The sequence below is a fragment of the Rhizobium sp. 01L410 genome, assembly GCF_056400165.1.
This window is the reverse complement of record NZ_JBFTST010000017.1, coordinates 1-54,854: the sequence shown is the minus strand read 5'-3', so window position 1 is coordinate 54,854 and position 54,854 is coordinate 1. Positions and strand designations below refer to the sequence as shown.

Annotated in this window: 60 protein-coding genes and 2 pseudogenes (1 of these 62 running past the window's edge); 28 read left to right on the top strand and 34 right to left on the bottom strand. The window is 56.6% G+C overall.

From position 1 onward, the window contains the following. The 4 genes from AC1DV9_RS27160 to AC1DV9_RS27145 form a co-directional block, all read left to right on the top strand. On the top strand, nt 1-618 hold the 3' end of the coding sequence (locus AC1DV9_RS27160; protein ID WP_477950845.1) for a CYTH and CHAD domain-containing protein. Its footprint begins 834 nt before the window's first position; only the last 618 of its 1,452 coding nucleotides appear in the window; its start codon lies off the left edge, out of view; its stop codon occupies nt 616-618. Nucleotides 619-1,179: 561 nt separating this feature from the next. Further along, nucleotides 1,180-1,479 (top strand): hypothetical protein, encoded by a 300-nt coding sequence (locus AC1DV9_RS27155; RefSeq protein ID WP_162698742.1) that lies wholly within the window; start codon nt 1,180-1,182, stop codon nt 1,477-1,479. 103 nt (nt 1,480-1,582) lie between these two features. Next, nucleotides 1,583-1,882 carry a hypothetical protein gene (locus AC1DV9_RS27150; protein WP_112517554.1) on the top strand — a complete coding sequence of 100 codons (300 nt, stop codon included), beginning with the start codon at nt 1,583-1,585 and terminating at the stop codon, nt 1,880-1,882. 438 nt (nt 1,883-2,320) lie between these two features. After that, nucleotides 2,321-2,548: a hypothetical protein gene (locus AC1DV9_RS27145; protein WP_112538807.1), complete on the top strand. Its 228-nt coding sequence runs from the start codon at nt 2,321-2,323 to the stop codon at nt 2,546-2,548. 157 nt (nt 2,549-2,705) lie between these two features. On the opposite strand, the gene AC1DV9_RS27140 is transcribed toward AC1DV9_RS27145, so the two are convergent. Together AC1DV9_RS27140 and AC1DV9_RS27135 are read right to left on the bottom strand one after the other, a co-directional pair. Continuing rightward, nucleotides 2,706-2,942: a DUF2934 domain-containing protein gene (locus AC1DV9_RS27140; protein ID WP_112386584.1), complete on the bottom strand. Its 237-nt coding sequence runs from the start codon at nt 2,940-2,942 to the stop codon at nt 2,706-2,708. A 443-nt stretch (nt 2,943-3,385) separates the two neighbouring features. After that, nucleotides 3,386-5,074 (bottom strand): FAD/NAD(P)-binding protein, encoded by a 1,689-nt coding sequence (locus AC1DV9_RS27135; protein WP_477950843.1) that lies wholly within the window; start codon nt 5,072-5,074, stop codon nt 3,386-3,388. A gap of 272 nt (nt 5,075-5,346) precedes the next feature. On the opposite strand from AC1DV9_RS27135, the gene AC1DV9_RS27130 reads away from it, so the two are divergent. After that, nucleotides 5,347-5,895, top strand: a complete 549-nt coding sequence (locus AC1DV9_RS27130; protein WP_477950841.1) for a response regulator — start codon at nt 5,347-5,349, stop codon at nt 5,893-5,895. A gap of 442 nt (nt 5,896-6,337) precedes the next feature. Here AC1DV9_RS27130 and AC1DV9_RS27125 read toward each other — a convergent pair whose 3' ends face one another. Continuing rightward, nucleotides 6,338-6,949: a general stress protein gene (locus AC1DV9_RS27125; protein WP_477950839.1), complete on the bottom strand. Its 612-nt coding sequence runs from the start codon at nt 6,947-6,949 to the stop codon at nt 6,338-6,340. Nucleotides 6,950-6,969: 20 nt separating this feature from the next. After that, the gene (locus AC1DV9_RS27120; RefSeq protein ID WP_477950837.1) at nt 6,970-7,281 is read right to left on the bottom strand and encodes a PepSY domain-containing protein; all 312 of its coding nucleotides are present in this window, start codon (nt 7,279-7,281) and stop codon (nt 6,970-6,972) included. Nucleotides 7,282-8,081: 800 nt separating this feature from the next. On the opposite strand from AC1DV9_RS27120, the gene AC1DV9_RS27115 reads away from it, so the two are divergent. Beyond that, complete coding sequence (locus AC1DV9_RS27115) at nt 8,082-8,273, top strand: CsbD family protein (protein WP_112386590.1); 192 nt, start codon at nt 8,082-8,084, stop codon at nt 8,271-8,273. Nucleotides 8,274-8,431: 158 nt separating this feature from the next. On the opposite strand, the gene ligD is transcribed toward AC1DV9_RS27115, so the two are convergent. The 3 genes from ligD to AC1DV9_RS27100 form a co-directional block, all read right to left on the bottom strand. After that, nucleotides 8,432-11,086, bottom strand: a complete 2,655-nt coding sequence (gene ligD, locus AC1DV9_RS27110) for a DNA ligase D (RefSeq protein ID WP_477950835.1) — start codon at nt 11,084-11,086, stop codon at nt 8,432-8,434. A 755-nt stretch (nt 11,087-11,841) separates the two neighbouring features. Next, a complete protein-coding gene (locus tag AC1DV9_RS27105) occupies nt 11,842-12,153 on the bottom strand; it encodes a hypothetical protein (protein ID WP_477950833.1) in 312 nt (103 codons plus the stop codon). Nucleotides 12,154-12,241: 88 nt separating this feature from the next. Continuing rightward, nucleotides 12,242-12,475 carry a hypothetical protein gene (locus AC1DV9_RS27100; RefSeq protein WP_112386593.1) on the bottom strand — a complete coding sequence of 78 codons (234 nt, stop codon included), beginning with the start codon at nt 12,473-12,475 and terminating at the stop codon, nt 12,242-12,244. A gap of 321 nt (nt 12,476-12,796) precedes the next feature. Here AC1DV9_RS27100 and AC1DV9_RS27095 point away from each other — a divergent pair, with 321 nt between their 5' ends. Further along, nucleotides 12,797-13,321 (top strand): sigma-70 family RNA polymerase sigma factor, encoded by a 525-nt coding sequence (locus tag AC1DV9_RS27095; RefSeq protein WP_112538817.1) that lies wholly within the window; start codon nt 12,797-12,799, stop codon nt 13,319-13,321. Nucleotides 13,322-13,342: 21 nt separating this feature from the next. Here the strand turns inward: AC1DV9_RS27095 and AC1DV9_RS27090 are convergent, their stop codons facing one another. The 4 genes from AC1DV9_RS27090 to AC1DV9_RS27075 form a co-directional block, all read right to left on the bottom strand. Further along, nucleotides 13,343-14,071 carry a Crp/Fnr family transcriptional regulator gene (locus tag AC1DV9_RS27090; RefSeq protein ID WP_477950831.1) on the bottom strand — a complete coding sequence of 243 codons (729 nt, stop codon included), beginning with the start codon at nt 14,069-14,071 and terminating at the stop codon, nt 13,343-13,345. 110 nt (nt 14,072-14,181) lie between these two features. Next, nucleotides 14,182-14,673: a YciE/YciF ferroxidase family protein gene (locus tag AC1DV9_RS27085; protein ID WP_477950829.1), complete on the bottom strand. Its 492-nt coding sequence runs from the start codon at nt 14,671-14,673 to the stop codon at nt 14,182-14,184. 325 nt (nt 14,674-14,998) lie between these two features. Then, a complete protein-coding gene (locus tag AC1DV9_RS27080; protein WP_162702755.1) occupies nt 14,999-15,142 on the bottom strand; it encodes a hypothetical protein in 144 nt (47 codons plus the stop codon). Between the two features lie 180 nt (nt 15,143-15,322). Then, complete coding sequence (locus AC1DV9_RS27075) at nt 15,323-16,459, bottom strand: flavin-containing monooxygenase (protein WP_477950828.1); 1,137 nt, start codon at nt 16,457-16,459, stop codon at nt 15,323-15,325. Nucleotides 16,460-16,603: 144 nt separating this feature from the next. Between AC1DV9_RS27075 and AC1DV9_RS27070 the strand changes: the two genes are divergently transcribed. After that, nucleotides 16,604-17,644 carry a phosphatidylglycerol lysyltransferase domain-containing protein gene (locus AC1DV9_RS27070; protein WP_477950827.1) on the top strand — a complete coding sequence of 347 codons (1,041 nt, stop codon included), beginning with the start codon at nt 16,604-16,606 and terminating at the stop codon, nt 17,642-17,644. A gap of 80 nt (nt 17,645-17,724) precedes the next feature. Here the strand turns inward: AC1DV9_RS27070 and AC1DV9_RS27065 are convergent, their stop codons facing one another. The 3 genes from AC1DV9_RS27065 to AC1DV9_RS27055 form a co-directional block, all read right to left on the bottom strand. Beyond that, a complete protein-coding gene (locus tag AC1DV9_RS27065; protein WP_477950825.1) occupies nt 17,725-18,414 on the bottom strand; it encodes an AprI/Inh family metalloprotease inhibitor in 690 nt (229 codons plus the stop codon). 800 nt (nt 18,415-19,214) lie between these two features. Then, nucleotides 19,215-19,592 (bottom strand): response regulator, encoded by a 378-nt coding sequence (locus AC1DV9_RS27060; protein WP_477950823.1) that lies wholly within the window; start codon nt 19,590-19,592, stop codon nt 19,215-19,217. Nucleotides 19,593-19,850: 258 nt separating this feature from the next. Then, nucleotides 19,851-19,994 (bottom strand): DUF1127 domain-containing protein, encoded by a 144-nt coding sequence (locus AC1DV9_RS27055; RefSeq protein WP_112390516.1) that lies wholly within the window; start codon nt 19,992-19,994, stop codon nt 19,851-19,853. 122 nt (nt 19,995-20,116) lie between these two features. Between AC1DV9_RS27055 and AC1DV9_RS27050 the strand changes: the two genes are divergently transcribed. From AC1DV9_RS27050 to AC1DV9_RS27035, 4 genes are all read left to right on the top strand, one after another. Then, nucleotides 20,117-20,479: a hypothetical protein gene (locus AC1DV9_RS27050; protein WP_477950821.1), complete on the top strand. Its 363-nt coding sequence runs from the start codon at nt 20,117-20,119 to the stop codon at nt 20,477-20,479. A gap of 214 nt (nt 20,480-20,693) precedes the next feature. Further along, nucleotides 20,694-20,939, top strand: a complete 246-nt coding sequence (locus AC1DV9_RS27045; RefSeq protein WP_112538823.1) for a DUF982 domain-containing protein — start codon at nt 20,694-20,696, stop codon at nt 20,937-20,939. Between the two features lie 62 nt (nt 20,940-21,001). Then, on the top strand, nt 21,002-21,256 hold the full coding sequence (locus AC1DV9_RS27040; RefSeq protein ID WP_477950819.1) for a hypothetical protein: 255 nt from the start codon (nt 21,002-21,004) through the stop codon (nt 21,254-21,256). A gap of 195 nt (nt 21,257-21,451) precedes the next feature. Beyond that, nucleotides 21,452-21,997 carry a response regulator gene (locus AC1DV9_RS27035; RefSeq protein ID WP_477950817.1) on the top strand — a complete coding sequence of 182 codons (546 nt, stop codon included), beginning with the start codon at nt 21,452-21,454 and terminating at the stop codon, nt 21,995-21,997. Here AC1DV9_RS27035 and AC1DV9_RS27030 read toward each other — a convergent pair. Both AC1DV9_RS27030 and AC1DV9_RS27025 read right to left on the bottom strand, forming a co-directional pair. Next, nucleotides 21,957-22,172, bottom strand: a pseudogene (locus AC1DV9_RS27030) (hypothetical protein); the annotation flags it as partial. The gene AC1DV9_RS27035 and the pseudogene AC1DV9_RS27030 sit on opposite strands and share 41 nt — an antisense overlap. An 84-nt stretch (nt 22,173-22,256) precedes the next feature. Then, a pseudogene (locus AC1DV9_RS27025) lies at nt 22,257-23,000 on the bottom strand (NAD(P)-dependent oxidoreductase); the annotation flags it as partial. Between the two features lie 205 nt (nt 23,001-23,205). Here AC1DV9_RS27025 and AC1DV9_RS27020 point away from each other — a divergent pair. Both AC1DV9_RS27020 and AC1DV9_RS27015 read left to right on the top strand, forming a co-directional pair. Next, nucleotides 23,206-24,093, top strand: coding sequence for an adenylate/guanylate cyclase domain-containing protein (locus AC1DV9_RS27020; RefSeq protein WP_477950815.1), 888 nt, complete (start codon nt 23,206-23,208; stop codon nt 24,091-24,093). Nucleotides 24,094-24,279: 186 nt separating this feature from the next. Next, entirely contained in the window at nt 24,280-25,263 is a 984-nt protein-coding gene (locus AC1DV9_RS27015) for a L,D-transpeptidase family protein (protein WP_477950933.1), read from the top strand. 144 nt (nt 25,264-25,407) lie between these two features. Here AC1DV9_RS27015 and AC1DV9_RS27010 read toward each other — a convergent pair whose 3' ends face one another. Then, nucleotides 25,408-26,817 (bottom strand): Dyp-type peroxidase, encoded by a 1,410-nt coding sequence (locus tag AC1DV9_RS27010; RefSeq protein ID WP_477950813.1) that lies wholly within the window; start codon nt 26,815-26,817, stop codon nt 25,408-25,410. 1,253 nt (nt 26,818-28,070) lie between these two features. On the opposite strand from AC1DV9_RS27010, the gene AC1DV9_RS27005 reads away from it, so the two are divergent. Next, the gene (locus tag AC1DV9_RS27005; RefSeq protein WP_477950812.1) at nt 28,071-28,571 is read left to right on the top strand and encodes a cupin domain-containing protein; all 501 of its coding nucleotides are present in this window, start codon (nt 28,071-28,073) and stop codon (nt 28,569-28,571) included. Between the two features lie 1,088 nt (nt 28,572-29,659). Here the strand turns inward: AC1DV9_RS27005 and AC1DV9_RS27000 are convergent. The 10 genes from AC1DV9_RS27000 to AC1DV9_RS26955 form a co-directional block, all read right to left on the bottom strand. Further along, the gene (locus tag AC1DV9_RS27000) at nt 29,660-30,037 is read right to left on the bottom strand and encodes a helix-turn-helix domain-containing protein (protein WP_477950811.1); all 378 of its coding nucleotides are present in this window, start codon (nt 30,035-30,037) and stop codon (nt 29,660-29,662) included. Nucleotides 30,038-30,838: 801 nt separating this feature from the next. After that, nucleotides 30,839-30,994, bottom strand: coding sequence for an entericidin domain-containing protein (locus AC1DV9_RS26995; RefSeq protein WP_112390507.1), 156 nt, complete (start codon nt 30,992-30,994; stop codon nt 30,839-30,841). A 420-nt stretch (nt 30,995-31,414) separates the two neighbouring features. Continuing rightward, the gene (locus AC1DV9_RS26990) at nt 31,415-31,792 is read right to left on the bottom strand and encodes a hypothetical protein (RefSeq protein ID WP_477950809.1); all 378 of its coding nucleotides are present in this window, start codon (nt 31,790-31,792) and stop codon (nt 31,415-31,417) included. A 288-nt stretch (nt 31,793-32,080) separates the two neighbouring features. After that, nucleotides 32,081-32,503, bottom strand: a complete 423-nt coding sequence (locus tag AC1DV9_RS26985) for a hypothetical protein (protein WP_477950807.1) — start codon at nt 32,501-32,503, stop codon at nt 32,081-32,083. 14 nt (nt 32,504-32,517) lie between these two features. Next, entirely contained in the window at nt 32,518-34,305 is a 1,788-nt protein-coding gene (locus AC1DV9_RS26980) for a putative bifunctional diguanylate cyclase/phosphodiesterase (RefSeq protein ID WP_477950806.1), read from the bottom strand. Nucleotides 34,306-35,460: 1,155 nt separating this feature from the next. Beyond that, complete coding sequence (locus AC1DV9_RS26975) at nt 35,461-36,447, bottom strand: GlxA family transcriptional regulator (protein WP_477950805.1); 987 nt, start codon at nt 36,445-36,447, stop codon at nt 35,461-35,463. A gap of 523 nt (nt 36,448-36,970) precedes the next feature. After that, a complete protein-coding gene (locus AC1DV9_RS26970; RefSeq protein WP_112444222.1) occupies nt 36,971-37,669 on the bottom strand; it encodes a DUF899 family protein in 699 nt (232 codons plus the stop codon). A gap of 97 nt (nt 37,670-37,766) precedes the next feature. Beyond that, nucleotides 37,767-38,099, bottom strand: a complete 333-nt coding sequence (locus AC1DV9_RS26965; RefSeq protein WP_112517526.1) for a hypothetical protein — start codon at nt 38,097-38,099, stop codon at nt 37,767-37,769. After that, nucleotides 38,099-38,890 carry an exodeoxyribonuclease III gene (xth, locus tag AC1DV9_RS26960; protein ID WP_112390522.1) on the bottom strand — a complete coding sequence of 264 codons (792 nt, stop codon included), beginning with the start codon at nt 38,888-38,890 and terminating at the stop codon, nt 38,099-38,101. The genes AC1DV9_RS26965 and xth overlap by 1 nt, the downstream gene beginning before the upstream one ends. Before the next feature lie 95 nt (nt 38,891-38,985). After that, nucleotides 38,986-39,474 carry a hypothetical protein gene (locus AC1DV9_RS26955; protein ID WP_477950802.1) on the bottom strand — a complete coding sequence of 163 codons (489 nt, stop codon included), beginning with the start codon at nt 39,472-39,474 and terminating at the stop codon, nt 38,986-38,988. 685 nt (nt 39,475-40,159) lie between these two features. Between AC1DV9_RS26955 and AC1DV9_RS26950 the strand changes: the two genes are divergently transcribed. The 3 genes from AC1DV9_RS26950 to AC1DV9_RS26940 all read left to right on the top strand — a co-directional run bounded on the left by AC1DV9_RS26950 (nt 40,160) and on the right by AC1DV9_RS26940 (nt 41,327). Then, entirely contained in the window at nt 40,160-40,615 is a 456-nt protein-coding gene (locus AC1DV9_RS26950) for a hypothetical protein (RefSeq protein ID WP_477950800.1), read from the top strand. Between the two features lie 225 nt (nt 40,616-40,840). Continuing rightward, nucleotides 40,841-41,023, top strand: a complete 183-nt coding sequence (locus AC1DV9_RS26945; protein WP_477950798.1) for a hypothetical protein — start codon at nt 40,841-40,843, stop codon at nt 41,021-41,023. A 103-nt stretch (nt 41,024-41,126) separates the two neighbouring features. Next, complete coding sequence (locus tag AC1DV9_RS26940; RefSeq protein ID WP_477950797.1) at nt 41,127-41,327, top strand: hypothetical protein; 201 nt, start codon at nt 41,127-41,129, stop codon at nt 41,325-41,327. Nucleotides 41,328-41,384: 57 nt separating this feature from the next. Here AC1DV9_RS26940 and AC1DV9_RS26935 read toward each other — a convergent pair whose 3' ends face one another. Further along, on the bottom strand, nt 41,385-41,876 hold the full coding sequence (locus AC1DV9_RS26935) for a Crp/Fnr family transcriptional regulator (RefSeq protein WP_477950795.1): 492 nt from the start codon (nt 41,874-41,876) through the stop codon (nt 41,385-41,387). Nucleotides 41,877-41,936: 60 nt separating this feature from the next. Continuing rightward, nucleotides 41,937-42,110, bottom strand: a complete 174-nt coding sequence (locus tag AC1DV9_RS26930; protein WP_477950793.1) for a hypothetical protein — start codon at nt 42,108-42,110, stop codon at nt 41,937-41,939. A gap of 237 nt (nt 42,111-42,347) precedes the next feature. On the opposite strand from AC1DV9_RS26930, the gene AC1DV9_RS26925 reads away from it, so the two are divergent. After that, nucleotides 42,348-42,689 (top strand): hypothetical protein, encoded by a 342-nt coding sequence (locus tag AC1DV9_RS26925; protein WP_112390497.1) that lies wholly within the window; start codon nt 42,348-42,350, stop codon nt 42,687-42,689. A gap of 869 nt (nt 42,690-43,558) precedes the next feature. Here AC1DV9_RS26925 and AC1DV9_RS26920 read toward each other — a convergent pair. Beyond that, nucleotides 43,559-44,131, bottom strand: a complete 573-nt coding sequence (locus tag AC1DV9_RS26920) for a TetR/AcrR family transcriptional regulator (protein ID WP_477950791.1) — start codon at nt 44,129-44,131, stop codon at nt 43,559-43,561. 134 nt (nt 44,132-44,265) lie between these two features. Between AC1DV9_RS26920 and AC1DV9_RS26915 the strand changes: the two genes are divergently transcribed. Both AC1DV9_RS26915 and AC1DV9_RS26910 read left to right on the top strand, forming a co-directional pair. Continuing rightward, entirely contained in the window at nt 44,266-44,613 is a 348-nt protein-coding gene (locus AC1DV9_RS26915) for a DoxX family protein (protein WP_477950790.1), read from the top strand. A gap of 106 nt (nt 44,614-44,719) precedes the next feature. Next, entirely contained in the window at nt 44,720-45,295 is a 576-nt protein-coding gene (locus tag AC1DV9_RS26910; protein ID WP_477950789.1) for a flavodoxin family protein, read from the top strand. Nucleotides 45,296-45,418: 123 nt separating this feature from the next. Here AC1DV9_RS26910 and AC1DV9_RS26905 read toward each other — a convergent pair whose 3' ends face one another. Then, nucleotides 45,419-45,808 carry a winged helix-turn-helix transcriptional regulator gene (locus AC1DV9_RS26905; protein ID WP_477950788.1) on the bottom strand — a complete coding sequence of 130 codons (390 nt, stop codon included), beginning with the start codon at nt 45,806-45,808 and terminating at the stop codon, nt 45,419-45,421. Between the two features lie 81 nt (nt 45,809-45,889). Here AC1DV9_RS26905 and AC1DV9_RS26900 point away from each other — a divergent pair, with 81 nt between their 5' ends. Then, entirely contained in the window at nt 45,890-46,621 is a 732-nt protein-coding gene (locus tag AC1DV9_RS26900; protein ID WP_477950786.1) for an SDR family NAD(P)-dependent oxidoreductase, read from the top strand. Nucleotides 46,622-46,699: 78 nt separating this feature from the next. Here the strand turns inward: AC1DV9_RS26900 and AC1DV9_RS26895 are convergent, their stop codons facing one another. After that, nucleotides 46,700-47,191 (bottom strand): hypothetical protein, encoded by a 492-nt coding sequence (locus AC1DV9_RS26895; protein WP_477950784.1) that lies wholly within the window; start codon nt 47,189-47,191, stop codon nt 46,700-46,702. Nucleotides 47,192-47,516: 325 nt separating this feature from the next. After that, complete coding sequence (locus AC1DV9_RS26890) at nt 47,517-47,921, bottom strand: PAS domain-containing protein (RefSeq protein WP_310295778.1); 405 nt, start codon at nt 47,919-47,921, stop codon at nt 47,517-47,519. A gap of 975 nt (nt 47,922-48,896) precedes the next feature. On the opposite strand from AC1DV9_RS26890, the gene AC1DV9_RS26885 reads away from it, so the two are divergent. Next, nucleotides 48,897-49,799 (top strand): hypothetical protein, encoded by a 903-nt coding sequence (locus AC1DV9_RS26885; RefSeq protein ID WP_477950783.1) that lies wholly within the window; start codon nt 48,897-48,899, stop codon nt 49,797-49,799. A 197-nt stretch (nt 49,800-49,996) separates the two neighbouring features. Here the strand turns inward: AC1DV9_RS26885 and AC1DV9_RS26880 are convergent, their stop codons facing one another. Further along, a complete protein-coding gene (locus AC1DV9_RS26880; protein ID WP_477950781.1) occupies nt 49,997-50,173 on the bottom strand; it encodes a DUF3309 family protein in 177 nt (58 codons plus the stop codon). A gap of 331 nt (nt 50,174-50,504) precedes the next feature. On the opposite strand from AC1DV9_RS26880, the gene AC1DV9_RS26875 reads away from it, so the two are divergent. From AC1DV9_RS26875 to AC1DV9_RS26855, 5 genes are all read left to right on the top strand, one after another. Next, nucleotides 50,505-50,666: a hypothetical protein gene (locus AC1DV9_RS26875; protein ID WP_310295772.1), complete on the top strand. Its 162-nt coding sequence runs from the start codon at nt 50,505-50,507 to the stop codon at nt 50,664-50,666. Nucleotides 50,667-51,544: 878 nt separating this feature from the next. Continuing rightward, entirely contained in the window at nt 51,545-52,462 is a 918-nt protein-coding gene (gene ku, locus AC1DV9_RS26870) for a non-homologous end joining protein Ku (protein WP_477950779.1), read from the top strand. A 12-nt stretch (nt 52,463-52,474) separates the two neighbouring features. Beyond that, on the top strand, nt 52,475-53,305 hold the full coding sequence (gene ku, locus AC1DV9_RS26865) for a non-homologous end joining protein Ku (protein WP_477950778.1): 831 nt from the start codon (nt 52,475-52,477) through the stop codon (nt 53,303-53,305). Beyond that, entirely contained in the window at nt 53,292-53,555 is a 264-nt protein-coding gene (locus AC1DV9_RS26860; RefSeq protein ID WP_477950776.1) for a hypothetical protein, read from the top strand. Before ku (AC1DV9_RS26865) ends, AC1DV9_RS26860 begins: the two co-directional genes overlap by 14 nt. Before the next feature lie 808 nt (nt 53,556-54,363). Beyond that, complete coding sequence (locus tag AC1DV9_RS26855) at nt 54,364-54,591, top strand: hypothetical protein (RefSeq protein ID WP_477950775.1); 228 nt, start codon at nt 54,364-54,366, stop codon at nt 54,589-54,591. Nucleotides 54,592-54,854: the final 263 nt, after the last annotated feature.

Sequence of the window (54,854 nt, the reverse complement as noted above, 5' to 3'; positions counted from 1 at the left end):
GCCGCGGTCCTGGGCGAGGCTCGGAACGTCGATGTGCTCCTTGTAAAAGCCACCAATGCCGATATCGTCTCCAGGCTGAAAGCGGCCAAAGAGGCCGCCTATCGTGACGCGATTGAAGCCTTAGGCTCATCGAGAGCGAGAGCGCTGATGCTCGACCTCTTCGAATGGCTCGAATGTGGCGAATACCTCTCGGGAATGGGGAGCGCAATGGCGGATATACCGAGTGCTCAGGAGTTTGCGGTGCGTGTGTTGGACAAACAGCGCAAGCGGATAAAGAAGGCCGGGCACAATCTGATGAAGGTCGATGACGAGCATCGCCATGAGGTTCGCAAGGACGCAAAGAAGCTTCGCTATACCACCGAATTCTTCGTTTCGCTGTTCGACAACAAGCGCGCAGCGCGCCGGCACAGGAAATTTCTTGCCGCGATGGAAGCGCTCCAGGATGACCTCGGCGCCTTGAACGATCTGGCTACCGGGCATGAAGTGCTTGAGAAGCATGGCCTCGCTGAGCATCCCGCAAGAGCGTCCGTGGTTTCGCATGCCGACAAGGAGGCGCTGATCAAAAAGGCGCAAGCATCGGTCGATGATCTTCTCGACGCGAAGCGGTTCTGGCGGTAACTGTTGAGCGTCATGTCATTTGCCACCGGGAGAGCACCCGGTCTAACGAGGCGGCACCGGCTATCGACCTATCATCCAGGGTGGTCGCTTCCTGTCAATCAAGCCGAAATCCAGTATGAAATACTCTCGATCTGCAATCGGCGAAGGCGTAAAGCGTCGGAACTTTCTCATCCCGCGCCACCACGGACCGAGACGATAGCCCTCGATATGTAAAGGAGAGTTGCCTTTTAACGGATCGCTTCCGCCAAGCTGATGCCAGAGGGTTCGCCCACCCCTCGTGTGCGGGCGAACCCTATCCCCTACGCGCCGTCGGGGCGGGGCATTGCGATATGCCCGTGTCGCTTAGATCAGCTGGACAGGCCTCAGGATACTGACCCAATAGAGCTACTGCACGGTATCGGACCCGCCGATCAGCAGTCTGGGACTTTGCCGTGACTATCACCGCCAAGAATTCGTTTGCTATTGTTTGTCGTTGAGAGCAGGTTGACTGCCTTGGCAGCCATTGAACGGGCGCTGCCGATTGAGGCTGTCAAGCTTCGCCCCGACCGAAAGGAGGACTTGATGTCTTCCGAAATCAGCACTTCCCATTTGGAAACAGAAGACCTGACGATGCTTCAGGGCATCCTTGTAAGCTGCGGCTATACAGGAAATATCTCGGTACACTCAGACGGCCATATGAACGCTGCAGCAAAGCTTTTAATCAAGCTCTTCCGTGAAGGTGTGAAAGATCCGGCTCAGCTTGCTAACGCGCTGCACCGAAATTTCGACATGACCGATACGGGATCCAAAATCCTGCCGTTTTCGGGCCTGCATCGGTATGCCGTTTACGGCGTAACGCCTCAAGGGCGTCGCGTTCACTAAAAAGGCTACATAGCTGCTTTTTCGAAACGAGTACGCGCGCGCGACTGGACTACGGTATTCGCATTGGCAGGTCGTGCGTCCTTCAGAAATAGAGGACTTGAGAATGAGCCACATATCTGAAGGTCAGAGACTGCTGAGGCTCATCTTGAAACGAGCGAATTACGCGACGTCCGATATCCGAGCCGACCCCGGTGAACCGCATTTGGCAGAAATCGAGATCATCCGCCGAATTGAAGGCGCGACCATAGCTGCTGAGAATTATCCGGCGTCTCGACGGCAGCGCTTGAACTCTGATCCTGCTGCCCTGGCCGCCTGGGAGAACGAGGGGGGTGCGGTGCGTTCCAAGCAAAGCCGGCCCAGGCGATTTCATCATTTCGCCCCTCAGAACCATCCCATCGATTGAAGCATCGATCCGTCAAGTTCTGCGCGCGGATCAAAAGGATATTGGCTGAGAGAGAATGGCATAGCCAGCCAAGGGGGATGCGTCCATTATAGTCCAGTGGTTTTGTCCATTGATCAAAACTGTTGTTTGAAAGTGGCAACACCTCGGCGCGTAGTATCGCATTTACAAAGTTTTCCGGATCCACGCGGTAGCAGTGAATGTCCAATCGATCTTCAGTTGAAGTGTTAGGAAAAGGCATAGGCGAGGACGAGCGCCACATCGCCGGAGGTCATCGTCCCTTAAAGCCAACAGCGGCAAACAATGAAAGACATCACTGGGCCCCCAATTGCGATAGCTGTGCCTTCAAGCACTCGTTTCGCGCTAGCAACGTCCCGAGATGCCGCCTACCTCACGAGCGGGCTCGACACGAGCCCGATCCCAAGGAAACGGATCAATGCCATGAAGACAACTGTTAAAAGCATTTCCTTCACTCGGCCCTTCCAACTAGCTGGGATGGCCAAGCCACACCCGGCGGGGACCTTTGACCTTCGGATTGATGAAGAGCCGATTGACGTGATGTGGGAAGCCTATCATCGGACGATGACGCTTATTTTGAAATCGAATGGTCTCATCGAGGCTTGGCCTATATCCGAAGAAGATCTGGAAAAGGTGCTGGCCGTTAGTTAACGGCATTGATCCGATTTCTTTGACGGCCGCGGCGTCGAGACAGCAATCAGCAAATTGCACCCTGGACGAGGTCCACACTGTGCTAGTGGCCCACGCAAAGGTGGGCCAACTTGATTTCTGGCAGTGGCCCAAGCCGGCTTGGGTATTGTTGACGAAATCAATCCGGAGCGACACTGGATGGCGGCCTGTCGATCGGCGACGCCTTTTTTCTATTTTTGCGGTTGAATTCATCGGAGGCGTGTTGGTTGGCTTCAGTGACCGCGGCTGCCTCCTCTTCGGTCTTCTCATGCTGCTCTTCCGCCCGACGCCAGTGGTCGTCATGCTGGCCGTCTGGGCGGCCTTCTTCCTCCCAGATCTTGTAGGCGCGCTCACGTTGGTCTTGATCTTTATCCATCGACGTTCTCCTGTTGGCGACTGATAATCGCGAAGTCCGTCCAATGTTCCTGGAAGCGCGTCGAAGATTTTCCGATAAAACGAAACTCTCCTTAAAGGGCGGCAATCGCCGGAAACACACACTGACGACTACCACCAGGTGGGGGCTGATTTCGGTGATGCCGTGAACATGGCGCGATCGGAACAGGACAAGTGACTACACACCGACGGAAGCCGTGAGAGGGCTAGATAAAAAGATGGTGGCGCGGGAACGTTCGGTCACCCGGAAGCCGGCTCTTACAGCGGAACGGTCATCGAGATGGCCAAACGCTGCGCCATCACCATGCTTGCAATCAGGAATGAAGACCCCGACTTGTTGCGTGCCATAGCCGGAGGGCGCGGCCGTCGGTTCGAAATCTATGGAGGCGTTATCCGCGAGGGAGTAGTTTCGGTCACTGTAGTGGTCTACGTGGCTTCCCTGGAGCCGTCGAACTGAAACAGCCGCTCGTCCCTGCTGATTGAGGCTAGGATGGCGCGCGCCACCCGCTTCCCGAGTTCATGCGAGCTAGTAATTCCCTGGACGAAGGGAAGCTTGTGAAGGAGAAACGGTACGGAGACGCAGTAGAGATGATTGGTCAGGTCGGGTCCGACGCGCGGCCGAAAGTCTTCATCGATGTCGATGCCCCCGGTCCTACGGAAAGAAGTGTTGGCCTTGTCCAATTCCCGAATTGTGGTCTGTGCGTCCTTCAAGACGTCGGCGCGCCGCAGGCTCGGGAACGGAAGGTCCGATGCCGACAGTGCATGCTGGCCGGTAGCGTCAATGAACGCCGAAAAGCTCATACTCTGGGTGTCCGTGCTGACGATGGTACCAGGTTCGTCGTCGGTGCGTTGGATATCGTAATCGTCGCCTAAGGCGCGCACATGAAGTTTGCCGACATTGTGCAGGGCCAGTAGGCGTTCGACGGATTGGTGGGGGACGGTAGCATAGTCGTCAACGAACACCGTTTTGAAGTGCTCGTGGAAACGCTTTAGGTCGCTCTCATTAAAGTGGGGCACAGCGAGGGCGACGACCTCATGCATGCGCAGGATCGCATAGCGCCATTCTACTATCGAGCGAGTTGCCTTGTTAGCTTTTGCCTCAGAGAGATTTCTCGCCGCCCACACGAACGGGTCTGCCTCTTCACGGACCCGGAAATACCTGTCGGCGATATCCTCGACCGTCGACAGTCCCAGTCCTATCCTTGCGGCATAGTCCGGATCGGTCAGGACAATCTCCTGTTTGAAGAGTTCGAAGACCTCGTCCAGAAGACGATCGGGAACGTCGGAAATCAGTCTTTCGACAGCGCTCTTCGTGCACACGTCTAGAGGCCTGTAGGGAATTGGACAGTAGAAATCCGCTTCCGGAAGCAATCCCTTGCGTGACATCATGGTGAGGTGAAAACCCTCGCTGTCGGGCTCTGGTTGATAGTGGAGCGTATCATCCTCGTCACGAAGGAACATGCCATGAGCTGTCGCCACGGAAACGACGGCGTCGATTCCGCTCAGCGAGGTGCCGAGGACACCCACCTCGACTGGCCCAATCCGCCGGATCGCGTCGGCGGGCCATGGAGACGAGAAATAGCCTGGTGCGACCTCGGTGTTTTCCGGCCAGTCATGACCTGTGGCCATTATGACGTGACCGAATTGGGCTTCGCCAGCCTCGCCGCCGCGACGTGCGAATGACAGGGAGATATCGTCTCTCCCGAGCTTGATATCGAGGATTTTGTGACCGGCTTTCACGTCGATGGCGTGACGCGCCGCAATCCCGCGCTTCACAAGCATCCAAAACTGGTCTGCAAAATAGTCCCCAAGCACGACGCGGGGATAGAACTCACGGTCACCAATCGCTCGTCGTTCTATGCCCAGCACGCGCAGCTCATCGTCAGTTCTGGAGCTAAGCCAATCGACAAGGCTCTCGCAGATCGGCGGGATCTCGATACTAGCGATGTTGGCCAGCATCGCGCGGTCGTTTACGGCCGGATGGTACGGCGTGCCCTTCCCGGCATCTGGCGTCTCCTCGAAGATCGTAATGGAAAGCGGCCTCTCCGACGCGATGAGGCCCTTCAACGCATAAATGCCGGTTGGACCCGATCCGATAATAGCTATCCGTGTCATAAAGTCTTTCGATAATCGCGCCAGAATGGGCGGAGGAAGTTGGGGAGTAAGGAACGTGGGCTGATCCACATGGTTCCGATGTCTCCTGATCCGACTGTGAACACGTTCTCTCACAGACCCCCGGAATCGCGTCAAGTTCTCGGAAATTCGCGGAACCAAATCAAGGCTTCCGCATTTTTCTCCGCCTGTGCAAACGGGGGCAGCAGCAGTCCTCGCTGACCGCTTTTGGATTTCCGGCACACATGCCCACTTCACGCTTGCGAGACCTAGCTATGGATCAAAATAGAAACGATTGGACCGCCGCACGTGCCTATGCTCTTTGGGAGCAAGCTGGACGTCCCTTTGGGCAGGACGATAAACACTGGGCACAGGCCGTGCTCGAACGTGATCTGCTTGAGCTGACACGCGCCTCGAAGGATGGTGCAGAGGTAATCTCACGCGCACGCCCAAAAACGCCGGACCGTTTCGCAATGAGCCACAGCGTCCTTATCGTTGAGGACGAGCCCCAGCTCCGCTACAACTTTGTCGATTTCCTTGATGAGGCAGGGCATAGTACGTTTGAAGCAGCGAACGCCGACGAAGCCCTTATTCACCTCAGAAATAACAAGATCGATATTCTCTTCACGGACGTCGATATGCCCGGAAGTGTGGACGGCCTAGGTCTGGCTGCGACGGTTCGCACTCGCTGGCCTCAAATCAGAATCATCGTCACGTCCGGATTGATCACGCTTGCCCATCACGATGACGAACTTGGCATTTCGTTTCTCGCAAAGCCGGCATCGGGATTTGAACTGCTCGGACTGATTGCTTCCGGCGGTTAGCCCAAGGAAACTTCCCCAGAAGTTGCCCAACCATCGACGCCGAGCCGTCGGAGTGACGCCACCCGACCAACGGCAAAACCATCCCACGATGGAAGCTTGATAGACGCGGCCGCTTGGTCGGAAGTTCTTCGTCTCAATTGAGAGGAGCTGCCGTGACCTCTGTCGCGTCCCCAAGCCATGCGATCGGCGAACCTGACGCCAGTGGTTGAAATCGTTCGGTCGTCCTCGACGCTACAGCACAACAATGGCGGGGTCTGGTCAGGTCGCTCGGTGGCGGACAGGTTCGTGCGTCCACTTCACGAGCGAAGGCATGCGGCGATCGGGAACTCGTTCTGATTGACCAGTCGACACGAGAGCAGCTGAGGAAACGAGGGCGCTACGGCGTTCCTGTAAGAAAAGCCCCGCATAGGCTGCGAGGCTTCCCCTTTTTGTGTTGATGTGGTTACAGACGATTGTCACGATACCGGTCGCGTTCAGCGGCGATCTGCGCCGGCGTGTAGGGATCCGCAGCTTCGTCGAAGCGTGTCCAACCCTGCTCGGTGTAGCTCGCACGGCGAGCGGCGACATCGACGCGCGACGAGTTGAGGATCGCCTCGGCAGGTGCGCGTTGGTCATCTCCGACACGGGCTGTCACGACGGAGCCGCCGCGACGAACACTCTCTGCGTAGAAGTTCGCGTCCTCTTCCGGCACGCCGGAATCAATCATTGCGCCGACAATACCGCCAACTGCGCCGCCCGCAACCGCACCAGCAACCGCACCGGCTGCAGCCGCAGCAAGCCAGCCAGCAGCAACGACGGGGCCGACGCCGGGAATCGCAAGCATGCCGAGGCCTGTCAGGAGGCCACCTGCGCCCCCCGCGACTGCGCCGATACCGGCGCCGGTGCCTGCACCTTCGCCCGCTCGGTTGCCCTGCCCCTGGATATCGGGGTCGCCATTGGCCTTATTGGTGACAATGCTGATATCGTCCGAGGGGACGCCGGCATCTTCGAGCGCCTTCACGGCTGCCTTGGCGTCGTCGTAATGGTCGTAAAGTCCTGTGATCGTGGTTTTCATAGGAATTTCTCCGTTATGTTTTATTTGGCGAGCGTGACGTTGCCCTGGAAGTCCAAAGAGACCACTGCTGGCTTGCCATCCTTGGAAGCGGTCGCGCGCCAGACGCCCTGGTCGTCCAGCTTCAGGCCGGATACATCCTTGTAACCGGCTTCCTCGATCCGCGATTTTGCCTGATCTTCGGTGAAGCTGTTTTTGCCAGCGACTGGGGCGCCAGGGTTCTGCTCGGTGTTGACCGCAGGCGTCGTCTGAGAGGTGGTTGGCGTCTGGGTCTGTGCGACAGCGGCAGATGCTACAAGCACAAGGCTCGCGGTGAGAAGGGTGATTTTCTTCATTGGTGTTACCTCCTGTTGGGTGGAACGGAAACACGTTGAAAACCTAGAAGTTCCAATGATTTATTTGTTCGCGAGGCTGTTGCAACTCGTTTCTTGAACACTATGCGAGATGGACGCGCTTTCAAGCAGTTCGAAACCTTGCGCTTGACGGGAACAGCGTTCCGAGCAGAGTTGCCCAAGGCCGGGCGTGGACGGCTCGCAGAGGTGGCTCGCCGCAGGGCGACCTGCGACATGGGTCTCTGCAGATTTTTGAGCGAACTTCGGCGCACCCTGCCCTTCTCGACGTAGGCTACCGGGTTTATTTCGCCGACAGTCGAAAGTGTGGGCCCGATCCCTGCAAAGCGCGTGGCGCACCATGCCGCGTCGCCGCTTAGCACGCCCCGAACTTTGACTAGCGATACTTCCGGCAGAGACTGTCGTCCCCGTCACCCCGTGGGACCTATGAATCGCCCACTGTCGCATTGAGTCATCGAGGCTCCTCCTCACCAGAGACGAAGAGCTCACGGGTGGCCGGCCGATGCCCTCGACGTTGACGACCTGATCGTACTCTGCAGAGTGCCGTTTCTGAGCGAAACCTCTACACCGTAGCCGGTCGCGGCGACGGTGCCGGAATCGTCGAAGCTTAACGTCACACTTCAGCCCCCTTCCTGACGAGTTTTGTTGAAGATCAAACCGGCTGTGCATGCAGTGTGGTCAGATCCATCAGCCGGAGCATCAAAGGAGTGCCTGATGGAACAATCTCTTGAGACTGCCGTTGACATCCCACTGATACAATTCAGTTTCTGAGAAGGAGAAATTCGATGGGCAGCACAGCTGACAAGGTTTCCGGTAAGGCGAACGAACTCGCAGGCAAAGCCCGTCAGGGTGTCGGCAAAGCCACTGGCGACCGCGAGATGCAAGCCAACGGTATTGCGCAGGAAGCCAAGGGCGACGCGCAGCAGGCCAAAGGCGAAGCTAAGGATGCAGTCAAGAAGGTTGTCGACAAAGCGTAAGCTTCTGTTGGCGTGAAGAAGGCCCACCAGAGGTGCTACCCGGTGGGCCTTTTTTGTTACCGTCCGCGTGCGAGACTGTCGGCATAGTGGTTGCCTGCGTTGCTGCCAACGGTCCTCCTTCCAGCGATGGACACTCGAATGACCTGACGTTCGATATGCTATACGGCTATCGTCTTTCCTCTACTTAGTCGCTTCATCGCCTGTTCGAGGGAGCGCTGACTATCACAGTAGCCCTCCCACGCGCTGCTGTTCGATAAATGCCCCGGCACGGTACGGATGGTATATCGCTTTGGGTCGAGACCTGCCTTCACCTGTGTCCAGTTCAGCGGCATCGACACGGTCGCACCAGGACGAGCGCGCGGCGAAAGCGGTGCGACTGCGGTCGAAGTTCGATCATTGCGCAGGTAGTCCAGGAAGATGCGGCCATTCCTCTGAGCCTTGGACATCTTAATGAGGTAAAGGTCCGGACTATCCCTTGCCATCTCCTGGCAGACATCATGTGCAAACGCCTTACCTTCATCCCATGACAGCTTCTTGCCCTTCGGCACCAATAGCGGCGTCACCACATGGAGGCCCTTTCCTCCAGTCGTCTTGCAAAAACTGACGAGGCCTAGTTCCTCCAACCGGTCCCGAATTTCCCGTGCCCCTTCAACGACGGTCGAGAAATCGACGTCAGGACCGGGATCGAGGTCGAACACCAGGCGACCCGGTACTTCCGGCTGGCCTGGCTCACAGTTCCATGGATGAAGCTCGGTGCCACCAATCTGCGCGATTGCTGCCAACCCTTCAACGCGGTCGATCTGCAGGTAGGGTGCCTTGTCGCCCTTGACCTTCACTTGTTCGATGAGGTTGGAGGTCCCCTGCATGGCATGGCGCTGGAAGAATTGCTCTCCGCCAATCCCATCCGGCGTCCGGATGATCGAGCATGGCCGTCCCTCGATGTGTTCGATGAGCCATGGGCCAACGGCTTCGTAATACTTCGCCAGATCGACCTTCGTAACCGGGTAGTCATCGAGAGCGTCAGGCCACAGGGCTTTGTCTGGGCTAGAGATCAAAACGCCCATGACGTCGACTTTCGCACCCTTCCGATATTTTGATGGCTTCGGTGTCGTCGGCTTGTCGGTTGTTGGGTCCGGGACATCGGTCGCCTCCGGTTTTGCTGGCTTCTCAGCCTCCACCTCGCGTGCTGGCTTGTCCTCACGCAGCCCTTTGAACGCTGCTTGCCTGACCTGTCCATCAGCGGTCCAGCCGGCAAACTCGATTTCCGCGACCAGTTCTGGCTTAAGCCACACAATATCCGGGGTCTTCTTCGGTGCGCCAATCCCGGTGAACGGTGACCTTGATGCTTCCATTTTCTTGAGGCGCGACAGCAGCTCGGCGACGACGCTGGCCTTGTAGCCCGTTCCTACCCGACCCACGTAGACGAAATGACTACCGCGATTGACACCGACGAGCAGCGACCGGAACTTACCGTTCGTGGTCGCGTATGCTCCGATGACGACCTCGTGCCCTGCCCGGCATTTGGACTTAGCCCAGGTTTTCGTCCTCCCTGATTCATAGGCGGCGTCGGCCTTCTTCGAGACGATCCCTTCAAGAGAAAGCTTGCATGCTGACCGCAAAACAGCGTCTCCGCCGGTCTCGAAGTGTTCGACGAACCTCAGGCGCGGATCATCACCAGCGTCGGACAACAATGTCGCCAACCTCTCCTTGCGCCCCGACAACGGAAGCTCGCGGAGGTCTTCGGCACCTTCAAACATCAGATCGAAAGCGAAGTAGACAAGGTCATCGGTCTTGCCTTCCGAAAGGGCGGCCTGCAGCGCCGCAAAATCCGGAGCGCCATGCTCATCAAGGGCGCAAATCTCTCCGTCAATGATCGCGTCGGGTAGGTTTGATGCCGAATGAGCGATAGCAGGATACTTGGATGTCCAGTCCAATCCCTTCCGAGTCTTCAGAGCCACCTCGCCGTCCTGAATGCGCATCTGTATACGGTATCCGTCGAACTTGATCTCGTGAATCCAGCCGGAGGACGTTGGCGGCCGCTCCAATGTTTCACACAGCTGCGGCTCCACAAACTCAGGCATGTGAGAGACGGCAGCTTTGCGATCTGCTTTAGCCTTGGTGTTCGTTCCGGCTTTCCGCCCTTCATTGGCAAGTCCTTCGCTGCTATCCCAGACGGCGTCTGCCCCGACGGCACTTCCTGTTGTCATGAACGGTTTCGGCTTTCGGCCCTTTCCCAAAGCAATCGCTTCCATCGTCCTCCCCGACGCTACCGACTTATCATTATCGTCGAGCACTGCTGCGCCATCTTCCTCGACCGAATAATCGTCATGGTGCTTGATCAGCAGCCAGTTGGTACGTTTTTCACCTTCCTTGCCACGCATTCGAACGAGAACAAAGCTACCGTGAAGGCGGTCGCCATCGAGGGTGAACTTGAAATCGCCTTTCGCCAAGGCTTGTTCTGGGCTCTTGTTTCCTTCTGGTTCCCAGTATCCACGGTCCCATAGCATGACAGTACCGCCACCGTATTGTCCCTTTGGAATGGTGCCTTCAAAATCACCGTAGTCGAGGGGATGATCCTCGACCTCGACGGCCAATCGTTTGTCCTGGGGATTGAGCGACGGTCCTTTGGTGATAGCCCAAGATTTGAAAACGCCGTCGAGTTCGAGGCGTAGGTCATAGTGGAGACGGGTCGCATCATGCTTTTGAATGACGAAACGCAGGCGGTTTGACGACTTAATGGTAGTCTCCCCGCTGGGCTCAGCGGTCTTCTTGAAATCTCGCTTGGCGCGGTACTTGGAAAGATTGTCAGCCATGGCGTCTTTTCCGTGTTTATGAATAGTCGAAATGTCCCAACCTTAATCAAGGTTCCCCACCGGTGGTGCGGGCGATTTACATTCACCATTCGGCCAGGGGGAACGAGTCAGCCTTGCACTTGAAAAAATTATTACTGGCGGGATACGGCAGCTACGACTACGATTCTAAGCTTAAGACGGGCTGGCCGGGCAGCCGCAGGCCGAGGCGCACGCTTTGTCCTGACACCCAGGAAAGTGCAAAGTGAATGCCTGTAAAATCCTGCTCGGTCACCCGAACGACGAATCGCTCTCCTCGAAGGATAAGATCAACAGCCGACTGTTTCATTCTTCGTCCCATAATCGGTGGAAATTCGTTGGGTGCGTCGGAACCGTAGGAGACACTAAGATTTGCGCGCTTTGCCCAATACAGTGAGCAACTCGGTTTTGCTCGTATATCCGGCCTGCAAAAGGTCGAAGAGGCGCGACGCCAGGGAGCATCCATCCAGGCTGTCCGGAGTGACGCGGTGTGTTGCGCAGTACTCTGCCATGGCCTCGAATGCCGGGGTCACGTCATCCTTGAACGAAATCGCGGAATAGCTCCAACATAGATCGCCCTCCCTGTTAGAGGGGCGAGAGCTCGTATCAACTCCCAAGCGGTCGCTGCCACTGCATTCCGACCGACGATCCAACATACGCCCATCGGTGGATGCTGGGGGTGACGCCGTGAGGTAGTACGGCGAATGTTCTGCATTTCCAAGTTCATTTATGAACGAGCGTCAATGGCGGGTCGCTGACTGGGCCACCGCGACGGCCAATGCGATCACCATCTGCTCCTGCTTGAGAGGCTCTTTCAAAACCGGCACCTTGCCAAAACGCTGTAGCAGCTGCGGTTCGTCGTTTTCTGTTATGAAGACGAAGGGGATCCGATGGGCGAGCAGTCGATCAGCTAGGGAGACCACGCCTGCGAGTTGGACCCGAACACTGACAACGGCGGCATCGACGACCGCGTGATTGATAACCTCGATTGCTTCCGGCACATTCGGATAAGGACCTACGATTTCGCTTCCTTGATCTTCAAGGGAAAGCACTGTTTCGCTGGCCCGGTGATAGTCGTCGTCGACGACAAGGACGTGTTTTCCTATAGGTCGCTAAAGGTCATCAACAATCCTCTCAAGACTATGACTGGATGTTATCGTTTGATGCAGAGGAGATGACTTCCATCGACCGATGCAGGTCGGCGCTGAGCGCCTCGCGAGTGGCGGCTCCGAAGGCGATCAGATTGAGGGCAATTGAAGCCGCCTGTTTAGCCAGCTGTGTTTCGAGCGAGTTACCCGTAGCCTCGGCCCACTCGGTGAAAACATCTTGAAAAAGCTGAAGTTGTTCTGCATCTGTGAGGTCATCGATTAACATGGTGTCGCTTTCTGTTGCCGAGCGCGCGTGTTCTCTCCCAATCGGCCGGCCTGTAGCAGCGGCCTATGTTCAGGATACACCTAATTACCAGTTATTTGGCATGAATTGTCCGCTTTCGGACATGTTAGTCGCTTCGAGAAAGCGCCGCAGGGTCGCGAGGAGCCTACTATGTCCCTCCCTAAGCTATTATACTTGTAGCGTAATTGACAAATTTATTTATGTAGAAATTGCGGGAGACCAAATATATGCGTCCGCTATCGTACGCAATTCTCTGGGAACGTCCACGTTGGCACTGCGTTGTGGCTCTTTGGGAGATCGTCAATGCTACACTTACCAGCAAGCGCAGCGCAGAGCCGCGAAATCGTCGAACTGATGCCTGCTCTACGGAAATTTGCTTACCGCTTTACGTCCAACGAAAACGACGCCGACGACCTCGTTCAAGAAGTGCTAAAGCGTGCCATTGAACATCTGGATCAGTATTCTGCCGGAACGAGCATGAAATCCTGGATGTTCACCATTATGCGCAACCTGTACGCCACCCGATACAAGGCTGCTAAACGCGAAAGCTGCGGTCTGATTTCCGACGTGGCGCTGCAAGATGTGCCGGTGGCAGCCAGTCAGGACTGGAAAATGCGTGCAATTGACGTGAATACAGCGCTGCTTCGTCTTTCCAGCAACGAGCGTGAGGCACTGATGCTTGTCTCCGCCGGTGTGTCTTATATTGAAGCTGCACACTCCGGCGGTTGCGAAATCGGGACGATAAAAAGCCGGGTTTCTCGCGCTCGCCACCACTTGGCCGACCTTTTGGGAGATGCCAGTGTGGGGGAGGCGACTGCAGCTTCGTGACAAGCAAGCGTCAAAGGAACCTTACCAGCTTCGTTGCCCCAGGGTCTGCCCAGTCAGTCTCAGGTATTCTCGTTCGGCTGGACCATATGTGCTCCCTGCAAAGAGAATGAGAGCCTCGCGATTTTTAATTGTGATCATAGAGCGGCTTGTGCCGATGAGACCGTGCTTTTCGAGGACGTGAAGCGCGTCGGTCACGCTCGGACGCCTCACCCCCAGCATGACAGACAGGAACTCATGCGTCAGAGGAAATGCGCTTGACAGCATGCGGTCGTGGACCATGAGCAGCCAACGCGCCAACCTCTGGTCGATATGGGTCTTGCCATTGCAAAGCGTTGTGTAGGCAAGCTGAATGGTGGCGGACCGCGCATAGCGCAAGAGCGACCGTCTCAGTTGATGAGACTGGAAGACGGCGGCTGCAAAAATCGGCGTCGCTATTCTAACCCCTTCGCCAGGCACCTGCATATAGCACTCGAATGGAGTTTGGTCGTCATCGTAGAGAAGCGACGCGCCTGTGAAACCCTCACGACCAATGAGGCCAACCTCGATTTGCAGACCATCGCATGTTTGGGCGACAACGGAAGCGAGCCCGCTCTCGATAAAGTAGACGAAGTCTATCGGCTGGTGGACCTCTTCCAATCGGTGTTTGGCTGGCAAGTCGATGCGTTCGAAATGCGATGCCAACCTCTCGTATGTGGTGTCCGGCATGCTTTGTAGCAGCAGATTTTGGGTCGAATGGCGGATGTGGTCCAAAAGCGCTCTACCTCCAGGGGTCAAAGCACGAAACGTCGCGTCGAGGTGGAGCAATATGTCTCATCGCTCATCGTAGATGGACGGCTGCGGTTTTCACGCGGCCGTAACCGTCAGGCCGCAGCCGCATTGACGGTCGTTTCAGCGATTTCCGACAGCAACTCGTCGGTCTCCTCTTCCTCATTGAGAGTGAGAGCAAGGAGGTGTGCAACCTCATCCAGACCGAGCGTTTTGGCCCAGGTCACCATCGTACCGTAGCGGCTGATCTCGGAGTGTTCCACTGCCTGCGCGCCGGCAAGCAGTCCTGGGTCGAGAGCGTCGGTCCCCTGAAGTTCTTCCATGACCTCTCTGCCTTCATCGATGATACCGAGAATGGCTTTACAGGTCTTTTGATCGGCTGGCTTGCCGAGGAGTTCGAAGGCTTCTTCCAATCGCTGGACGTGCACTTCGGTTTGTGCACGATGGGTCTCGAAAGCTTCCTTCAGCTCCATCGACTGTGCAGCATCGGCCATCTTCAAAAGAGCATTGAGGATTTGCTTCTCCGCGAAATAAATGTCCCTCATCGTTTCGTAGAGGGGGTCACTAAGGTGTTTTGATCCTGCCATTTTCGCGTTCCCTTTGATCGTCGTTGGGGGGTTCGACGTAGGGACATCGAAATGAGTGAGCATGTTAAGCGAACACCTCACAGACAACGATCCACTCCTGCGCCACCAACCGGTCACTAAAGACTGACCGGCACTTGGGACTCCCTAACTGGGACCACCATGGATAGTTCCTTCCAACGCCGCGACTAGGTCAGCTTGTTGACAGTGGGGCAATTTCGAAACGGCTGGTCCTGCCACTCAATCGCCAGTAGCCGTCGTGAGGCCAAGCTGCGCTAGGTTCTGAGGCAGAGCTGCCTGGCAGACAAGCGCCTTGCAATAGAGCCATCTACGCGACCCGTCTTCGCTCGGACTCCGCCTTAATCGCGGCGTCCTTTGCCATCTTTATCAAGTAGGCGACGAACGGTTGATCGCTGAGTTCGGCAAGTTTCTTGGCTGCTTCAAGATGATCGATCAGATGAGCCTGCGACATTCAAACCTCCATTTGCAAATATATATTCATGTTTGCTAACGAACCTTAACCGAGGCTTAATACGCGAGTTTCGTCCGCCACCGGACAACTAGAAGAGGCTGAAGGAGCAGCAAGCGCTGCAAGGCCACGGCATTCGCTCGGGCGATCCCGTTTTGAATGCAACAACACGTCGGACGAAGTCTAGGTGAACTGACGATATCTTCGTGCGCGAATAGCATTGGCTATCTGACGGGACTCACGCCGCACATTGTGAAAATAGCTGATTAGGCCCGGTGTCATACCAACAAACCATAGGCCCTCGTAGGCGTTGCTCTGCCGAATACTCACCCCTTCCGTTCCGTCCAAGGCGGGAATTAGGCTTCCGAGGCCCGCGCCGTATCCCGTGGCGGCAATTATGATCTCTGGATCGATGGATGTGCCGTCCGCAAGGGAAACCATGTCTCCCGAAAATCCCAAGACCTCCGACACGACTTTCGTCCGCCCGTCCCTGATCGAGCGGATTGCCCCGTCATCGACAGGAATGGCGATTTGTTCATTCGAGAGACGCGTCGCTGCACCCTTGTGGGCCGCTGGAAGTCCTGTGTCCGCCAGGCTTCCGAACGCCAAAAACTGCGTCAAGGCGATCGAAACGTCCGCGACCTTCGAGGGCAGCGCGGCGACCAAAGGTGACAATCGATGGACTGCAATTCCATGCAAACGTTTCGGTAGGATAGTCGAGCCGCTACGAACTGAGACCCACGTCTGGGCCGGACGAACCCTAGAAAGGTGGTTGAGGACGTCGAAACCGGAATTGCCTCCGCCTATGACCAGAACCCGCTTTCCCTCGTACTGCTTGGCATCACCGAATTGGGATGAGTGGATCAGCAAGCCGCGGTAGCCGTCACCCCCTTGCAAAATGGGCATGACGGGGTAGCGATCCCTGCCCGTCGCGATGACGACGTTCCGAGCCCGGACCGACGCGGCGTTGATTTGCATTGTGAAACAGTCGTCAGTTCGCCTAATGTCTGAAACCGTCACACCGTGCTCAACCGACAGATCGTGCCGTCGCGCGAACTCCTGGAGATGAACCGCTACGTCTGTCCTTCGTGGAAAGGCCGGCGTTCCACGGGGGTACTCCAAGCGCGGCAGGTGGGACACGCTCCTGTGTGTATTCAGAGACAGCTGGGGATGGCGATCGAGCCAAGTTTGACCAATCTCATCATCTTTATCGAAGATACGCGCAGCTATACCTGCGCGTTTGAGCTCGTACGCGGCGGTCAGTCCCGCGAGTCCTCCCCCGACGATCACGGCCTTCTCGATTGTGTCATCGGATTCCATGACACAACATCGCACGCCCGTGCCGAATAGCAACAGTGTTCGGCCAAAAGCGCATTTAGAATCCCCTAAAACAGTATTCGCGTTAGGTAACTCATGTTGCCTCTGGCACTGCTAGGATGCTGGCTTCCAGCGGGGGGGTTCGAGATGCCGGGTGTTCGCAGTTTCATCGATTCAGTGTTCGATCGCCGCGTGGCTAACCTTCCGAACACGCCATATCCCAACGAAGAAAAGCTCGATCTCTGTCGAAAACATGGAGATTTCTCCTTAGCTTATTCGACAGCGGTTCAGGGAAACCTGCGCCATTACGGCGATGATAGCGGATACTTGGCCTACGCCACCAAGATGGGCCACACCTTTGTCCTTGGTGATCCGGTGGCCGCCCCGATCGAAAGACGTAGATACATTGAAGGTTTTGTGAAAGCCGCAGGTCGCCCCTGTTTTGTTCAGATCGGAGCGCAGACGGCATCCGTGCTGGCTGGGCTCGGTTATCGCGTCAATCGCATGGGCGTGGACACCCGTCTCACACTTGGTACCCATGACTTCGCTGGCAAGCGAAACGAGACCGTACGTTATTCTGAGCGCTGGCTTATCAAAAAAGGCTTCTCGATAGTCGAATGCGATGGGACGAAGACCACGCAAGAGCAGATCGAAGCCGTTTCAGAAAACTGGAGATCGGGTCGAATCGTCAACCGGCGGGAAATGTGCTTCCTCAACAGGCCTTTTTTAAGTGCCCTGTCACCAGACATGCGCCGCTTTCTCATCCTTGATCCGGACAACCGTCCTGTCGCAATCCTCGATTTCGATCCGCTCTTCAGTAATGGCGCCGTGACTGGATATACCGCCGCCTTCAAGCGGAAGTTCACGGGGACGACATCCCACGCCGAAATCGGGCTGACTAAGTTCGCGGCGGACCGCTTTCGGGAGGAAGGACGCGCTGTTGTGACATTAGGCCTCTCGCCTCTTGCGGCCATCGGGCGAAGCGGATTTTTGGAAAGTGGATTTTGGAGAAGCCTGTTCAAGCGTGCTTTCGACTCCCGTGCTGTGAATACCCATATTTTCAATCTCCAAGGTCAAGCCGCCTTCAAACGAAGGTTCCACGGCGACGAGGAACCGATGTACATCGCCTTCAAACGGCGGACGCCCTTAGAGATTCTTGCTCTTCTTCGGCTTCTTAAAACCCTCTAGGGACGCCTTTTGCGAGTTCACAGCGGATGGATTAGCCATCCTGGGCGAGGCATTCGTCACCGCGCCGTCCGGTTGTTGCGTTACTTCTTCTCCCGTTGAAGCCGGTACTTCCCATCATCGGTCACGAAGCCGTCGGCAGCTGGCATCCAGCCGAAAGACGATTCCTCTCCTGCGGAGAAGGACAGATAAATCTCGGAAATCTGCCAAAAGGTAATTTTGGTCTTTCGGACAGTGGCATTGCAGTCTTTGGAGAGTTCAAGGGCGTTGGCATCGTCGTAGCCCGCCGCTGGAATATCAAGTAGGGTGACATGGCATAGCGTCTTCCCTTCTCGATCCAACAGAGCCCAAGTTCCGGAAACAGCGTTCTTGGTGGGTACTCTTTCCATTGTGCCTGGTTCGGGCACCAAGTAGACCGCCGGCTCGACCTCCAGCGGCGTGCGCCACGGTCCGCCCTCCTGTTCTTCGAAACCGAGTACGGATTTCCGAGTGGCATCGCGGAAGACAATGCCAGGTTCGGCAAAGTCCCATGCAGCAAGCATGTCATGATATGGCGGCCCGCACGGACTTTCTTCAGTTAGCGCGTATCCACCGATCGTCTTGTCCTTTGACAGTTGCACTCTGCAACCGAGCGAACCATCGGCGGAAGCGATGAGCCAGGTCCCCGTAGTCGCCTCGACGATGTCGTCGCTGACCTGCGCCAGCGCGGGTGAAGCAAAAATACTGAGTGAGGCACTGACAATTGCCAGAGAAATACCTCGGAGCCCAAACATGAAATCCCCCGTCGCCTCGTTGCGTCGATCGCAAAGTGTCACGTTAGCCCGACGCCGTACAGAGTGGACGTCTCTTCCGGGTGAGCATTGGCGGGCTAGCCAATACGATGGATTTCGAGGATGCGAGGACTTTTCCCTAAACGGGAGGTCGAAACCTCACTGTGGGACGACGTTTCTGAAACCTGACAGCTTCTGGGAGCTAGGGTTGGTATCTGCTAAACCGGACGCCCAGGACGGTGCAAAATGAATGCCTCAAAATCCGCCTCCGTCGTCGTCCGGAGCTCGGTACCCTGCCGACGAAACTCCCGCCCCGAAGAATGAGATCAACAGCTGCTGTTTCATGGGTTGCCCCATGATAGGGGGAAGAGATTGATGAGGTGCGTTGGGGATCGTGCGAACCACTAACATGGCCGTGCCTCGCCCAAAGCAGCCAACAACTCGGTTTTGGTCGTATATCCGGCCTGCAAAAGGTCGAAGAGGCGCGATGCCAAGGAGCATCCCTCCATGCTGTCCGGAGTGACGCCGTGCGTTCCACAGTACTCAGCCATGGCCTCAAATACCGGGGTCACGTCATCATTGAACGAAATCGCGCGGAATAGCTCCGACATAGATCGCCCTCCCTGTTAGAGGGGCGAGAGCTGGTACCAACTCCCAAGCGGTTGCTGCCATTGCATTCCGACCGACGATCCAACATAGGCCCATCGGTCAGCACTGCCAATTAACTTTGACATCGTCCATTAGCGGACGAACACCGCATCGGCGACCGATTGATCCGAGGCGGTCGACGGTCCACCTCCCCCTCAGCAGATCGCCGTCATTTGCCGAATATGATTTGCCACCTCAGTGGCCTTGTATGGCTTGGGAAGAAATTTTCCATCCATGTCAAACGCACTGCCCGCCAGGTCATGATGCCCAGACGTCAAAATGATCTTGATCGGCGGCCATCTGTCGCGAACGAAGGCGGCGAGCTTGAGCCCATCCATGCTGCCTGGCATATCGATGTCGGTGAACAAAGCGTGGATCGCAGGATTCGCCTGAATGATGGCAATGGCTTCGTCCGCGTTAGACGCCTCGAACACAAGGAAGCCCTCGTCCTCAAGCTCACCGGCGATCGATATCCGCAGGAGTGGCTCGTCTTCTACGACAACCACGGCGATAGGTTTAATGTTCACTGCCATTTCTTCTCTGTGAGATTACGTCGTAGGCCAACTCAACCGATTGTACGGTTGCGAACATAACTGTCCTCAAGCTGTTCGGGTTCAAGTTGTCAATAAAAATAAAGATATGTCTTTGCGTTGGAAGAATAGGTTGGGCCGCGCAGGGCATATCGCCAGAAATTCCGGTACGACGAGAAGCCGATTTGAAACATCAGTGAGTAATGAAAAAGCGCCCGCCGAATATCGGCAGGCGCTCCAGAATTGGCTGTCCGCTATCGGTTAGAGAGAGGCAGCACGTGCGATGTTGCGGATGTCGCTGCGATCAATACCGAGATCGTGGAGTTCGCGATTGGACATGCGGCCCAGTTCGGAGACCGTCTGACGATACTTGCGCCAGTTCTTCAGAGTGCGTGCTACGTTCATGACTATCCCCTTTCGTGGGCTTTCGAAACACAGCTGCCAGTCCTTGGCGCTTCGTTTGTCTCGATGGCTATTATGTAATGGAGGTCCGGCTAATTTTGCAGCGCTAAGGCGCGATCCCAGCCATGCAGAAAGCGCATAACCTGATTAAAAAGTCATCAAGTCACCGCGTTGCGTGGATCAACCATGGCAGAAGATTTGCCGCCGCTGCCGTCGTACTCTCCCATGAGAACGGCAGCGCGCTGATCGCTCCTTCTTTCAGCGAAGCCCTAGCGACTGGAAACGTGGATTGCGCCGGCGTCGCCAAAGATGCGATGGAGGGTCGGTATCTGGTCGGCTTTGACCATTACCGAGACGATGATTTCGCCGTCGAGCGCAGCATCCATTCTAGTGCCGTGGTCTACCGAGGGAGCATCGCCACCGTTTGGTATTATTCCCGAGCTATTCGAGTGGCCGCCGGCTTCCACAAAAATATCGGCGCGGTTTAGCCCCGCGTGCTGGACCATATGTTCGATAGCGAGGTCGGCACCCTCGCGAGCCTGAAAAGTTGCGGTAACGGTCTTCGTGCTCTTGTCCGACATAACGATCTCCATTCAATCTCTGTCTAAGGGCTGGCCGTCCCTAATGTTCCCTCCGGATCCGGAACGTATGTTCGCCGAACGTGTTACGGACTGATATCGACATCGGAGACATTGGACTCTCATGACTTTGGCGGGCTGGTCCAAGACAGTTGTAGTGCAAATCAGACCACGATCGGGTTTTATACCTGTTTCGAACACGCGGACCGCATTTGACCTTCTGATTTCGCGATGGCCAGTCACTTCCGGAAAGGCTTTCTGGGCCGCCCAGGAAATCTGCCTCGCAGCGATGGATCGCAGGGTGCCACACGAAGACGCGCGACTTGCATTTATCGCCGCCGCGAAGGAAGCAAACATCGCTATGGACTGAGATTGCAGCGTCACCGGGCACCAGCAAGACTGGTGAAAACAACCCGCGGACTGGAGAACATCGTGACGCTGATCGAGGTCATTAATCTGTGCCGTGAAGACTTGGCTGACGAGTCCATAGGAGTTCGCCGCAGCTGGGAGGATATGTTTCGGTACACTCTCAAACACTACCCAGAGCGAACCGACCTTGGCCAATTCAACCCGAACGATCTCGAAAAACGATTGCTGGCTTCCGGAGTGAATAGAGAAATGGTCAATGGTTACGTGATGCGATGGCGAGAGGTGATCGAGCGACATAGAAGCAGGGCCGCCGAATAACCATCAGGCCATCGCGTATTCCCAACCATCGTCAGCCAGTACTCCGCAGTCGGGGAAGGGACCACCGTTACGATCTTCCTGCCTCGTCACGCGGCTGCGGAAGCCAGTCCGGCCACCGCAAAGGCGGAACCTAGCGACTTCCAGTCCGAGAGTGGAGAGACCGTACTAGTGATTGGCGACGAGGCATTGGTCCGAATGCTGGTCGTCGATGTACTCGAGGACGCCGGCTATTGCACGTTGGATGCCGGTGACGGTCCGGAAGGATTAAAGATGCTGCGTCCGGACGTGAGGATTGAACTCCTGATCACAGACGTCGGGCTACCGAACGGAATGAACGGCCGGCGGGTCGCCGACGCGGCGTGTGAGCTTCGTCCCGAACTCAAAGTCATGTTCATGGACTGGCTATGCCGAAACCGGGGTTCTCGGGCGTGGTCATCTCGAACCCGGCATGCAGGTCACCACCAAGTCTTTCGACATAGGCACACACACGAAGCGGGTACAGGAATTGATCAAGTCCTGATCGGGGGCGAAATCTTCTTTGAACGGGCGATGGATGGGCCGCAATCGAGGGCCTATCGTCCGTCTCCATCGCGAGCGGTGTCCTGCCAGCCGACCTCGCAAACAGTCTGCGGGGCCATTGCTACCGGCCTCGAGATCGATGATGCGATCTACGACAACTGCTTTGGATCGCCCGCATCTATCAGTTCTCAGAAGCCCTGGCTCGGCTCGGGATGCTGCTGACGGTCGCCGAGACAGGGTCACTGGCCGGGAAACTGCCTTCGAGCCCCTCCTCTAATTCGTCTTCCAGTTCCGCCTCATCCTGCCGTTGGCGAGCGCTCGGAACGGCCCCGAGGCCGTTGCTGCCGGCATCAAAGTTCCCATTGCTGAGTGCATCGTAGCGATTGATACTGCCCTCGGGTGATCCCATCGCCAGCATTTCGGATAAAGATGCCGCCAGTCCCTGCTCACCCGAATTGTCGACCGCCATCTTCTGAAAAACGGCCGCCATCCCATCAAATACTCTTGCACCAGGCGCATTCGCGCCGAGGAAGGCGGCGATCTCTTCCATCTCGGCCATCCAGCGATAAGCCTTCGGATACATATCAGGAATGCTTGTCGAAAGCTTCGCCAAAAGCTGGGGCTGGCTTTCAGCCAGTTCGGACATGAGCGCCCTGTCAGCTCCGCTCTTTGCTGCAGCCAAGAGCATCGTGGTCGCCAATCCAATCAAGCCTTTGTTGATGCCCGCATAGCTCATCTTCAGGGCAGAGGCTGCACCCAAGCCGCTATCTATCAAACGAGCATCGAGACCGTATTCCACGAGGACCGGGACAACCTGCCCGGCTGCCCCGCTGACATAGAGGCGTGGGCCGTACTTGCCCGGCTCCGGCGGTCCACCGATGATACAGCCATCCAGCACGATCGTGCCGCTTTGATCGAAAGCATCAGCAACCTTGGCCACCGTCTCTGGCGACACGGCGTTGCAGTCAATAAAGACGCCGACAGACTTCTCTGCACGCGCTAGCCTGCCTATCTGTTCGGCTACAGCCAATGCCTGTGATGGCGGAACGATGGACATAATGATGTCCGACGCCAGCAGTGCTTTTAGATCAGCGTCCTTGATCCCCGAAGCCGTCGCCCGTTCTCGTGTTTGAGCCGAGCGACCTTCAAGGTGAGTGACGATCTCTGCGCCCGAGCAGAGCAGTGTCCTGGCCACAGCACTGCCCATCGCACCCATTCCAATCACTGCGATCTTCGTCACGGCATCTCTCCAGCGTTCTTGTTCATCTCGAAACTAGAGGCGCCAGAGTTTGGTGCAAGCGTGGGGAACCGGTCTTGTCAGCTAAAGGACATTCGTTTTAGGGCAAAGATCGCCGTTAGACCATGTCGCGGAACAACCTTGCGAGATTACACATTCTATTGAAAACACGAACCGTCGGATCGGATCGATCTTGGAAGCACCACCCCTGCAACGAAAACTCGCCGCGATTTTGGCCGCGGACGTCGAGGGTTACTCGCGTCTGATGCATGTCAACGAAGAGCAAACCCTTGCAATACTCACAAGCCATCGGTCAGTGGTCGATGGGCTGATTGAAAGTGCGAACGGCCAGATATTCGGAACGGCCGGCGACAGTGTCCTTGCCGAATTTCCAAGCGTCGTCCAGGCTTTCAACTGCGCGATAGCAATTCAGCTTGCCATCGGCCGCGCGAACGCCGATGAGGCGCCAGATCATCAGATGAATTTCCGCATTGGCATCAACATCGGAGACGTGATGGTCAAGGATGGAGACATTTTTGGCGATGGTGTCAACATCGCGGCGCGCCTTGAGGGCTTAGCCGAGATTGGCGGAATCTGTGTGACGAGGGGAGTTCGCGATCACCTCCGCGATCGGGTCGCGGCCAAATTCGAGGACATGGGGGAGCATAGCGTCAAAAACATTCCCCGGCCGGTTCGCGTATTTAAGGTGTTGTTTGACCCGGACTACGACCCCATGCTGTCAGTGCCGAAATCCATCGACTCGCCGTCGAAGGACGCGACAATGATCGTTGAGGGCGACGCCGCCGAGGTGGCGTTCTGGGAGTCGATCCGCGACGACGATGATGGTGCAGAGCTTCGAATCTATCTTGAGCGCTATCCAAACGGAACCTTTGCCGACCTCGCCCGGACACGCCTTGATCGTGGCCCGACGACCAGCGAGGATCCCGCAGTGGAGGTGTCGTTTTGGGAAAGCGTTCGCGACAGCGGCAATCCGGAAATGATCGAAGCTTATCTTCGACGTTATCCGACCGGGAAATTTGTAAGCCTTGCTGAGATTATTACAGGTCAGAAGTCGCAGTGAGGACAAAAGCTCGATTGCACGATGGGCAACATGCGAGGATCGATCGAGATGACGTATTATCGCTTCAAGACTTCATTACTCCTCAAAATCTAACAGATGCAGCAACCTGCATGGGATGCATGCGTTCGTACGACAGTGATCGTGAGCGACGATGGAACATCAGAGGGGTTGGCAGCATTAGGCGGAATGATGAAAACATTCCTTCTCAACTCCGTCATCTCCCTCGCGTCGGTGGGAGCAGTTCACGCTCAAGATTTATCGCGCGAGGTGATTAATAACGCTGATCTCTCATCCTTCTCGTCTGAGAATAGCAAGGAAAGCGCGCCGAACGACCAGCCCGATCCCGTGACCATTCACCTTCAGGTGTTGCTAGATCGTGCTGGCGCATCTCCGGGGGTCATTGACGGACTGGATGGCGCAAATGTTCGGAAAGCCATCTCGGGATTCGAAATGCAGCAGGGACTTCCGGTCGACGGGAAGTTGGACGCTGACGTTGTAGCGCGTCTTTCCGATGATAAGGGCGTCGTCGGGCCCTACATCATTTCCCCTGATGACGGCGACGACATCGTTGCAGAGATTCCGAAAGACTACGCCGAACAGGCAAAAATGACCCATCTAGGGTACACCAGCATCGCCGAAAAATTGGCTGAGCGTTTCCATATGGACGTCGACCTTATGTATGCGCTGAACCCGACAGCGCAATTTGTCCCTGGCGAAACGTTGTCCGTGGCCGTAATCGGCGCTCCCCGAACAGGAAACGTTAAGCGGATTGAGGCGCATCGCAAGGCAGGCGAGCTTGTTGCCTACGATGCGAACGACAAAGTCCTGGCCATATATCCCGCGACAATTGGCAGCGAGGATAATCCCTCCCCTTCAGGCAAGCACAAGGTCAACGGCGTGGCTCGCAATCCGCCATATGTCTACAATCCCAAAATCAACTTTCAGCAAGGCAAGAACAAGACGAAACTCACACTTCCGAGCGGTCCTAACAACCCGGTGGGCACCGTCTGGATCGATCTTTCAGAACCGACCTACGGCATCCACGGTACGCCAGAACCGTCACTGATCGACAAGGCCGGCTCTCACGGTTGTGTCCGGCTTACGAATTGGGACGTCGAAGAGCTGAGCAGCATGGTCAAACCTGGGGTCATTGTCGAGTTTGACCAGTAGAATGTTGCCGACGCTTATGCCGCGCCCTGGGTCACCTAGCTTAAATCGCCCTATTGTCAGCATTGAGCTGTGTTGAGTGCCTTGATAGACCGCAGCAGTCGTGGTGAAAAAAGGAGGTCAGCGATGATTGCTGACCTCCTTACCTCAGAGGGCCCTAAGGAAGGCCAGTGACGGCATAAAGAAGTATTCTCCACCCTTCATGGTGACGGCGCGGGGCATAGCGGGTGTCGTCATCAGGGAAGCGGGATTTCCCCACTCAGTCGCTCCCTCCATGTCTGGGCGTTGGCCGTCACTCGGCATCTGGCCGATAACGGGGTCGACACCGGGCGAAGGAAAGCCGGCCGGCACCCGTGGGAAACCTGGGTTATTCGCCCAGTTCTTTTGCGTGAACTCGAACTGGTTGCCGATATCGCTGTTAAAGGCCATAAACAGAAGGCCGACGTTTTTGTCCGGCTTGTTGTCAATCCGGCCGTCATTCGGATTGTCAGTCCTGACGCCATAGGTCTGGCCGCGTCGCGCCATTAGGTGCTTGCGTTCACCATCCTGATCTTCGAACCCGCCCGACCCACGTGGATTGGTTTTCCTGATATGTCCGGAAAACGGACACTTCGCGCCGTTCTTGTCGCTGAAATAGTTGAAGTTGTTGGGCACCGGAGATTCAACTCCGTCTTCGAACTGCATGGTGACGGGGGTGCCGTCCTCAAAGCGGCCGACAACTATGGCTCCCGCTATTTCGTTTTCTGCACCGAAGAGCCGATCGGCCAGCTTCTCCTCTTCCTCCTTGAAGAGCCGAACATTTTGCTCGAGTTTGCGATAAACGAAATAGCTTCCAAAATGCACGGTTGGATCGGGGGCCGCCGGATCAGCGACGATGACCTGGCCAAGCGGGAAGTCGGGGTTCCAGTTTGCGGTCCCATCTGTCCCGTTCTCCTCGCCCTCGATATCTTCTGTGAGGAAGAGCGGCTGGCTGCGTCCATCGACATAGCCGAAATGCTCGATCCCTTGGCCGTTGTTGTTGTGCAGGCCCAACCCATCCTGCGAGCCGACAATTTTGACGCCATAGGAGCTGTTGATCAGGTTGACGACTTGGTCGTGCGCAGCAACCTTCGGCTCGTTGAGCATATCTCCGATAAGGACAACGGCGTGAATGTCATCGCCAAAGTACGGGTCCCAGGTACTGGCATCGGGATCGTTTAGCTCGGACATCTGCATCCCGCTACCAAAGAGACTGTCGCCCGGTGTCTGGGTTATTCCGAGTTTGTTGTAGCCCTTCTTTGTGAGACCAACGCCGACATAGGGTGTTCCAGCCACAGGCGGCGTTGACTTGAACGCCTCGATTTCGTCCAGGTGTTGCTTGGCCGATTTCATCATCGAATTCGATAAAGTCTTGAGAAAGCTCTTCGAACCTGCTTGATCGTCGAATTGGAGAAAGAGTAGGGTCAAAAACTCCCGAACGTGAGGTTTTATGATGTTGGGTTGTAGACTATCCAGCATAGTTGCATCGTCGGGTGCTGCATTCTTCCAGGATATAGACGTGTTCAACGTTACTGACATCTTGCGCTCCTCCATTAGAGACGGCGCATGGAGGCTCTGACCATGTATTAGAGTCAACGCAACTATGATTTCTGGGTTTATATTTTCCAGTTACGTTGAGCGGGAAAGACCTAGCCCCGTTCGAGATTTAGGGGAATTTGACCTGATCTGGACCAAACTCGCGGTGTTGTCCCGGGGAACTTTCCGGCTGTCGCTCGGGGCATCGGCGCAATTCCGGACACCGATAGTGTTTAATCTACCTCCCGAGGCAGGTCTTTACGCACTTCGACCCAGTCCGCGAAATGGGGTTCGGTGTCCTCTGCCAGTTCCACGGGGCGCTTCATCTCGGGAAAATGACCTCCCTCGACATGGTCTCTCCATCGCACAACGTTGGAGACGCGTTCCACCCATGAACGCGGAGGCATGGGCAACTCCTTTGCAAAAGGCGATAGGGGGGCGGGCGTAGTGATCCGCTGGCCCGGTTGGAAAGACAAAGGATGTCCCCGGCTCTCCTTGCAAAGCCGCAATGACACTCCAGCGACCACATGGAAATCTCGGTCAGCAGTGTGTGCATACGGAACGTCTTTAGAGGTTTGGGCGTCCTCGTAATCATTATCACATTGACGATGTTTGGGCTGCGGTCTGAGCCAAATTTTTGCGCGATCCTATCTACTTTCGAAGCAACTCTTTTTGCCGAATGTTCGTCGAACGGTCCCGCAAGGAACCAATACAGGTCAACCCGCGTTTATGGAGCGCTGGCTTGTTCCTCTGCCGGCTATGTCACTCTCGCGACTCGCCCCGCCACAAGCGGGGCTTTCTTTTGAATTGCTGAAGCGTGACGACCGATGGCCGTCTCGGTCATGCCGGCCAAGTCGAGCTAGGCCGGTGCACTCCAGTGATTGGATCCACGCCGGTGATGCAGGGATTACGGTTTGCACTTGTCCCCCTCGCGATATGGGTGCGTTTCAGTTTCAAAATTCTACTAAAACGCTAGTGACTTGAGGCGGTAGCCTGGTGCATCGACAGCGAAAGCGAGGCCTCGCTAAGGACCTAGACGTGGGAACCTTCACGCGACATGTTGCATTGTCCCAATATGGGCGTGATGAGGAGAGCATGAACGATCGGACAGCCGGATATCTGATCGCAGCTGAGGTCAGTGGATTATTCTGGATCGCGGCCGACGTTGCAGCGTGGAACCTTTTTTGAACGTCACGAAGGGGCAAAGCGGCGACAGCCATTGCAAGGTTGTCAGCCACGGAGGCCGGAGGCAGCAAGTGGACATCGAAAAACTGATCTTCGACGCGAGCGCGTGGGTTCCTAACAACCCTTCCCTTCCCGTTTTGCTTTACCGTGGCGTCTTCATCACCAAGGATGGATCGGAGGAGTTTGCGAGACTGTTTGCTTCGCATGGCTGGACGGGACTGTGGCGGAACGGTGTGTTTGACTACCAGCATTATCATTCGGGCGCGCATGAGGTGCTAGGCGTCGGCAAAGGCCACGCCAAGCTGCTGATCGGCGGGCCTGATGGGAACGAAATCGACTTGAGCGCTGGAGATTGTGTTCTTCTCCCAGCCGGCACAGGCCACATGCGGATTGATGCTAGTGACGATTTTGAGGTAGTCGGCGCTTATCCCAGTGGACAAGAAGCGGACATCCAAACTTCACCGCCTTCAAAGGCAGTTTGCGCCCGGATAGCCCGCCTATATCTGCCCGAGACTGACCCCGTGCAAGGGACCAACGGTCCCGCTGTCGTCGCATGGTCACGGCTAATCTAGTTGGTTGGATGCCTGAGACTCCCTACTCCGAGGCTGTTTTCGGACCGAACGTCGCCAGATCTGGTCGGCTTGAAAGTTGCGATCGTTAGCACGTCTAAGGACTTCGATGGGTCGGCAACCCTTTGGCTTTTACGAATGCTTGACACTTGGAAGCTATCGTCCGAGAGCGCGATAGATAGTGCGTTCGCGTTTCTCTCCCTTAGGGTTCAGCATGACATCTCCCGCGATCTCTTTGTCAGCCGCGATCTTGATTTTAGCCCTTCTGGTGGCTGCAAACCCCTTTGGCCACGATCTTGTTGACCCGCAGACGACAGCAAGCATTGAGACCCACTGAAACTCCTATTTCTTATTGTCGTGGTCGACAGCTATTCAGTTGTCCGCATAGTCAATAATTCGAATTTCGAACCAATCCGTGTCCAATTTTTAGGAAGCAACGTCTCAAAATTGGTGAAGTGGCGTCTCTGCATCTCGGTCTGTGTTGCAGAATGCAGACCTTTCCAGCTGTTCGAAATTCTTGAATCTAGGAAGACTGAGCCCACAGCCGGGGCGCTCTGCCGGTCCAGCCCATATCTGGGGATTGGACCGACTTGCATAAAGGGGTAGTTCCCTGGCAGGAACCTGGAGCGAGCGCGACAAAATGAACTCGATAACTAGGACCGGCTGCACCCGTGCTCAAGCTGCGCGTAGCGCGTTAACGAGCAAACTGGGATACCTGGCTATCGCCGCGCTTGCGATGTTGGTGTGGGCAAGCGAAGAAGCCCCGCTGTCTACCGAACACCTCGCCATGAGAGACGCTGCGGTCCGTCAGAGTCTGCACTGACGGAATCGAATGGGTGTGCGGCACTGGGGCATGTCTACGCCCATCAGGCGCTAGCATCAGGGTATGCCCATCGTCGGTACTCGGTCTCCGAGAAAGCCGACGATAAGTACGTAGACATATTCAAAGGCTGGCAGTCGATTTTCATGGCATCCTACTGGACACGCTGGAGACCGAGAGGCAGACGGGATGGTCGATTTCGTCGATCTGGACGACTGCGCCCGGCGTGGCCGACGCCGGCCTCTCCGGTAACAAATCAACCATCCGCCAATCAGTCGTCGCGTTCACCTTCGTCGCCTCCAGTGGATTGAAGCAATCTGAAGACCGCGTCTTGAACCTTGTCCGGCGATGCTGCGAAATATCTCAGAAGACGCTGGCCCCGTTTGGTCATGGCCAAGTCTGTAGACTTCGGACGCAGCAGAACCTCCTCGCCCGGACCTTCGCCCGATCCCTCTTCCAAGAAATAGAGGATCGAAACCCCGAAGAGGGCGGCGACGTTGTTGAGCGTCGTGGCTGCAATGCGGTTTGCACCACGTTCATATTTTTGAACCTGTTGAAATGTGATCCCAAGATGGTCGGCTACGACTGTCTGACTTAACCCAGCAGAAAGGCGCGCGACACGGAGGCGCATTCCGATGAGGGCATCCATGTCGGTCACGCGGCGTGGGTTATGGTCTGGATTACTAACGTTAGCGATGTCGCTGCTCCCATTCGTTGAGAAAAGCCAACTCTATCAGTCGGCCCTGATTATGCGAGAGGTTTTGGTCGGTAGTCTTCGTTTTAGCCGGCTGCCAGACGTTGACAGGCGTCGGCTCCTCGTCAAGTCAGCCGACGCTCGGCCGTCCAGCGCTGCTTCCAAGCGACCTGTTGAAGGCGACGGCTGTAGCCGGCGTGATCCTTATGATGTTCACGACGAGTTCGATTGGTTCGAGATTCTTCGACCAGTGCAAAAAGCTCCGCCTGTCACCACGCAATTCCATCGCTTGGCGAGGTGCAAAATCGCGTGAACCTTCCGAGGGCGCTTGTTGCGCAGATAAGGACGGCACCCCCGCCTATCGACCCGACGCGGTTGATCAAGTCCTCGATGATGCGCGGCGTTGCCTCGGCGTTTTCGCGATGGATCATTTCAGGCCACCTGACTGAACCCGCACGCAGCTACGGCCACGTGCGGAAAGATCGACTGGCCGGCGCTTCGTTCGCTCCGGTCCCGATGCCTTGGCGGTCACTTCGTTGAGGAAATGCCGGAAGCAAAGACATGCGGCCATCAAACTGGCCTAGACAAAAAAAGCCCGTCGCATTCCGGTGCGACGGGCTTTTGGCATATAGGGGTTTCGATCATCTTATTCTACTGCCCCGACCTAGTGATGAATAAAGAGATCCGCGGTTAATGCAATTCAGCCAAAAGGCGTAGCGAGTGCAGAATAAATCCCACCCCCTATCTGTGCCTCACTTAGTTCGAGGCTGCGCGGTTCACTCGGTGGCCAGCGTTCTGTGTAGCGTCCACCGTATTGGCGGTGTCTTTGCCCATGCCGCGGATTGTGTTGCCGCAGCTAGAGAGCGCCACAGTCAACAGCGTTGCAGCGGCAATTGCAGTTATGATTTTCATGTGAGGTTTCCTTTGCGCCTAAGGAAACACTAACTTCGCAAACCGCTCGAAGTTCCCGATCGGCCGTCTTTTACCAGCTTAAGAAGTTCACGATAAGTCCGCATTTCGAAGCGCGATGGTGACGCCATCAGTAAGCGCGACACCGGGACATTCATTTTGGAACTGTTGGACTGCCTTTGCGATGCCGGCTCCAACAGATCTTGCAGACAATACCGCAAGTTTATGGACATATCGCTCGACGCCCTCGTGGGTGAAGACGACTTCGAGAATGGTCGTGTTCTGTCGGATATTGCGTATCACGTTCATTTACTCGGTTAGCGCAAAAAGAAGGCCGCACTCATTGGGGAGCGCGGCCGATAGATACCAGCTACTTCCTGGGGGAAAGTGCACAAAGGATGCTCGGCTTTGGTTAATTTTGAATTAACCGTTCCAGCCCATGGCGCGGCACTGCTTCTCCGCTACTTGTCGAGCGTCATCGAGGCTGTTGTACTTCCCCTGCAGTTCATACCGTCGCCCGTTGAACGAAAAGTAGGCACTCTTATCGATCCTGTTAAACGTCACCATCGGCGCCTGCTCTTTATCGCTCATGTGGGTCTTCCATTCTGTTGGTGGCGATAAACCCGCATCGTACCCGTCTGGTTCCAGTACTTCCTCTATCAAGACGCGTTTTCCGGTAGTTAATGTGTTTCGGGGTTGAATAGGCTGTGACCGGCCAAGAACACAATTTACTTGTCCAATTGCCTTACGCATATTGATGGCAATCATTTCGATCGGCGTGTTGAGCGGGATCATCAGCATTGCGGTCGTCCTCTGGCTTACAGAGCCATGCCGAGCAGGAGGCAGGCTACGGGCGATAGGTCCAGATTGAAAGCGAACGCGGCAAACCGGAGCAAGCCGAAATGATTGCCACCGCCGTGAGGTTGCAGCGTCTTTGGCAGGTCACCTGGTCCTCTTTCCGGCCAACGGACTTCGATGGAGATCGTCGCCCGAGCGCCGTAGCCGCCGCTGTCGGAAAGCTCTCAGACTTTCCTTTTCATTGGGCAATGATCGCAGTGTCGACCATACCCCGATCCGAGAACATCAAGATTATTCAGCCGGCGACTCCGACCGCAGAGCGCTACCAACTGGTTGTACCAGCTCATTTCGCAAAAGGCCCTTCAAACTGAATAACGGTGCCAGCGGAAATCTCAGGAGAGCGAAGGCTTCAACAATGCGTCGAGGTTGTTCCTTTATGAACTCGACTGCGAGAAGACTCTCTTCTCTTCGTTTTACGGCACAACCGATGGAGTACTCGAAGTTGCCAATCACGATGTAAAAGTGTTCAGCTATTTCTGCAGAGACGCTGATTAGCGCTCCTCCCTGCGAGACCTCCAACATAACGGCACGACACGATGAAATCGGCTGCTTGAGCGTTTTTTTGTAAGCAAGCCGCACAGCGGCTTTGCATTTGAAGCGCTTGTGTTTTCTGGCATCTACTGGAGCAATCTTTGTTAAGTAATGCCTGTTCATGTCCAGAATCCAATTCATTTATGGACAGATACTGGTAACGCACGTGCAGGTGCATCCATTGCTTCGCTCCCCATCCGTGCCAGGTTAATTGTGAAGCTTTCTGCGTCGGTTGGGATTCCGAATAGGTAGCCTTGGCCGACCCGACAGCCCATTTCGCCAAGCGTTGCACGCTGTACTTCCGTCTCCACGCCCTCCGCGACCACCGTCAGGCCAAGGGCGCGTCCCAGCTCGATGACAGCGCGGACGATCACCCGCCTGGCGGGTCTGGTTGCGAGTTCGCTGACAAACGTTCGGTCTATCTTGATTTCGGTAACTGGGAACGTCTCAAGGGAGCGCAGGTTCGAATAGCCAGTGCCAAAGTCGTCAACTGAGAGACCGACTCCAATCTGTCGCAGCTGCTGGAATGCGTCCATGACGCCGGGCGTATCGCTAAAGAACATGCTTTCGGTAATCTCGAGGGTCAGCCACTCCGGTTCAGCACCGGTCAGATCCAGGACGCGGTTCAGCATTTCAGCCATGTCATGCTGGAGAAATTCCCCGGCCGACACGTTCACGGAAAAGCGAAGTGCCTTGTCGCGGTGCGCGTTGATCCGCCGGGCGAACGTCGCAACGGTGGTCAGGCTGCGTTCGGTCAGATCAAGTAACAGACCTGATCGCTCAGCGGTCTCAATGAAGCCGCCGGGGAGTTGGCTGCCGAACAGGGGATGGTTCCAGCGAATCAAGGCTTCCGCGCCGAGCCACTCACCGGTGATTAGGTCTACCTGGGGCTGGAAGTGATACACGAATTCGTCGTTCGCGACCGCGACCTTCAACTCGCGTGTCATCCTGACGCGTCGGCTGGCTTGCTCGTGGTCGGACTCGCGAAACCGCCGCGGACCACCCAACGGATCAGATTTGGCTGCCCGAAGGGCAGTACCGGCGTTCCGGATCAATGAAATGGCACTGCCCACTGGCCTGCCTACGGCATATCCGATGGAGAAGCGCAGTGAGACACTGGCACCTGCCACCACGAAGTCCGCTGCGAGCGAAGCGGAAACCAGCTTTACCGTCGGGTCTGCACTTGGTTCATCCTGGAGCTCGAAGGCGAGGGCGAACTCGTTCGCGCCCATCCGACCCACTAGTGCGGCGCCCATGTCACGCAGCCGCCGCCCGGTTTCACAGAGCAGAGCATCCCCGACGTCGAAACCGTATCCGGTGTTGAGATCATGAAAGCTGACAACATCCAGCTTCACAACCAGAAGGATCGTCTCGGCATTGGTTGCGAAGCGTCCCTCGGCAGCTTGGATAAATGATTGACGGTTCAAGCAGCCCGTGGTCCCGTCGAGGTTTGCGACACGATCCAGCGCTATATGCGCTTGGCGAAGCGCTGATACATCGCGCAGTATTCCGACGTAGAACAGTTCGTCCCCAACCCAGGCGGGCCTAAGACTAAGACTATTCCAGAAGGCCGAACCGTCCTTTCGATAGTTTTGCAACGTTTCGTCCACTGGCTCGGCCGCCCCGATCGCAGCGCGAATGCGAGCGATCTCGGGTTGCTCACGCTCATTGCCTTGCAGGTAGCGGCAGTCTTTGCCGATAACCTCGGTTCGAGAGTATCCAGTCAGATGTTCGAAGGCCCTGTTTACGTAGAGCAACGGCGAATTGGCACCTAAACGCTTTGCGATGGCGATCCCGTCCGTCATTTCCTCGACAAGTGTCGGAAGAATGGACCTGACGGCGTCAGCGCTCAGAGGCCCATTGTCGGCCGTGCCCCGCGCACGCCTCATGAAGTCCGGCTGTTTGAGTTTCTCAACTTCTTCCATGACAGAAACATGGACTGTGACCCGAGGCGGGGCAACGTGCAGCCGGGGCCGTCTCAGGACAACCATCAACCGCTTTCGGACAAACTCGGTCTTGCACCTTCGCCAGACGTCCGGAGGCGATCCCTGTGGTCAGACGGTGTCAATCCGACACTCAAAACGAAGGCGAGCGCATCGCTTGTTGCAATCCAAAACCACTTCTTTCTGCGATCGATATGATTGACAGCCGGCTCTTCAAAAAGAGAGCCCGCGACGTCAATCTGACATAGACGGATGTCCACAGCGCGACACCATCGCAATCGAAATTGCGGCGTTGCGCCAAAACCTCCCACGGCGGCTGTTTACCGAGATTTACTGGTAAAATCCCAGGCTCGAGCTCCCACTCGATGCCGTGGCACCACGACGGGTCCGAACGGCGTGGCATGAAGGCTTTCAGTCGCACCGCGGCTCATTCGGCAGACATATTCATCGGCAGGGTTTTCCGGTGGTAGATCGCCAACGCGCGAACCACGGGGTCCCCGGGACTAGAACAGTAACGCCGATCGGAGATCGCGCCGATTGGCGGGACGAAACATCAGGTGACGTCGAAGCAAAACGTCCTCGCGACAGCCTGCATGCGTTGTAACGCTCCAAGCTTCTTATGGCCGTCCGAATATAGCTATCGACTGTGCGCCGACAGCTTCGTCCAGTGGGGGTCTTGCCCCTGCGCACCACTCAAAGCACTTCCGTTCGCGTCGGCTGGGTGGGATGCCACTCGCGCGATCAGGGTTGGCAGACCCTTGAGAGCGTTGAGAAGCTTCGTCACGTGTATCAAAGTGACTTCACCTCCAATACCCTTTCGGCGAAGCCCCAAGCGGTGACGACAAAAGAGGATTGTTTGTGATCCGAATTGTGTAGCGTGGACGCGAAGGTTGCTGGGATGGCGAAGTTGCGGAGCAACTAGCACGAGCGGGCGCAGCCCGGCGGGGCCTCTTTTTAGTGCCGAACATTTGCCTGCCGCCGCTCACGGACACCACGCACTTGAGGAAATGGACGCAAGGCCCGGCGCGCGCTTTATAAAGTCCACCTGTTGGAGCTTCTCAATGTCTGCCATGACATAAACATTGACTCCGACCCCAGCTGGGGCAACCCGCAGCCGAGGCGGTTCCAGGACAACCATCAGCCGTTTTCGGACAAACTCGATCTTGCTCCTTCGCCAGACGTTCGGAAGCGATCGCGGTAATCAGACGGCGTCACTCCGACATGCGATAGGAAGGCGCGGCGCATCGCACTTGCCGATCCAAAACCGCATCTTTCTGCGATCAACGTGATCGACAGCCGGCTCCCTTCTAAGAGGAAGCGTGCGACTTCGATACGCGTCAGGTCGACATAGTCGGATGGCGTTATCCCAACCTCCTGCGAAAAGACGCGCGTGAAGTTCCGTGCGCTCATCGCCGCGATTTTCGCCAAGGCGGTGACCGAAAGGTCCGCTGTAGCATGGTTCAGAATGTATTCCTGGACTTTGTGTAGACGGCTGCGGTCGCTTGCCTGCGCCGCCAGATGCACGCTGAACTGCGATTGGTCACCTGGTCGCTTCAGGAACACGACAAGCCGCCGGGCAACATAAAGCGCCACCTCGCGGCCGAGGTCCTCTTCCACGAGAGAAAGCCCGAGATCGATTGCGGCGCTGGTCCCGGCCGACGTGATCATCGCACCGTCTCGGACAAAAACACGATCGCTTTCCACCTGCGCCTCAGGGAAGCGCTCGCCAAGCAAGGACGCGAACTGCCAGTGAGTGGTGACACGTCGGCCTGCGAGTAAACCGGCTTCGCCGAGCAGGAATGCCCCTGTGCATACGGAGCCGTAGCGCCGGGTCTCGGGGACGGTATTGGTCAACCAGTCGATAACCTGTCTGCCCGGGGAACGGGGAACGCCGGCGCTCCCGGCTACGAGCAACGTGTCTGGGTCACCTGGATACGCATCGAAAGTGCAATCGGGCAGAACCCTGAGCCCTGATGCGCAACGGATCGAGCCAGCTTCTTCTGCTGTGACGGCAACGTCATAGAAGTTCTTGCCAACACGGGCGTTTGCTTCGGCGAACACGTCCATGAGCCCGGCAAGTTCCAGTGAATGCACGTCCCTGGGCACGAAAATGACAATCCGCATGGGGATATCTTTCGCAGCGCGAGGACTCAAATCTCTCGACGAGCATTTTTGCGTCGACGCCGGTCCTGGCCAACGACAGTCGCACAGTGCCGCCAGGTCGTCAAAGTCAAACGCATCGAGTGATTGCCAACGGAGAGACGGTCCATCTCTGACATTTGCGAGGAAGAGGTCCACAATGGCCGACTGCGGTCTTCCCTTCGCGCCAATTGCGGTCATTGAGCATGATGTTTTCAATGGCCGCTGCCGACCCTTGAATCACTTTGGCTGATTGAAGGAATTCGTTTACATTTGGGGCAACTCGCGCCGGCCGGCGGCCTTTCGCGCCTCGCAGCCAACTGACCGGCCTCCATCGCAATTTGACAGCTTCCGACTTTGCCTGATTGGAGGAGCTTGAAGATCTCTTTTGAGGGAAGCGCGCATATCGAAAGAAGACCTGCTCTTTCAACGACGGACGCTCTGGCAGCTAGTCCACCGGCGCGCCGGCGTGGCGGCGCCACCTACGCCGACTGTCGAAGCCGCCAGATCAATAGTTGAGCTTCGGGTACCAGTCCGTGCCGCGTCCGGCCGGCGTCATGTCCAGTATATTCCAGAGGGGTGCGATATCGACAGCGCCTCGCGGATCCTGCCCGGGATCAGCGGCATCGGCAGGCATCTCGCCGTTGTAAAAAACGCGAACCGTGTTTCCGTCCTTCTGGTAAACGGTGAATGCCGGGTACTCATAGCCCTTGTCGTCGAGCAGTCCGAGGTCTCTGGCATAATCGTCGCCGACGGTCTCTATGAAATCGAGGTCGTGCCAGCCGCGCTCCATCGCAAACGCCCGCTGCCTCTCGACCGGGCTGCGCCCAAGGATCTTGAACGCAACCCGTTGCTTCACGTCGGCGCCGTTCCCATTCGCGCCGCCTAGGAAGTTCGTGCACATGGGGCAAGGCCTCTCGCGCTGCGGACCGAACATCCAAAAATAGGTCACCAAGGTGTGATGCTTTCCGAACAGGTCGGCCAAAGCCAGCTCGCGGCCATTTTCGTCCTTGAAACGATAGTCTTTCTCGACGACAGGGCCAGGAGGAAGCCGCATGCGCTGTTCTGCCAGTTTGGTAAGATATCGCCGGGCTTCGATCTCTTCCGCAAGGAGAGCCGTTCTCGCCGCGGCGTATTCGGCGGTTTCGTTCGGAAATCTGCTGACGCGCTTCGCTGCCAGTTCCGTTGCGGACCTTAACTCGCTCATATCATGTCTCTCCCTTGCTCCGCTTATTCACGTGACATGATAACTAGACGTATGAAGGGGGCCGTTGCCGACAAGGTCGATCCGATTTTTTCGACCGTTATTGACGGCCGCCTGTCATTCGTCGATGCCAAGCCGCATAAGACGTCGTCTTTGCCATGTGACGATTGAGATCAGGCGTGCCGTCATCCCACCACACCGGCCCCCGCTCGCCGAGCGCAATCTTCGCAGCATCGATCGCCTTGCGCACCGCACGCAGCCGCATATCGTCGTCGCCGGCTTCCTTTACCGCCCTTCGAGCAGCCATCAGCTCCGCCACCAAGCGAGTGCGCGTTTCTTCGGGAAGGCTTGGGTTCGTCTTTCGCCAGAGCCGGCCGCGCACAATGATGTATCGGCCGTCAGGTGTCTGTAGAGGTGTGTTCTGCGCTGCCATCAGCCGTGCACCAGGGCTGCCAAATCAAGCTCGATCATGACGGGCGCATGATCGCTCGTGTGTTCCCAGCCCCGAGGCTTCCTGCGCACTTCTGCCGATTGGAGTGACGAGGCGATGGCCGGGCTGAGCAGGAAGTGGTCGATCCGCAAGCCGGCGTCGCGCTCGAACGAGTTCCTCCAGTATTTCCAGAAGGTGTAGATGCGCTCGTGCGGATGCAGATGCCGGACGGCATCGGTCCACCCCTGTGCTACGAGATCCGCATAGGCCCGGCGGACTTCCGGCCGGAACAGCGCGTCGTCCAGCCACCGCTCCGGCTTGTAGACGTCGATATCCGCCGGCATGACGTTGTAGTCACCGGCCAGCACGACTGGCACCTCCAGTTCGAGCAGCTCCGCGGCGTATTCCTGAAGTCGTCGAAACCACGCGAGTTTGTAGTCCCACTTTGGGCCGGGGGCGGGATTCCCGTTCGGCAGATAGAGCGCCCCGATGAGGATGCCGTCGACGGCGGCTTCGATATAGCGGCTGTGCGCGTCGCTCGGATCGCCGGGCAGCCCCTTTCTGGTAAGATGGGGCTTCTGACCTCGCGTCAGGATCGCGACGCCATTCCAGCTCTTCTGCCCGTTCCAAACCGCGCCGTACCCGGCTTTCTCAAGCTCCTCTCGTGGGAATTTATCATCGGCGGTCTTCAGTTCCTGAAGGCAGACAACGTCGGGCCTGTCCTCCTTCAGCCATTTTAGGAGGACAGGCAATCGGCCCAAGACGCCGTTCACATTGTACGTGGCAATTTTCAAAAAATCCCCCGATAGAGCGTTTGAGTCTGTCCGGTGAACCATCGGCAGATCGTCGACCAGTGCCGACTATAGTCTCATCGAGTGGGTCGGCTTCGTCAGCGCGTCGCCCCGAATACGAAGGCGAGCGCAGCAACGATTGCGACCGCCGCGATCGGACGCTCGCGGATCCGCGTCTCGATGTCCTGCACGTAACCGCGGACTTCGGACTTGGCGAGCGACGTGGCTCCCGATGCGATTTCGCTTGCGGTGTCGCCCAGGCGGTCAACGTCCCGTCCAAGAGCGCGAACGCCATCTCTCCCGGCGCGGACACCGTCGAACGCAGGACGACCTCCGCCCGTCGATTGGAGCGCCTGGTCGACCAGCGCATAGTCATCCTCACCTTCCGGCTTCTGCTTTACGCGGTCGGCAGCGTCAGTGTCTGTTCGACCGGAGGGCACGGTGGTGTGCGTGGCGGAAACCGGATCCGACGCGGGGAACGTGTCTTCAAGCCCAGTCTCGAGATCGCCCTTCGAAGCTCGTTTGCGCTGGGCTGCCTGCTCGATTTCCATCGACCGTACCGCGGGGGAATTTTTAGGGTCTGGCATTTCCGTTCTCCTTTGTGGGGAAGGAAGTCCGGCGTCGTCCCTAAGTTCCATCGCGCCTAACAAACTTTATCTCATCGTTGACCTGGTGGCGCTAAACCAGTCCTTCGCCGCCGATCCTGCATACGCACAGACGACACGAACCAGCAGACCTATCATTTCCTAACACCCGACCACCAAGGCGTCCGGTCCGGGGGGCGAGCTACGTGTTCGAAACGGAACAGGGCCGCGTTGGAAGAGGCGCGAACGCCACTTGGGAGATGGCGGCCGGGCGTCTTCCGACCGCCGACTTCGACACGATCTCCGTCGGGGTTTGAGCAGAGCACACCAGTTTGCGCCCGCAGATTCTCGACGAGATAGACAAAGCAAACAATACCCAGCTCTAGTAGCGAGGCGCATGAAGGCGAAACGAGGAGAGCCCAACAATGACGTTTGACCTTCAGGGCAGGTCAGTTCCCCAAAATCGGCCGCACACCACGAGGTAACGCGCGTCCGGCGTTATAAAGGCCCGATCTCGTTGACGCTGCTGTTACCGGCTGCCCGGCAGGCTCTGGGGCTGATCAAGATCATCGATCGAATGGCTCTGGCTCATTCCGTCTTCCACCGGCCGGTCGCCTTCGCAAGCGTCTCACGGATGACCGTTGGGAGGTAGTCGAAATGTTCGTCCACCACCTCGCACGAGCGAACCTTGGGTGAAGCTGGACCGGCCCCTCCTCAGATATTGGCCGATGTCCGCGGAGGCGATGGTCGCCGCATCGGACTGGAATACCCCATCTTTCGAACCACCCGCCTGTTGGTCGCAGTCCGTGTTCCAGCCGTCCAACCACCGGAGATCCGCGAGCTACTCTCGCGACTTGCCCCCAGCGCGGAGAGTCGTTTTTCGCGAAAAGCGAAAACGGCTCGCCGTCATTTGAACGGGAGAGATAATCATCCTGCAGTGCAGCTGTGCAGGCGTAATCCATATTGGCAAATTGTGAGAAAATGCGACCTTCAGCATGCTCAGACAATGGAAACGCTGCCGTCTCGCCTACGATTATCTTGGATCGTCGCCATCATGCTCTTCACCTTCGCTGGGATGTGGATGATCGATGAGTTCTTCATCAACGTCGAGCAAGAGGTTGAATATCTGCAAGACGAGGAGTGAGCAGGAACCTGTTTTGGCTGTTGTCACGCTTGCGTCACGCGACGCCGCTCACCTTTTGTGATTACTTCTCCGCGCGCTGATGCGACCTGGCGGACCACCCGGAAGCATTGCGTGGCGCGCATCTTTATGTCGTGGCGAGTCCTTTTAGATCATTCGCTCGCGCGATGCTGGAACGAACTCCTTTTTCCGGCCCTTTGTCATCAGGCTCCCGGAGGAGGACATTTGATGGTATGGCTGATTGGAATTTCGATTGGGCTATTGTTGCCCTGGATTATTCGTTGGAAGGCGCTTCTGAACGCTTTCTTTTTTAACGGACCAAGTTCAGGGTTCGCGCTCTGGGGGTTGATCAGCATCATCACGATCCCGATTTCGACTGTTGCAGCCGTCTTCGCCCGCGAAATGCTTTGATGGAACAGCGCACGGGCGTTGAGATGAATCGCACCGCCATCACGGAACATTTGCCTTGGGAGTTGATTATAGCGCGCGAACAGAACCCATTTGCGAGATACACATGAAGTTAAGTGAGCTGACTGAAATCTATCGCCGCGGCGGGCGTAAAGAGCTTATCAGCGCCATGGAAGAATTCTCGCAAGCTGAAAAGGCCCAAATGCTTGAGGACATAGGATTGGCGCCGCGCATCGGCCCTGGGCGAGCTCAGGAGAAAAACGGGCCGGCGGTGGACGTGCAGCCCGGTGAAGACGAGAGTTACTGATTTTGTCGCCCCGGGCTTTCGTCTCCGGCATGGTATCTTCAGAAATGATTGGGGACGCTAGGACGTCTTGCGAATTTTCACACCCATAAGCCGATGATATTCATCCTCCGCTGCTCCGTAGGAGCCCCTGGCTTCGTCCATCAGGCCAAGCCGGTTGACGACAATAATCTTGCCGCGATTGGCGCGGATGAACCCCTTGCCCTCCAGGATATGAACCGCAACCGTAACCCCGGGGCGCCGCACGCCGAGCATGATCGCCAGAAATTCATGGGTTAGCGAAATCGCGTTGCCATCCATCCTGTCGTGAACCATGAGAAGCCAGCGCGCGAGACGCTCCTCAAGCTTGGCATGGGCGTTGGCAAGGACGGTCGAGGACATTTGCGCCAGAAATGCCTGAATGTAGGCAAGCAGTTTACCGCGCAGCGTTGCACTAGTATCGATCACCTGCTGTAGCTTTGTGGTCGCGATACGATACCCAGTACCTGATACCTGCATGAAGGTCGTATTCGGCGATTGCTCGCCACCAAGCACAATCGCAGCACCGGTCATGCCTTCACGCCCGGCAATCCCCACGTCTATATCCCGCCCGCCCGGTAGTCTGGCGACGATCTACGCCAGTCCTGATTCCAAAAAGACGACGTAATCGACCGGCGCGTGGGCTTTTTCGATCTGATAGGGAATGTCCAGCGTCACGAATTCGAGATGGGGAGCGAGAAGCGTGAGGTCGCTTGTGTCGAGGCTTTTTAGCAATTCGTTCCGGTATTGACGCTCGTCAGTCGGCATTCTCGTCCCCACAGCGTTCGGAGTGAATCCGACTCGATGCAAGGGAACCTAATGACTTGAAAATACAGAACAACCGACTGTCTTTTACCGTACAAAGAGCAATGCTTAAGGAGGCGACATGGACCGCCTGCCCTCGCCCTCATGTCTGAAAGCTCGCGCTCCAGCCGCTGCTGCGCCTGCCCGCTGGAACAATTAATCTCTCCCAATGTTTCAGATGATAAAACGGAGAACATCGAAATGCACAGAACCATCAAGTTCATACTGATCGGGCTCGCTGCAATGAGCGGCCTGACGGTTGCTCCGGTTATCGCCGGGGCGCAGGACATGGAATTGCGGGTCGGACCTGGCGGTGTCGGGATTTATGACCCTAATCGTGACGATGACCGATATGATCGCAGACGAGACCGAGGATGCGATCCGGACGACGCGCTTGACATTGCCCGTGGTGAGGGCCTTCGTCGTGCGCAGATCCTGCGCGTCACGCCCCGAAGCATCGTCATTCAGGGGTATACCCGTCGCGGCCCGGAGCGCATGCAGTTTGCCAACCGTCGCGGATGCCCGGAGATCACCCGGCGGTAAGGGAACGAAAGCTAGGCATGAGCGCTGCGATGCTCTTGGAACTGCGTCTTTCAGTCAGCGCTCTCTCCCCTATTGCAGGCTCCGGTTTTTGCTGGGGCTTTCTCTCTAGAAAGAAATTGAGAGCACCGTAAGGCGCTGTGCGATCCCCGGTCGTTCATTAAGTGGCCGCTGCGATTTCCTGATATGTTCTTTGCCATTCATTTCCACAAGTAAATCGTTCGCTGATCACTGGGTTTTCGACGTTACCGTCGAGGACGGCAAGCTGAGGGCGATCATGGAATACATTGATGCAAAGGCGCGCCCGCGCATCAGCCTGGTGGTCTTGCGTGGAAAGCGACTGGCGCAAGCAGCTGGTCAAGATCGGGCGTCGAAGAACAAGCGCGGCTATCACAGTCTGCGAGGCTAAGGATGTGGGTTGTCCGCCGCCGAGATTGGGGCACGTCCAGCTCTATTATGGCATTCGGCAAAGGACGGGCCGCCGCCCGCTCTCAATCCCAACGAACACCCAGCGACTGACAGCGGGGAACATCCTGGCGGCCAAACTGTTCCTGCATGACACGAACATGGAGGAACTGAAATGTCTGAAGACCTAAAGGTTGGGTTCACTGGGACACCGTCAGAACCTGCTACCGGCGTCCGTAAGGTCGCCAGTGGCGCACTGGATGCGGTGAAGCGGGAGACGAGCGCCGTCGCGGCGGGCGCGGTCGATCACCCGCACACAGCCACCAGTCTCTTCGTCGGCGTGGGCGCACTGGCATTCGTGGTTGGTTACGTGTTTGGCCGTGGGTCTGGGAATGACAGCTCCTCTTGGCGATAGCCGAGCTGGTAGGCTGCACCGTCTCGCCAGGTTCGGGAGTCGCGGGGTAAGGTCAAATCCCTTTCGCAAACATTGCAACAATGAGCCTCACCCGCTCGACGCGGTGCGAGGCCCTTATGCGACCGTGGCGTTCAAGCTCTGCCAATCCGTGCAAAGCTGCCCAGAAATATTCTGTCGCGACCTCGGGGTCAGAGCAAAACGGTTCCACGACGACCATCATAGCGCCAAATGTATCTCGCAGCACTTTGGGCGTATCGGACTTGGCGAATTGAAGGCCACTCGGCAGGACGAACATGGCTTCGTACAGAGCTGGCCTTTCGAAAGCGAATACGAGATAGGCCGTCGCAACGTCTCGGAGTGCGTCTATCGGAGGTGCGCCGTCGCGGACAGAGGCCCGCAACGCGGGGCCTAGCTCCGCAAAGCCCTCGAGCGCGACCGCGCCGACGATCGCGTCGCGATTTTCAAAATGGGCGTACAGGACCGGCTGACTGTATTCGATCTCTTGTGCAAGGCGTCGTACGGTGACGGAAGCCCAACCATCACGTTGTGCCAGCGTTCGCGCCGCGGCGACGATCCGCTGTTCCCGTTCCAGTCTCTCACGCTCTTTTCGCTCGCTGATACCCATTCTTTCACCTTCGATCCATGCAGGAAAGACTTTAGCGACCCTAATTAATCAGGGCAATGGTTGACAATCTAGCATCGCTATATTTAAGTTCATCGCTATCGTAACTGGGCGATTGAACCGAAGGGTCTTTCCGAATGTCCTACCTCATATCGTTTTCACTGGGCGATGCGGCGACGCTCGCGGCCGCTGCGGCATTTCTCGTGGGCAGCATCGTCAACGCCACCGCCCTTAAGACAATCCGCGATGAATTCGTCCGGTACGGATTTCCATGGTGGTGGTGCTGGGTTACCGCTTTGCTGGAATTCACGACAGCCATTCTCCTCGTCTTCCGTCCGACATTTGCGATCGGCGCTGCGCTAGGATTTTGTATCATGATCGCCGCAATCTTTGCTGTCGTCCGAGCTCGTGACTTCCGTCACACCCTGGCGCCGGCAGTCTTCCTACTTCTGCTCATGATCGCGATTACTGTCCAGGTCGCATAGCCTCGGCGACAAGCCCTTAACCTCAACCACCATCAAACAGAAACACTTCGAAACCGCGCCGACTCCCGTCGGCGAGGTGCAAAAAACACGGCTAAAGGAGCCAGCCATGACCATCCACTCACTTTCAAATAGCGTCGTCGTCTATCATTCCGGGTACGGCCATACCCACCGCATGGCTGAGGTGGTCGCCAAGGGAGCCGGAGCAGCGCTCCACGCCATTGATGCCGAGGGTAACTTGTCAGAAGACGGATGGGCGGCGCTCGATGCTGCCGATGCCATCATTTTCGGCGCACCGACCTACATGGGCGGACCAAGCTGGCAGTTTAAGAGATTCGCCGATGCATCTTCGAAGCCATGGTTCTCCGCAAAATGGCAGGATAAGGTTTTCGGTGGATTCACGAACAGCGCCAGCCTCAACGGTGACAAGCTAAACACGCTGCAATACTTCGTTCTTCTGGCGGGGCAACACGGTGGCCTATGGGTCAGCCTGGGTATCAAGCCATCAAACACCAGGGCGTCGCTACGAGACGATGTAAATCGGATGGGATCGTATATCGGCCCGATGGCGCAATCCGACGCCGACGCGCCCCCCGAGGAGATGTCGGTCGGCGACCTCGAAACCGCACGTCTATACGGGGCGCGAGTTGCTGGGATTGCGCGCCAGCATATGTCCACTCGATGAGCTCGACCGAGAAAGTTGGCAAAGCTCCGTACCCTTCCGCGCTATCCGCGGTAGGGTTTTAAGCAGCCACTCCCAAGGCCACTTGGGCGACGCCCGACGGCCTATCTCAACGACCGAGGTGGCTTAGCCCTTGGCCGCCTTGTCGTAGCGAACAGACGCAGCCTCGATGTGAGGCCCATTTTCGAGCGACCATGCGCAAAGCGCTTCGAACGGCTCGCGGAGCGAATGGCCAAGCGGCGTAATCGCATACTCGACGCCGATCGGTTGCGTTGGCAATACGGTCCTTGTCACAAGGCCGTTCCGCTCGAGCCGCTTCAATGCATCGGCAAGCGCCTTGTGGGTGATTCCGTTCAGACGCCGTTTGATCTCGTTGAAACGCGAAGGTTTCGGGCAGATCACAGTGAGGATCAAGATTGTCCACTTGTCGGCGATCTTGTCGAGAACAGGACGCACGACGGTCATGTTGTCGAGAGCGCACTGAGAAAGGGTTTCGAGGTCGGTATACTGGTCCATATCTAAGCTACTCAAGGTGCGTAATTGATATCAGATTTACGACGTATATCATCTTCGGACCATCAATAGGAAGGAAGTAGAATGGCCCGTATGCAGGACAAAATTGCGCTCGTCGTAGGTGGCGCAAAGGGAATTGGCTTGGCGATCTCGAACCGGCTGGCTGCCGAGGGGGCGACCGTCTTCATCACCAGCCGTCGCATCGACGATGTCGAAAAGGCTGCCGCCGAAATCGGGGATAAGGTGGTCGGCATCGCGGCAGACGCAAGTTCCCCAGATGACATGATAAACGTCGTGACCCAAGTTCAGCAGGCGCATGGACGTATCGATGCGCTCGTCCTAAACGCCGGAATTTCAGAGCCCGCCCAAATTAGCGAGGAAACGGTTGAACATTTCGACCGTCACTTCGACGTCAACGTACGAGGAACGGTTTTCGCTTTACAGGCAGCTTTGCCGGCAATGCAAGAAGGGAGCTCAGCCGTGCTCATAGGTTCAATCGCGGATGTCGCTGGCATCCCGGCCTACGGCACGTACGCCGCGACAAAAGCTGCGCTTCGATCCTATGCGAGGACATGGACGGCCGAACTGGCCAGCAGGGGTATACGGGTAAATGTCGTCGCTCCTGGGCCTACTGATACTGAGATGATGGCAGCGGTGCCTGAGGACGTCCGCGAGGCCTTGATCGCGCCCATACCCTTGGGAAGGATGGCACGTCCAGCTGAAGTTGCAGCGGCAACGCTGTTCTTGCTGAGCGACGAGGCGAGCTATATCGCCGGCGCTGAGCTGTGTGTCGACGGCGGCATGCGCCAAGTGTAGGAATTCTAACTGAACAAATTCGGACGTTCCAGCTCCGCCTGGAGCGTCTGACGCTCACCCAATCCTCTCCATCGTCAATTAAAATTCCGGCTTTTCACCTTCAGAATATCGATGTGCCATTCCGGTGTGCCGGGTCTTTACGGCCGCCCGATAAAACTGGGCGATTAGGTGAACCTGTCGCCCGACCGCTGTATTTTGCCGCTGGAGCAAATTGGGCGTGTCTGATCTTTGGTGATTTCGCAAGGTAGTCCGCCCGATGGGCGCCGCGATGTCGCCAAGATCTTCCGCATCGCGAAGTGATATGAAAATCCGACGAGCGACGTGTTCCCGCAGCTGTTCGATGACGCGATCCACGCCTGGCGGACCGGCAAGTTCGAGGGTGAGAGCGTGTTTTAAGCTGAGGATCCGGGGCCCGGTCGCGCAGCGCTCGGAGGTGGAGGCCGAAGATGCTGACAAAGCCGAGGATAATGCTCCCTCCGACATGCCGGAGGAACGCCGATCAAGCCCGATGATGCCGGCATCCGCATCGATCTGAAGAGCATCCGGGGGGCCAAAAGTGATGTTAGTCAAGATCGGACGTTTGTTAGATTAAAAATGGACGGCATTTCACCTTAAATTGGACGGTCATTGATTTAAGAATGGCCGTATGACTGATCATTCGAATTCGAAGCCCCGAGGCGAGCCTCTGTGCTTCCGTCTGAGACTGAAGCCTGCCGTCCTCAGAGAGTAGCCATGGAGCGGGTCGCAAGGCCGCTAGCAAGCGGAAGGACGGGCGGCGTCAGGACGCGCGTTGGAGACCGATAGCAGCAACGCCCTGGAATCCACCACCGCCAACTGGTCTTGATCCGAAGCCAGGTGCTTGCTCCCTGACCCTATAGTTCAAGGGTTGGCGGCTTCAGTGATTGGCATCCTGCTGTTCATTCTCCGCGATGATCACCATGCCTGAATATGCCACGAGTGTACCGTCTCGCGTATGAAACGCTCTGCCGAAGGCCGCGACGGCTTGATAGGTGTGTTCAAAACTACGAACCCGGTAGACTTGCTGCTGCGGGATGTCCGCCACGATCGTATCTGTTATCGCTTTTGCCAGTGCTGGCCGGTCCTCGGGATGAACTTTGTCAAGGTAGGAATCAAGGGGTAAGCCGTGCTTGGCGTCACCTGGGTCGACACCAAAAAGACGAGCGACAGCGCCGTCAGCAAACACGAGATTAGACCGTATATCCCAGGTGTAGATGCCCGGCTCGCCCGGCAATTCTACGCCCACTTCAGTCGAGAATACTCGGCCAACTCCAATGGACATTGCTGCTCCCCTTGAATTGTTAAGGAGAAGCTAATGCTACGTCGAACAACTTCAAGACGCATGGACGTTGTGTCCAAACTATCGTTCAGCTCGATTTGGCTGCTAGACGATTTAGCATTTCTACCAAGTCCGACACCGACCTGGCATTTGGTTTTTCTTGGATCACGTCATCAGACACATGTCCGTTTATTAGGCCAGAAAGCCGGTTCAAATGAGTTGATAGTGCAGATTGGTGAGACGTCTTCTTCGGCAGCGCCGACGCGCCCCTAGACTGTTCTAGGAGCCGTGCGAGGATCTTCTCAATACCGTGCCTCTTGGTGTTTATATCGGATAACATGACGTGCCTCAAATCGGAGTGAAGTGTCCTTATATTCAGATCGGGACACTTATGCTAGAACAATAGAATGACATTCAATTTACCGGGCCTATCAATCTAGGGTCACTGACGGAGCGTCGGTTGAAATATCATTGGGAGCCTTTGGAACCAGCGAGGAATGCCGACAAGCCTTGGTTTTGTGAAGAACGACGAAATCGACCCTCATTTTACCGACGTAGACATGCCCGGAAGCGTTTTGTCGCGAAGCCAGCTTCGGGTTCAAGTTACTTGAGTTGATCGCCTCTACAGCTGCTTAATCAAACAGTTCAGATCGGCTTGGTTGCTGCGTGAGCACCACTGGCGCGCCCCGCCGCAAGCGATATGGTCACGCAAGGTGGGAACCCAACGGACGGCTGACGTCGTTACAAACTGATCGTCATAAGGCCGCGAGGCTTTAATGTACTGGCAAGCCAAGTCCCGGCTTCAACTCAACCCGAATAAAGCTCTGGAACCATTGTGCAACTCCGTCGTTTGATGCTCGCAAGATATTCATTTCAAAAGGAGTTTTCATCATGGGTCGCGGCATTCTACTCTGGCTTCTCGGTGTTCCCCTGCCGATCATAATTCTTCTCGCTCTCTTCGTAAGATAGGGGTCAAAGATGTCTCTTTTGGAAACACAGGGAGGTATTCCCGTCGAATCCTCCAGATCCGCCATCTCATGGGGCCCGATTTTGGGGGGCGCTTTCGCGGCCATCGGCGTCACGCTCATTCTCTTACTTCTTGGCTCTGGTGTTGGCCTGACGATAGTCTCGCCCTGGTCTGGGGAGAGCAGCTCCGCGGCCACCGTAGGCATTACAGCCGCGATCTGGCTTGTCGTCGTTCAATGGCTCTCTTCGGCGCTTGGCGGTTACTTGACTGGACGGCTCCGGACGAAATGGGCAGCCATCCATACTAACGAAGTCTTCTTCCGCGACACTGCCCACGGCTTCATCAGCTGGGCCATAGCGACGGTTTTCGTGGTGGGTTTTCTGGCTTCGTCTCTAACCTCGCTGGCAGGCGCGGGCGCAAGTGCTGCAGGTGCCGCGGCAACGGCGGCTGGAGCGGCTACAGCGGCGTCCGCCACTTCGACACAACCCGATCTCGCGACTTCCTATTTCACAGATGCCCTTCTGCGGCCTGAGCGCGTCAGCACGAATGCTTCAAGGGACGACGGCGCGGCTTCGGCCGAGATTTCGAGAATTCTGTTGAACGACGCCGCGAAGGGCGAGATTCCGGAAGGCGACAGGACCTACATCGCGAGTATCGTTGCCGCTCGGAGCGGATTGTCAGAGGCGGACGCCCGTACTCGGGTAGACGCGGTCCTCAAGCAGATCGACGACGCTAAGGTCGCCGCGCAGACTGCTGCTGACAAGGCAAGAAAGGCCGCAGCCACGACGGCGCTTGTCGGATCGATTTCACTTCTCATCGGTGCCTTTATTGCTAGTGCCGCTGCAGCTCTTGGCGGTAGCCAGCGCGACGATGAAGAGGATGTCCTCCTGATGGGCCGCGGCCCGCTCGCGTAATCCGTGTGCAAAATATTCCGTCGATGGTGTCACCATCGACGGATTTCCCTTCTATGCAGGTGTTCCCACCGTTTCCACACGAAGTTATAACTGTTACGGCGCTTTCCGTGGCTTACGTTTGCAAAAAAAACCGTGGGTAGGAGACCCACGGTTTCATATTTTTTCTGAGGACAGTCGGCCCCCCTCCGCCGCGTATGTCACACAGGAGCTACGGCGCCTCCATGGAGCCCACCCAACAGCCAGAGAACGATCAAGACGACGACAATCAGACCGAGGACGCCGCCGAGCCCGCGGCCTCCATAACGGCCGTGAGCATAGTAGCCGCCGCCGCCTAGCACGAGGATTAACACGACAATAATCAAAAGGGTACTCATGCGTTTTCTCCGAGTTTCTACGAATCAAATGACTTCGACCCGGACCTAAAATGACAGCATTTGCGGCCCAGCTACGGTAAACACTGGACACGCTGGGATTGTTCCCGCTCTAGGCGATCTCCAAGAATATCCGGTCGGCGACGAGAACACATCAGCGAGCCGGTGAAAGTTCCCGCGCCAATGCCCTTCGAGCCGACTCAAGAGTGTTACCGATGAGGGGCGGCTATGGAATTCCGTCCGCAGAACCACCATATCTCATCCAAGCGGCAGCAGTCCCTTCGAGAGGGACCATTGATAGCGCTGCATCACCACAGAAGCACGGGAGACCATCATGACTGACGCCAAGGGCGCACCTGCGTCCGAAAAACCTTACGACGCAATCACGCTAGCGAAGAAACACAGGATCTCCGTCGAGGACGCACAGACGATCATCGAGGAGCACGGAGACAATCGGAAGCTCGTCGACAAGGCCGCCAGGCGCATCGCTGCCTAGCCCGCAGGTCAAGGAGTTCGACAATGACTATACAGAAAGGAAGGGCAGTCGAGGCTGCGTTGACGAAGACGCAGCGCGATGCAGTCACTGCGATCCGACGGTTTCGTCACCAACGGAAAGTCGGCAGTACATGGCTGGTCGGAGACCGTCGTCTCTCTCGGGGTGTCATTTCTGATTTGGAGAAGATGAGGCTTGTCCGAGAGGTGACGGCAGGCGGCAGTCCCGTCCTCACCTACATCGGTGAAGGCGACTGAGACCATAGGCAACGGCTCCTCATTCCTGCAAATGAAAAGGGCGCTTCTCGACATCACGTCGGAGCGCCCTTGTTCGGAGATGGCGACGTTGCGGCGGGGCCATCGTCCGAGAACAGTATCTGAGCGGATTCGCAAATGCCTCGCAAGTGACGCCTTTCTTCCCGCTTTCGATGGGGCAAGCTCTACCCACATCCTTTCCACTGTCTATCCACAGGGTATCCACAGGCTAGCTGATTGATCTCAGGGCACTCTCGCCTTTCGCCGCCATGGTGTGGATAAATCGAGTGCGACGAAATGGTAACAGAGGGCTTTCCATTGGCCGAAACGGGATTCCGTTTAAGAGTCGATAGGACTATGGTCGCCAACGCTTTCCTTGAGAGCAGGCGGCGGACCTCGGAGAGCGCGGCGGCGAGCACTCGATGCTCCCGCCGCTTCCACGCTCTGGCGAAACGGCCATCTTCCACCGTCTACGACCTGAAGTCGAACTCCACTCGCCGAGCTTCGTACTGGAATCAAAGTCTGAGCACGATTCCGTAAGTCATTGAAAAATGATTCGTTTCGAGTCGGAACGAATCAGGCTTGCACGTCTTTGAGTCACGAACCAAGTGATTCGGAGTAAACCGTATGGCATCGGCACACCGCGCCCAATGGAAGGGCTTCCTCAAATTTGGCGAAGTGAGCTGCGGCGTCGCGCTGTACACGGCTGCGTCCACAAGCGAGCGCATCACTTTTAACACCATCAATACGGCGACGGGTAACCGCGTCAATCGCGTGTTCGTCGACAGCGAGACCGAAGAACGCGTCGAGCGGGAATCTCAGACCAAAGGCTTCGAGATCGAGAACGGGCAGTACATAATCATTGATCCCGAGGAAGTTGCGGCAACGATCCCGGAAAGTAACAAGGCGCTTGAGATAGATGCTTTCATAACCTGCGCCGAGGTCGACGATGTGTATTTCGACAAGCCTTATTACCTGACTCCGGACAAGATGGGGGCCGACGCGTTCGTGGCCCTTCGGGACGGCATGAAGAAGTCGAACGTTGCAGCCATCGCCAGAGCTGTTTTGTTCCGCCGGGTGCGCTCGGTGTTGATCCGCCCCCATGGCAAGGGTCTGATCGCAACCACCATGAACTACGACTACGAGGTCCGATCCTCGAAGAAGGCGTTCGAGGAAGTTCCCAAGCTGCAGATCGAGGGCGAAATGCTCGATCTCGCCAAGCACATCATCAGCACGAAGAAGGGCACGTTCGATCCGGCAACGTTCGATGACCGCTATGAAGCCGCCCTCGCCGAATTGGTGAAAGCCAAAATCGAAGGCAAGGCGCTGCCGAAGGCGAAGAAAATTGAAGTCTCGAAGCCAAACGACCTGTTGGCCGCGCTCCGCGAAAGTGCTGGCCTGCTGAAGTCTGGGGCTCCAACCCAGTCCAAACCGAAACGCACTGCGGCCAATGCCAATCTGGGCACAGGTCGACAGCGCGCCGCGCGCGGGGTGGCCGCGAAGGCCGCCTCCTCCAAGGCCGCTCCGCAGCGCAAGGCAAGCTAGGGACATCGATCGATGGCACCCAAATATTATTGGAAAGGCTACCTCAAGCTCTCGCTCGTCACCTGCCCGGTCGCGATGACCCCGGCGACGTCTGGGTCCGAGAAGATTCGCTTTCACACACTCAACAAGGACACCGGGAACCGCGTCGTTTCACAGTACGTCGACTCCGTCACTGGGAAACCCGTCAAGGAAGGCAACGACGCCAAGGGCTATGCTCGTGGCGAGAATGACTACGTGGTCCTCACGGACGACGATCTCGACCGCGTCGCTCTCGACTCCGTTAAGACCATCGACATCGAGAAATTCGTCCCTGCGGATTCGATCGAGTGGGTTTATCTGGAGAAGCCTCACTATCTTACCCCCGACAACGCCGTCGGCAACGAGGCCTTCGCGGTTATCAGAGATGCCATGAAGTCGGACAACGTCGTCGGCGTCTCGAAACTCGTGATCGGTCGCCGTGAGCGTGCCGTCATCCTCGAACCCCGCGAGGAAGGCATCGTCCTGTGGTCACTTCGGTTCGGCGGCGAAGTGCGCCCGGAGGAAAGCTATTTCGAGGACATCGAGGACGAAGCCGATCCCAATCTGATCCCGCTGGTGCAGAAACTGATAAAGCAGAAATCGGTACACTGGTCGCCCGACATGGTCAGGGATCCAATACAGACGAGCTTGCTAAAGCTGATTGCCGAGAAGAAGAGGGCGATGAAGCCGAAGAAGGCGGCCAGAGGCAAACGTTCGGATGCCGCTCCGAAGGACAACGTCGTCAACATAATTGATGCTCTGAGGAAGAGCGTCGATGCCGATCTCCGAGGTAGAAAGGCGGCCTCATCCCATGCATCTTCTTGAAACCAAAGTCGCTCACGAAAAGACAGGGTGGCGCGTAGACTTTCTTGGCGACGACGGGGAGTTGGTGTCGATCAAGGTCGCTGACGGGCACGCATTCAGCGAGGAAGAGGCCATCGTTCACGCCAAGGAGGTAATGGTGCAACTGACTGCATTTGGCACCCGCGGTGGCGGTCGAAGCATTAACGCCTATGACGCTGCGAGCAATGGCAACTTCGACGACGACGAGCCGCCGTTCGGTACTTGGCACTGATATGTGATATTTGGCAGATGGCACGCGTGAATGAGACGTTTTTTCCTCACACGCCTGATGTCGCGGCTTCACGCTGCCTTCAAGCGAAGCTGTGCCTGGGGCAATGGTGGCTCGCTTGATGAAGGTGAATGGCATTATCGCTGAAGATCCGGAAGACGACAGACGCTAATTAAAGCGCCTTTTACAGTTCCAAAAAAGCGCGGCCGCTTTGGTCGTTCCGGGCACGGTCGGGCTACAATCTCGGAATAGTGCGACGGCGTACCAACACTGTCACGAAAGCATCGCCCAAATGCAGAGACGCAAATCCGGCTGCCATGGCGTCGAACTATGCGATAGTCCGGCTTCTATACCTACCCCTTGACTATTGCTTCATGAATGGCGCGCGCGACCTCAGGCTTGTCGCTCATCGAGATAGCACAATATGGTTGGCCCCGCTCAGCACTAAGGGCATGAAAGGCAAAAAGCGCTGCAAGTGGAGCATGCCCGTAACACCGTGTCTGAGTTGCGTTCCAGGTGAATAAGCCTTCTACGCCAGCACGTGTGAGTGCCGAATCGCATTTCATCCATCCTTGTCTGGGTCGCGTCGCCTTCCTGTCGAGTCCAATCGGTGGAACAGACCGCTCTCGCCGTCGTTACTGCATGAGTATGGAGAAGAGCATGACACGCTACCTTGACACGCCGACCGCCGCGGAGCCGCCAAAGCCTGACCTAAACACGCACATTCGCACCAATCCCAGAGTGAAGGGGATACTATGGACGGCGGGAATTGGCATGGGACTTCTCATCGTGATCGCTGCTGTGATTTCTCATGTCCTATAAGGATGCCAGATCGGTCGATAGCCGCAACCATGTCAGAGAGGATCGCTACCAGGCAATCCCGGGCGAGGACGGCTGGACGGTGGTGGATCGCTTGAGCGGTCTTCCAGCGGCTTCCAACGGCCGCGACTTCATCAAGTTAAGAAAAACAGACGCGCGCGACATTTCAAATGAACTCAATAATTGCGAAAGAGAGGGCAAGCAAAGCCCGCTACTGTAATCCTCTGATCGAAAATTTGCGCATCGGTGCTTACACGGGAAATCCACATACTGTGATAACTGAGCGGCCCGCCAGCAGCTATTCCGGGGTGTTGGGCCGCTTTTAGAGGCTTCTTGTTGGTTTCCATGCGGAACTGAGCCGGTTTTTCCACCGAGAAGTGAGCCACCTCTCAGTATGGTTTTCTGATCAGGGTTTGGTCAAGGGATTGGCCTTTTCTCCTCTCTTCTGTGCTGCTGCGGCCGAGCTGGCCTTGAAGCGAAAGC

What these genes read in the sequence shown, in the direction of transcription:
- AC1DV9_RS27155 (WP_162698742.1), top strand. Translation starts at nt 1,180, where the DNA reads ATGTCTTCCGAAATCAGCACTTCCCATTTGGAAACAGAAGACCTGACG.
- AC1DV9_RS27150 (WP_112517554.1), top strand. Translation starts at nt 1,583, where the DNA reads ATGAGCCACATATCTGAAGGTCAGAGACTGCTGAGGCTCATCTTGAAA.
- AC1DV9_RS27145 (WP_112538807.1), top strand. Translation starts at nt 2,321, where the DNA reads ATGAAGACAACTGTTAAAAGCATTTCCTTCACTCGGCCCTTCCAACTA.
- AC1DV9_RS27140 (WP_112386584.1), bottom strand. Translation starts at nt 2,942, where the DNA reads ATGGATAAAGATCAAGACCAACGTGAGCGCGCCTACAAGATCTGGGAG.
- AC1DV9_RS27135 (WP_477950843.1), bottom strand. Translation starts at nt 5,074, where the DNA reads ATGACACGGATAGCTATTATCGGATCGGGTCCAACCGGCATTTATGCG.
- AC1DV9_RS27130 (WP_477950841.1), top strand. Translation starts at nt 5,347, where the DNA reads ATGGATCAAAATAGAAACGATTGGACCGCCGCACGTGCCTATGCTCTT.
- AC1DV9_RS27125 (WP_477950839.1), bottom strand. Translation starts at nt 6,949, where the DNA reads ATGAAAACCACGATCACAGGACTTTACGACCATTACGACGACGCCAAG.
- AC1DV9_RS27120 (WP_477950837.1), bottom strand. Translation starts at nt 7,281, where the DNA reads ATGAAGAAAATCACCCTTCTCACCGCGAGCCTTGTGCTTGTAGCATCT.
- AC1DV9_RS27115 (WP_112386590.1), top strand. Translation starts at nt 8,082, where the DNA reads ATGGGCAGCACAGCTGACAAGGTTTCCGGTAAGGCGAACGAACTCGCA.
- ligD (WP_477950835.1), bottom strand. Translation starts at nt 11,086, where the DNA reads ATGGCTGACAATCTTTCCAAGTACCGCGCCAAGCGAGATTTCAAGAAG.
- AC1DV9_RS27100 (WP_112386593.1), bottom strand. Translation starts at nt 12,475, where the DNA reads ATGTTAATCGATGACCTCACAGATGCAGAACAACTTCAGCTTTTTCAA.
- AC1DV9_RS27095 (WP_112538817.1), top strand. Translation starts at nt 12,797, where the DNA reads ATGCTACACTTACCAGCAAGCGCAGCGCAGAGCCGCGAAATCGTCGAA.
- AC1DV9_RS27085 (WP_477950829.1), bottom strand. Translation starts at nt 14,673, where the DNA reads ATGGCAGGATCAAAACACCTTAGTGACCCCCTCTACGAAACGATGAGG.
- AC1DV9_RS27080 (WP_162702755.1), bottom strand. Translation starts at nt 15,142, where the DNA reads ATGTCGCAGGCTCATCTGATCGATCATCTTGAAGCAGCCAAGAAACTT.
- AC1DV9_RS27075 (WP_477950828.1), bottom strand. Translation starts at nt 16,459, where the DNA reads ATGGAATCCGATGACACAATCGAGAAGGCCGTGATCGTCGGGGGAGGA.
- AC1DV9_RS27070 (WP_477950827.1), top strand. Translation starts at nt 16,604, where the DNA reads ATGCCGGGTGTTCGCAGTTTCATCGATTCAGTGTTCGATCGCCGCGTG.
- AC1DV9_RS27065 (WP_477950825.1), bottom strand. Translation starts at nt 18,414, where the DNA reads ATGTTTGGGCTCCGAGGTATTTCTCTGGCAATTGTCAGTGCCTCACTC.
- AC1DV9_RS27060 (WP_477950823.1), bottom strand. Translation starts at nt 19,592, where the DNA reads ATGGCAGTGAACATTAAACCTATCGCCGTGGTTGTCGTAGAAGACGAG.
- AC1DV9_RS27055 (WP_112390516.1), bottom strand. Translation starts at nt 19,994, where the DNA reads ATGAACGTAGCACGCACTCTGAAGAACTGGCGCAAGTATCGTCAGACG.
- AC1DV9_RS27050 (WP_477950821.1), top strand. Translation starts at nt 20,117, where the DNA reads ATGCAGAAAGCGCATAACCTGATTAAAAAGTCATCAAGTCACCGCGTT.
- AC1DV9_RS27045 (WP_112538823.1), top strand. Translation starts at nt 20,694, where the DNA reads ATGACTTTGGCGGGCTGGTCCAAGACAGTTGTAGTGCAAATCAGACCA.
- AC1DV9_RS27035 (WP_477950817.1), top strand. Translation starts at nt 21,452, where the DNA reads ATGCTGGTCGTCGATGTACTCGAGGACGCCGGCTATTGCACGTTGGAT.
- AC1DV9_RS27015 (WP_477950933.1), top strand. Translation starts at nt 24,280, where the DNA reads ATGATGAAAACATTCCTTCTCAACTCCGTCATCTCCCTCGCGTCGGTG.
- AC1DV9_RS27010 (WP_477950813.1), bottom strand. Translation starts at nt 26,817, where the DNA reads ATGTCAGTAACGTTGAACACGTCTATATCCTGGAAGAATGCAGCACCC.
- AC1DV9_RS27000 (WP_477950811.1), bottom strand. Translation starts at nt 30,037, where the DNA reads ATGGATGCCCTCATCGGAATGCGCCTCCGTGTCGCGCGCCTTTCTGCT.
- AC1DV9_RS26995 (WP_112390507.1), bottom strand. Translation starts at nt 30,994, where the DNA reads ATGAAAATCATAACTGCAATTGCCGCTGCAACGCTGTTGACTGTGGCG.
- AC1DV9_RS26990 (WP_477950809.1), bottom strand. Translation starts at nt 31,792, where the DNA reads ATGCTGATGATCCCGCTCAACACGCCGATCGAAATGATTGCCATCAAT.
- AC1DV9_RS26985 (WP_477950807.1), bottom strand. Translation starts at nt 32,503, where the DNA reads ATGAACAGGCATTACTTAACAAAGATTGCTCCAGTAGATGCCAGAAAA.
- AC1DV9_RS26980 (WP_477950806.1), bottom strand. Translation starts at nt 34,305, where the DNA reads ATGGAAGAAGTTGAGAAACTCAAACAGCCGGACTTCATGAGGCGTGCG.
- AC1DV9_RS26975 (WP_477950805.1), bottom strand. Translation starts at nt 36,447, where the DNA reads ATGCGGATTGTCATTTTCGTGCCCAGGGACGTGCATTCACTGGAACTT.
- AC1DV9_RS26970 (WP_112444222.1), bottom strand. Translation starts at nt 37,669, where the DNA reads ATGAGCGAGTTAAGGTCCGCAACGGAACTGGCAGCGAAGCGCGTCAGC.
- AC1DV9_RS26965 (WP_112517526.1), bottom strand. Translation starts at nt 38,099, where the DNA reads ATGGCAGCGCAGAACACACCTCTACAGACACCTGACGGCCGATACATC.
- AC1DV9_RS26955 (WP_477950802.1), bottom strand. Translation starts at nt 39,474, where the DNA reads ATGCCAGACCCTAAAAATTCCCCCGCGGTACGGTCGATGGAAATCGAG.
- AC1DV9_RS26945 (WP_477950798.1), top strand. Translation starts at nt 40,841, where the DNA reads ATGGTATGGCTGATTGGAATTTCGATTGGGCTATTGTTGCCCTGGATT.
- AC1DV9_RS26940 (WP_477950797.1), top strand. Translation starts at nt 41,127, where the DNA reads ATGAAGTTAAGTGAGCTGACTGAAATCTATCGCCGCGGCGGGCGTAAA.
- AC1DV9_RS26935 (WP_477950795.1), bottom strand. Translation starts at nt 41,876, where the DNA reads ATGACCGGTGCTGCGATTGTGCTTGGTGGCGAGCAATCGCCGAATACG.
- AC1DV9_RS26930 (WP_477950793.1), bottom strand. Translation starts at nt 42,110, where the DNA reads ATGCCGACTGACGAGCGTCAATACCGGAACGAATTGCTAAAAAGCCTC.
- AC1DV9_RS26925 (WP_112390497.1), top strand. Translation starts at nt 42,348, where the DNA reads ATGCACAGAACCATCAAGTTCATACTGATCGGGCTCGCTGCAATGAGC.
- AC1DV9_RS26920 (WP_477950791.1), bottom strand. Translation starts at nt 44,131, where the DNA reads ATGGGTATCAGCGAGCGAAAAGAGCGTGAGAGACTGGAACGGGAACAG.
- AC1DV9_RS26915 (WP_477950790.1), top strand. Translation starts at nt 44,266, where the DNA reads ATGTCCTACCTCATATCGTTTTCACTGGGCGATGCGGCGACGCTCGCG.
- AC1DV9_RS26910 (WP_477950789.1), top strand. Translation starts at nt 44,720, where the DNA reads ATGACCATCCACTCACTTTCAAATAGCGTCGTCGTCTATCATTCCGGG.
- AC1DV9_RS26905 (WP_477950788.1), bottom strand. Translation starts at nt 45,808, where the DNA reads ATGGACCAGTATACCGACCTCGAAACCCTTTCTCAGTGCGCTCTCGAC.
- AC1DV9_RS26900 (WP_477950786.1), top strand. Translation starts at nt 45,890, where the DNA reads ATGGCCCGTATGCAGGACAAAATTGCGCTCGTCGTAGGTGGCGCAAAG.
- AC1DV9_RS26890 (WP_310295778.1), bottom strand. Translation starts at nt 47,921, where the DNA reads ATGTCCATTGGAGTTGGCCGAGTATTCTCGACTGAAGTGGGCGTAGAA.
- AC1DV9_RS26885 (WP_477950783.1), top strand. Translation starts at nt 48,897, where the DNA reads ATGTCTCTTTTGGAAACACAGGGAGGTATTCCCGTCGAATCCTCCAGA.
- AC1DV9_RS26880 (WP_477950781.1), bottom strand. Translation starts at nt 50,173, where the DNA reads ATGAGTACCCTTTTGATTATTGTCGTGTTAATCCTCGTGCTAGGCGGC.
- AC1DV9_RS26875 (WP_310295772.1), top strand. Translation starts at nt 50,505, where the DNA reads ATGACTGACGCCAAGGGCGCACCTGCGTCCGAAAAACCTTACGACGCA.
- ku (WP_477950779.1), top strand. Translation starts at nt 51,545, where the DNA reads ATGGCATCGGCACACCGCGCCCAATGGAAGGGCTTCCTCAAATTTGGC.
- ku (WP_477950778.1), top strand. Translation starts at nt 52,475, where the DNA reads ATGGCACCCAAATATTATTGGAAAGGCTACCTCAAGCTCTCGCTCGTC.
- AC1DV9_RS26860 (WP_477950776.1), top strand. Translation starts at nt 53,292, where the DNA reads ATGCATCTTCTTGAAACCAAAGTCGCTCACGAAAAGACAGGGTGGCGC.
- AC1DV9_RS26855 (WP_477950775.1), top strand. Translation starts at nt 54,364, where the DNA reads ATGTCCTATAAGGATGCCAGATCGGTCGATAGCCGCAACCATGTCAGA.